General features: G+C 62.0%; 53 protein-coding genes and 1 pseudogene (2 of these 54 cut by a window edge). 36 read left to right on the top strand and 18 right to left on the bottom strand.

Annotated elements, in window-relative coordinates; all coding sequences use genetic code 11:
• Window positions 1-573: the 5' portion of an efflux RND transporter periplasmic adaptor subunit gene (locus AC3WTO_RS28065; protein WP_492464203.1), read on the bottom strand. It extends 441 nt beyond the left edge of the window; 573 of the gene's 1,014 nt are visible here — the first part of the coding sequence; it begins with the start codon at window positions 571-573; its stop codon lies beyond the left edge, outside the window.
• Window positions 574-900: 327 nt separating this feature from the next.
• Between AC3WTO_RS28065 and AC3WTO_RS28060 the strand changes: the two genes are divergently transcribed.
• Entirely contained in the window at window positions 901-1,584 is a 684-nt protein-coding gene (locus tag AC3WTO_RS28060) for a response regulator (RefSeq protein WP_492464204.1), read from the top strand.
• A 4-nt stretch (window positions 1,585-1,588) separates the two neighbouring features.
• Window positions 1,589-2,674, top strand: coding sequence for an ATP-binding protein (locus AC3WTO_RS28055; RefSeq protein ID WP_492464205.1), 1,086 nt, complete (start codon window positions 1,589-1,591; stop codon window positions 2,672-2,674).
• 31 nt (window positions 2,675-2,705) lie between these two features.
• On the opposite strand, the gene AC3WTO_RS28050 is transcribed toward AC3WTO_RS28055, so the two are convergent.
• Window positions 2,706-3,233 carry a cytochrome b gene (locus tag AC3WTO_RS28050; RefSeq protein ID WP_492464206.1) on the bottom strand — a complete coding sequence of 176 codons (528 nt, stop codon included), beginning with the start codon at window positions 3,231-3,233 and terminating at the stop codon, window positions 2,706-2,708.
• A 705-nt stretch (window positions 3,234-3,938) separates the two neighbouring features.
• Window positions 3,939-5,948 carry a DEAD/DEAH box helicase gene (locus AC3WTO_RS28045; protein ID WP_492464207.1) on the bottom strand — a complete coding sequence of 670 codons (2,010 nt, stop codon included), beginning with the start codon at window positions 5,946-5,948 and terminating at the stop codon, window positions 3,939-3,941.
• A 304-nt stretch (window positions 5,949-6,252) separates the two neighbouring features.
• Here AC3WTO_RS28045 and AC3WTO_RS28040 point away from each other — a divergent pair, with 304 nt between their 5' ends.
• The 6 genes from AC3WTO_RS28040 (at window position 6,253) to AC3WTO_RS28015 (ending at window position 23,951) form a co-directional block, all read left to right on the top strand.
• The gene (locus tag AC3WTO_RS28040; protein ID WP_492464208.1) at window positions 6,253-7,455 is read left to right on the top strand and encodes an ABC-three component system protein; all 1,203 of its coding nucleotides are present in this window, start codon (window positions 6,253-6,255) and stop codon (window positions 7,453-7,455) included.
• Complete coding sequence (locus AC3WTO_RS28035; protein ID WP_492464209.1) at window positions 7,436-7,936, top strand: three component ABC system middle component; 501 nt, start codon at window positions 7,436-7,438, stop codon at window positions 7,934-7,936. Before AC3WTO_RS28040 ends, AC3WTO_RS28035 begins: the two co-directional genes overlap by 20 nt.
• Complete coding sequence (locus AC3WTO_RS28030; protein WP_492464210.1) at window positions 7,933-9,861, top strand: DUF3732 domain-containing protein; 1,929 nt, start codon at window positions 7,933-7,935, stop codon at window positions 9,859-9,861. Before AC3WTO_RS28035 ends, AC3WTO_RS28030 begins: the two co-directional genes overlap by 4 nt.
• An 842-nt stretch (window positions 9,862-10,703) precedes the next feature.
• Window positions 10,704-22,343 carry an autotransporter-associated beta strand repeat-containing protein gene (locus AC3WTO_RS28025; protein WP_492464211.1) on the top strand — a complete coding sequence of 3,880 codons (11,640 nt, stop codon included), beginning with the start codon at window positions 10,704-10,706 and terminating at the stop codon, window positions 22,341-22,343.
• A 43-nt stretch (window positions 22,344-22,386) separates the two neighbouring features.
• Window positions 22,387-22,938 (top strand): invasion associated locus B family protein, encoded by a 552-nt coding sequence (locus AC3WTO_RS28020; protein WP_492464212.1) that lies wholly within the window; start codon window positions 22,387-22,389, stop codon window positions 22,936-22,938.
• Window positions 22,939-23,090: 152 nt separating this feature from the next.
• The gene (locus AC3WTO_RS28015; protein WP_492464213.1) at window positions 23,091-23,951 is read left to right on the top strand and encodes a helix-turn-helix transcriptional regulator; all 861 of its coding nucleotides are present in this window, start codon (window positions 23,091-23,093) and stop codon (window positions 23,949-23,951) included.
• A gap of 255 nt (window positions 23,952-24,206) precedes the next feature.
• Here the strand turns inward: AC3WTO_RS28015 and AC3WTO_RS28010 are convergent, their stop codons facing one another.
• A complete protein-coding gene (locus tag AC3WTO_RS28010) occupies window positions 24,207-24,449 on the bottom strand; it encodes a helix-turn-helix domain-containing protein (protein WP_492558457.1) in 243 nt (80 codons plus the stop codon).
• 118 nt (window positions 24,450-24,567) lie between these two features.
• Here AC3WTO_RS28010 and AC3WTO_RS28005 point away from each other — a divergent pair, with 118 nt between their 5' ends.
• Window positions 24,568-25,068, top strand: a complete 501-nt coding sequence (locus AC3WTO_RS28005; protein ID WP_492464215.1) for a hypothetical protein — start codon at window positions 24,568-24,570, stop codon at window positions 25,066-25,068.
• 25 nt (window positions 25,069-25,093) lie between these two features.
• On the opposite strand, the gene AC3WTO_RS28000 is transcribed toward AC3WTO_RS28005, so the two are convergent.
• Window positions 25,094-25,471: a helix-turn-helix domain-containing protein gene (locus tag AC3WTO_RS28000; RefSeq protein WP_492464216.1), complete on the bottom strand. Its 378-nt coding sequence runs from the start codon at window positions 25,469-25,471 to the stop codon at window positions 25,094-25,096.
• Between the two features lie 23 nt (window positions 25,472-25,494).
• Here AC3WTO_RS28000 and AC3WTO_RS27995 point away from each other — a divergent pair, with 23 nt between their 5' ends.
• Window positions 25,495-25,971, top strand: coding sequence for a helix-turn-helix domain-containing protein (locus tag AC3WTO_RS27995; protein ID WP_492464217.1), 477 nt, complete (start codon window positions 25,495-25,497; stop codon window positions 25,969-25,971).
• Window positions 25,972-26,080: 109 nt separating this feature from the next.
• Here AC3WTO_RS27995 and AC3WTO_RS27990 read toward each other — a convergent pair whose 3' ends face one another.
• Window positions 26,081-26,455 (bottom strand): winged helix-turn-helix transcriptional regulator, encoded by a 375-nt coding sequence (locus AC3WTO_RS27990; protein ID WP_492464218.1) that lies wholly within the window; start codon window positions 26,453-26,455, stop codon window positions 26,081-26,083.
• Between the two features lie 89 nt (window positions 26,456-26,544).
• Here AC3WTO_RS27990 and AC3WTO_RS27985 point away from each other — a divergent pair, with 89 nt between their 5' ends.
• On the top strand, window positions 26,545-27,135 hold the full coding sequence (locus AC3WTO_RS27985) for an FMN-dependent NADH-azoreductase (RefSeq protein WP_492464219.1): 591 nt from the start codon (window positions 26,545-26,547) through the stop codon (window positions 27,133-27,135).
• A 169-nt stretch (window positions 27,136-27,304) separates the two neighbouring features.
• Here AC3WTO_RS27985 and AC3WTO_RS27980 read toward each other — a convergent pair whose 3' ends face one another.
• The 6 genes and pseudogenes from AC3WTO_RS27980 to AC3WTO_RS27955 all read right to left on the bottom strand — a co-directional run.
• Complete coding sequence (locus tag AC3WTO_RS27980; RefSeq protein ID WP_492464220.1) at window positions 27,305-27,523, bottom strand: hypothetical protein; 219 nt, start codon at window positions 27,521-27,523, stop codon at window positions 27,305-27,307.
• Window positions 27,524-27,661: 138 nt separating this feature from the next.
• On the bottom strand, window positions 27,662-28,129 hold the full coding sequence (locus AC3WTO_RS27975; protein ID WP_492464306.1) for an Hsp20 family protein: 468 nt from the start codon (window positions 28,127-28,129) through the stop codon (window positions 27,662-27,664).
• A 318-nt stretch (window positions 28,130-28,447) separates the two neighbouring features.
• Complete coding sequence (locus AC3WTO_RS27970) at window positions 28,448-28,819, bottom strand: DUF982 domain-containing protein (protein ID WP_492464221.1); 372 nt, start codon at window positions 28,817-28,819, stop codon at window positions 28,448-28,450.
• A complete protein-coding gene (locus AC3WTO_RS27965) occupies window positions 28,819-29,094 on the bottom strand; it encodes a hypothetical protein (protein ID WP_492464222.1) in 276 nt (91 codons plus the stop codon). The genes AC3WTO_RS27970 and AC3WTO_RS27965 overlap by 1 nt, the downstream gene beginning before the upstream one ends.
• A 247-nt stretch (window positions 29,095-29,341) precedes the next feature.
• On the bottom strand, window positions 29,342-29,662 hold the full coding sequence (locus tag AC3WTO_RS27960) for a hypothetical protein (protein WP_492464314.1): 321 nt from the start codon (window positions 29,660-29,662) through the stop codon (window positions 29,342-29,344).
• Between the two features lie 64 nt (window positions 29,663-29,726).
• Window positions 29,727-29,978 (bottom strand): annotated as a pseudogene (locus tag AC3WTO_RS27955) (DUF2934 domain-containing protein); the annotation flags it as partial.
• 312 nt (window positions 29,979-30,290) lie between these two features.
• Between AC3WTO_RS27955 and AC3WTO_RS27950 the strand changes: the two are divergent.
• From AC3WTO_RS27950 to AC3WTO_RS27940, 3 genes are all read left to right on the top strand, one after another.
• Window positions 30,291-30,821: a DUF6894 family protein gene (locus AC3WTO_RS27950; protein WP_492464223.1), complete on the top strand. Its 531-nt coding sequence runs from the start codon at window positions 30,291-30,293 to the stop codon at window positions 30,819-30,821.
• A gap of 100 nt (window positions 30,822-30,921) precedes the next feature.
• A complete protein-coding gene (locus tag AC3WTO_RS27945; RefSeq protein WP_492464307.1) occupies window positions 30,922-33,222 on the top strand; it encodes a cation:proton antiporter domain-containing protein in 2,301 nt (766 codons plus the stop codon).
• A complete protein-coding gene (locus tag AC3WTO_RS27940) occupies window positions 33,219-33,782 on the top strand; it encodes a low affinity iron permease family protein (RefSeq protein WP_492558456.1) in 564 nt (187 codons plus the stop codon). The genes AC3WTO_RS27945 and AC3WTO_RS27940 overlap by 4 nt, the downstream gene beginning before the upstream one ends.
• Here the strand turns inward: AC3WTO_RS27940 and AC3WTO_RS27935 are convergent.
• Window positions 33,754-34,323 carry an alpha-ketoglutarate-dependent dioxygenase AlkB gene (locus AC3WTO_RS27935; RefSeq protein ID WP_492464225.1) on the bottom strand — a complete coding sequence of 190 codons (570 nt, stop codon included), beginning with the start codon at window positions 34,321-34,323 and terminating at the stop codon, window positions 33,754-33,756. The two genes, AC3WTO_RS27940 and AC3WTO_RS27935, sit on opposite strands and share 29 nt — an antisense overlap.
• A 168-nt stretch (window positions 34,324-34,491) precedes the next feature.
• Here AC3WTO_RS27935 and AC3WTO_RS27930 point away from each other — a divergent pair, with 168 nt between their 5' ends.
• From AC3WTO_RS27930 to AC3WTO_RS27905, 6 genes are all read left to right on the top strand, one after another.
• Window positions 34,492-35,787, top strand: coding sequence for a glucoamylase family protein (locus AC3WTO_RS27930; protein WP_492464226.1), 1,296 nt, complete (start codon window positions 34,492-34,494; stop codon window positions 35,785-35,787).
• Between the two features lie 113 nt (window positions 35,788-35,900).
• The gene (locus tag AC3WTO_RS27925) at window positions 35,901-36,251 is read left to right on the top strand and encodes an antitoxin Xre/MbcA/ParS toxin-binding domain-containing protein (RefSeq protein WP_492464227.1); all 351 of its coding nucleotides are present in this window, start codon (window positions 35,901-35,903) and stop codon (window positions 36,249-36,251) included.
• Window positions 36,252-36,260: 9 nt separating this feature from the next.
• On the top strand, window positions 36,261-36,758 hold the full coding sequence (locus AC3WTO_RS27920) for an RES family NAD+ phosphorylase (protein ID WP_492464228.1): 498 nt from the start codon (window positions 36,261-36,263) through the stop codon (window positions 36,756-36,758).
• Window positions 36,759-36,964: 206 nt separating this feature from the next.
• Complete coding sequence (locus tag AC3WTO_RS27915; RefSeq protein WP_492464229.1) at window positions 36,965-37,702, top strand: Crp/Fnr family transcriptional regulator; 738 nt, start codon at window positions 36,965-36,967, stop codon at window positions 37,700-37,702.
• Between the two features lie 103 nt (window positions 37,703-37,805).
• On the top strand, window positions 37,806-37,949 hold the full coding sequence (locus AC3WTO_RS27910; protein ID WP_492464230.1) for a hypothetical protein: 144 nt from the start codon (window positions 37,806-37,808) through the stop codon (window positions 37,947-37,949).
• 88 nt (window positions 37,950-38,037) lie between these two features.
• Entirely contained in the window at window positions 38,038-40,104 is a 2,067-nt protein-coding gene (locus tag AC3WTO_RS27905) for an ABC transporter ATP-binding protein/permease (RefSeq protein ID WP_492464231.1), read from the top strand.
• 182 nt (window positions 40,105-40,286) lie between these two features.
• Here AC3WTO_RS27905 and AC3WTO_RS27900 read toward each other — a convergent pair whose 3' ends face one another.
• From AC3WTO_RS27900 to AC3WTO_RS27890, 3 genes are all read right to left on the bottom strand, one after another.
• A complete protein-coding gene (locus AC3WTO_RS27900) occupies window positions 40,287-41,576 on the bottom strand; it encodes a hypothetical protein (RefSeq protein WP_492464232.1) in 1,290 nt (429 codons plus the stop codon).
• Window positions 41,577-41,957: 381 nt separating this feature from the next.
• Entirely contained in the window at window positions 41,958-42,260 is a 303-nt protein-coding gene (locus AC3WTO_RS27895) for a DUF982 domain-containing protein (protein ID WP_335316856.1), read from the bottom strand.
• A 133-nt stretch (window positions 42,261-42,393) separates the two neighbouring features.
• On the bottom strand, window positions 42,394-42,585 hold the full coding sequence (locus AC3WTO_RS27890; protein WP_492464233.1) for a hypothetical protein: 192 nt from the start codon (window positions 42,583-42,585) through the stop codon (window positions 42,394-42,396).
• A gap of 469 nt (window positions 42,586-43,054) precedes the next feature.
• Between AC3WTO_RS27890 and AC3WTO_RS27885 the strand changes: the two genes are divergently transcribed.
• From AC3WTO_RS27885 to ku, 11 genes are all read left to right on the top strand, one after another.
• Window positions 43,055-43,237, top strand: coding sequence for a hypothetical protein (locus tag AC3WTO_RS27885; protein WP_492464234.1), 183 nt, complete (start codon window positions 43,055-43,057; stop codon window positions 43,235-43,237).
• Between the two features lie 60 nt (window positions 43,238-43,297).
• The gene (locus AC3WTO_RS27880; protein ID WP_492464235.1) at window positions 43,298-43,807 is read left to right on the top strand and encodes a YciE/YciF ferroxidase family protein; all 510 of its coding nucleotides are present in this window, start codon (window positions 43,298-43,300) and stop codon (window positions 43,805-43,807) included.
• 48 nt (window positions 43,808-43,855) lie between these two features.
• The gene (locus tag AC3WTO_RS27875; protein WP_492464236.1) at window positions 43,856-44,035 is read left to right on the top strand and encodes a hypothetical protein; all 180 of its coding nucleotides are present in this window, start codon (window positions 43,856-43,858) and stop codon (window positions 44,033-44,035) included.
• Window positions 44,019-44,228, top strand: a complete 210-nt coding sequence (locus AC3WTO_RS27870; RefSeq protein WP_492464237.1) for a hypothetical protein — start codon at window positions 44,019-44,021, stop codon at window positions 44,226-44,228. The genes AC3WTO_RS27875 and AC3WTO_RS27870 overlap by 17 nt, the downstream gene beginning before the upstream one ends.
• A gap of 115 nt (window positions 44,229-44,343) precedes the next feature.
• Window positions 44,344-44,475 carry an isochorismatase family protein gene (locus AC3WTO_RS27865; protein WP_492558459.1) on the top strand — a complete coding sequence of 44 codons (132 nt, stop codon included), beginning with the start codon at window positions 44,344-44,346 and terminating at the stop codon, window positions 44,473-44,475.
• An 83-nt stretch (window positions 44,476-44,558) separates the two neighbouring features.
• Window positions 44,559-45,188, top strand: a complete 630-nt coding sequence (locus AC3WTO_RS27860) for a DUF6766 family protein (RefSeq protein WP_492464238.1) — start codon at window positions 44,559-44,561, stop codon at window positions 45,186-45,188.
• A 266-nt stretch (window positions 45,189-45,454) separates the two neighbouring features.
• The gene (locus AC3WTO_RS27855) at window positions 45,455-45,835 is read left to right on the top strand and encodes a DUF982 domain-containing protein (protein ID WP_492464239.1); all 381 of its coding nucleotides are present in this window, start codon (window positions 45,455-45,457) and stop codon (window positions 45,833-45,835) included.
• A 33-nt stretch (window positions 45,836-45,868) separates the two neighbouring features.
• Window positions 45,869-46,123, top strand: coding sequence for a hypothetical protein (locus tag AC3WTO_RS27850; RefSeq protein WP_492464240.1), 255 nt, complete (start codon window positions 45,869-45,871; stop codon window positions 46,121-46,123).
• Window positions 46,124-46,405: 282 nt separating this feature from the next.
• Window positions 46,406-47,830, top strand: a complete 1,425-nt coding sequence (locus AC3WTO_RS27845; protein ID WP_492464241.1) for a sensor histidine kinase — start codon at window positions 46,406-46,408, stop codon at window positions 47,828-47,830.
• A gap of 176 nt (window positions 47,831-48,006) precedes the next feature.
• Window positions 48,007-48,414, top strand: coding sequence for a hypothetical protein (locus AC3WTO_RS27840; protein WP_492558462.1), 408 nt, complete (start codon window positions 48,007-48,009; stop codon window positions 48,412-48,414).
• 25 nt (window positions 48,415-48,439) lie between these two features.
• Complete coding sequence (ku, locus tag AC3WTO_RS27835) at window positions 48,440-49,261, top strand: non-homologous end joining protein Ku (protein WP_492464243.1); 822 nt, start codon at window positions 48,440-48,442, stop codon at window positions 49,259-49,261.
• Here ku and AC3WTO_RS27830 read toward each other — a convergent pair.
• Complete coding sequence (locus AC3WTO_RS27830; protein ID WP_492464244.1) at window positions 49,258-50,124, bottom strand: hypothetical protein; 867 nt, start codon at window positions 50,122-50,124, stop codon at window positions 49,258-49,260. The genes ku and AC3WTO_RS27830 overlap by 4 nt on opposite strands.
• A 272-nt stretch (window positions 50,125-50,396) precedes the next feature.
• Here AC3WTO_RS27830 and AC3WTO_RS27825 point away from each other — a divergent pair, with 272 nt between their 5' ends.
• The 4 genes from AC3WTO_RS27825 to AC3WTO_RS27810 all read left to right on the top strand — a co-directional run bounded on the left by AC3WTO_RS27825 (window position 50,397) and on the right by AC3WTO_RS27810 (window position 55,458).
• Window positions 50,397-54,527, top strand: coding sequence for an autotransporter outer membrane beta-barrel domain-containing protein (locus tag AC3WTO_RS27825; protein ID WP_492464245.1), 4,131 nt, complete (start codon window positions 50,397-50,399; stop codon window positions 54,525-54,527).
• 99 nt (window positions 54,528-54,626) lie between these two features.
• A complete protein-coding gene (locus tag AC3WTO_RS27820) occupies window positions 54,627-54,791 on the top strand; it encodes a DUF3309 family protein (protein ID WP_129413106.1) in 165 nt (54 codons plus the stop codon).
• Window positions 54,792-54,808: 17 nt separating this feature from the next.
• Complete coding sequence (locus AC3WTO_RS27815) at window positions 54,809-54,994, top strand: hypothetical protein (RefSeq protein WP_129413107.1); 186 nt, start codon at window positions 54,809-54,811, stop codon at window positions 54,992-54,994.
• A gap of 23 nt (window positions 54,995-55,017) precedes the next feature.
• The gene (locus tag AC3WTO_RS27810; protein WP_492464246.1) at window positions 55,018-55,458 is read left to right on the top strand and encodes a hypothetical protein; all 441 of its coding nucleotides are present in this window, start codon (window positions 55,018-55,020) and stop codon (window positions 55,456-55,458) included.
• 59 nt (window positions 55,459-55,517) lie between these two features.
• Here the strand turns inward: AC3WTO_RS27810 and AC3WTO_RS27805 are convergent, their stop codons facing one another.
• The gene (locus AC3WTO_RS27805; RefSeq protein ID WP_492464247.1) at window positions 55,518-56,381 is read right to left on the bottom strand and encodes an SDR family oxidoreductase; all 864 of its coding nucleotides are present in this window, start codon (window positions 56,379-56,381) and stop codon (window positions 55,518-55,520) included.
• Between the two features lie 13 nt (window positions 56,382-56,394).
• Here AC3WTO_RS27805 and AC3WTO_RS27800 point away from each other — a divergent pair, with 13 nt between their 5' ends.
• Window positions 56,395-56,829 carry the 5' end (the start) of a DNA topoisomerase IB gene (locus AC3WTO_RS27800; protein ID WP_492464248.1) on the top strand. 861 nt of this gene lie beyond the right edge of the window, so the window shows 435 of its 1,296 coding nt (coding positions 1-435); it begins with the start codon at window positions 56,395-56,397; its stop codon lies beyond the right edge, outside the window.

Here is a 56,829-nt window from a genome sequence, read left to right as displayed (position 1 = left end):
CACGCCGGCATCCTCACTGCGGCTGCTGTCGGCCGTCTCTTCCAATTGCTCCCGACGCATCGAGGGCTGCCGGACATCGACATAGACGCGGTCGATCTGCTGGACAACGGCGAGCGCCATCGCGGCGCCGACGGAAGCGAGGCTACCTTCGGTGGCGAGCGCTTGCCCGATGCGCCCAGCGATAGGGCTTCGGACAGTCGAATGCGACAGTTCGAGTTCGCGGCGCGTCAGGTTGGCCTTGGCCTCAGCGACGCCCGCGCGTGCCTGCGCCAGCGTCGCTGTCGCGTCGCCGAGTGCGGCGACGCTCGCGGTCCGCGCTTCAGCCAGCGCCTGGACCCGTTCATGCTTGACGGTCGCGTTGAGGAGATCCGCCTCTGCCCGGGCCAGAACCGCGGAAGCAGCTTCGACGTCGGCGGCGAACGGCGCGGGATCGATCTGGAACAGGGGCCGGCCGGACGGCACTTCGGAGCCTTCGGTGAAGAGCACCTTCTGCACGATGCCGTTGACCTGGGGACGTATCTCGGTGGTTCTCAGGGCCGATACGCGGCCGGGCAGTTCGTCGTAGACGACCACCCAGCGCGGCTGTACCGTCAGGACGGCGATGCGGAGGGGGGGGCCACGGCTTTCGCGGTCGTGCTGTCCGCCTGAGGGCTTTCCGTCGCGTCCGTGCAGGCGCAGAGAACCAGCGCCGTGGCCGCGACGAGCGCATATGTCAGGGGTGGGCGAATGCGCATCGGTGGGGTCATCCGTGAAAGCGGCCCCGTCGCTGCGGGCGTCGGCGCGTCTATCGGTCCGCCGGGTTGCCGCTGTGTGGAGGTTATGTTGCGATTTGATGGAGGCGGGCATGGGGCGCTCGACGCAGGCCGCGCCGGATGGCATTCCTTGTTAACGGAGCACGCGATGACAGCCCTCGTTCTGATAGCGGAAGACGATGACGAGATTTCAACGATCCTGGACGCCTACCTCGTGCGGGAGGGATTTCGGACGGTGCAAGCGCGCGAAGGTCGCACGGCTCTCGACCTGCACCTCGCGCTGAAGCCGGACCTCGTCCTTCTCGACGTCACGATGCCCCGGCTCGACGGATGGGAGGTCTTGGCGGAACTGCGGCGCCGGGGAAACACCCCCGTTATCATGATCACTGCGCTCGACAAGGACATCGACCGGCTGCAGGGCCTGCGCATCGGGGCGGACGACTATGTGGTCAAACCGTTCAACCCGATCGAGGTCGTCGCCCGCGCCAAGGCCGTCCTTCGCCGCTCGGGCCTTGCGGTTGCGTCGGGCGTCCTGCGGGTGGGCGATCTCGCGATCGACCTCGACGCCTACCAGGCGAGCTTCGGCGCCGGTGACGAGACGACACGGCTTGCGCTGACGCTGACTGAATTCCGCATCCTCGCCCACATGGCGCGCAGCCCGGCCAGGGTCTTCACAAGAGGCGAACTGATCGACGCGTGCCTGCCTGACTCCGACGCGCTCGACCGCACGGTGGACAGTCACGTCAGCAAGCTGCGCAGGAAGCTCGAACAGGCGGGAGCCACGGACCTGCTGCCCGGGGTGCGCGGCATAGGCTACCGGCTGTCGGCCTGACGCGATGGACCCGCGCACCGGATTGAGCCGGCAGATCCTCATCGCCATGTCGGCCATTACCGTGGCGGCCGGGCTGCTGGTCTTTTTCGGAACCTATTTCCTCTACAGCTTGATCGTTGCCTTCTACCCCGCGCCGGAGTCGGCGGACAGCTGGTTTACGGCGACCGACCTTGGTATCCTGGGTATCGTGATCCTCGTCACGTTACCGATCGCGGCCGTGGTTTCGCTGCGTCTCGCACGCCGGATCCTCCAGCCACTTGAGTCGCTTGCCCTGAGCGCACGGCGGATAACGGCAGGTGACCTGACCGCCCGCGCATCGGCCGGAGACCGGGGGCTTGGCGAGACAGCGGCCCTAATCGACGATTTCAACACGATGGCGCAGCGGCTACAGGACATGGCCGCCGACATGGCCCTTTGGAATGCCACCATCGCGCATGAGTTGCGCACCCCGCTGACCATCCTGAAGGGACGCCTGCAGGGCATCATCGATGGGATGTTCGAGCCGGACGAGCGCTCGCTGCGGGGGCTGATCCTCCAGGTGGACGGATTGGCCCGGCTGGTCGAAGACCTGCGGACGGTGACGCTCGCCGACAGCGGCCATCTGGATCTCCGCATCGAACCGATCCGTCTCGCGCGAGAAATCGACCAGATGGCCGAGCTGATGGCGCATGACCTGCATGCCGGCGGCTTCCGCCTGAAACTCGACTTGGCCGATTTGACCGTGGAGGCGGATCCGACGCGCATTCGCCAGGGCCTGCTGGCGCTCGTCACCAACGCGCGGCGCTATGCGGTTCGGGGCACGATCACGATCCGCCTCGCCGAGACCGACGACGAAATTCTGCTGAGCGTTGCCGACGAGGGCCCGGGGCTCTCGCCGGAGATGGCGACCCGCGTCTTCGATCCGTTCGTCCGCGGCGATCAGCTACGCTCAGGGGAGCCGCGCGGCAACGGGCTCGGCCTGTCGGTCGTTCGCTCCATCGTGGAGGCGCATGGCGGAAGTCTTCGCTACCGCAGCGCGCCCGGCGGCGGCGCGCTGTTCGAGATGGTCTTGGCGAAGACGAGGCGTTCCCCCGCCGCACAAGATATATAGTCGGAGCGCTGCGGGAGCACCGCCGCGCATTTCAGAGCATGCGCGGGAGAACGTCGGTCTCGCCGTCCTTGTCCTGCAGCCGATGCTTCATGGTGCCCGCTATGTGCAGAACGATGCAGGCCAGCAGGAGATAGCCGCAATATTTGTGCAGCGCCTGGAACACCGCGAATGCCGTATCGTTCTTGGGCAAGACTTCAGGCACATGCGAGAGGAAGAAAAAGGGCACGCCGTCGCCCCCGATGATGCTGCTTGACATGGCGTAGCCCAGCAGCGGCGTAAGCAGCGTCAAGGCGATGATCAGCCTGTGGGTTCCGTGAGAGAGCCATTTCTCCCAAGGTTTCAGGGCCTCCGGCGCACGCGGCAGCACGGCATGGTAGCGCCAGCGCAGGGTCAGATGTATCAGCGCCAGCAGCCAGACCAGGATCCCGAATTGCTTGTGGTTGGGATACAAGATGCCGGCGGTTGAATCATCTTCGGCGCGCCCGGTCATGTACCAGCCGCACGCGATCAACCCCAGGATCAGGACCGCACGTAGCCAGTGCAGGATGCGGATCGGCACCGGATATTTGAAGCCGCAGCATCTTCGAAACGTTTCCGTCATGCCGCCGTCCTTGTTGCGGCCGGCTCGCTGCCGACATCGGTTTCTGCGGGATAATACCCTTCAAGCGTCGCGGTTTTGTGCAGCTTGTGCGGAGGTCGTGTGGATTGTGCTTGCTCTCGGCCCTTCACAGCGATCTGTGGCGGCGATGGGGTATAGCCGAGAAGAGGGTATTGCGCATGGATCGTAACATGTTGCGGTACGGTGCCGCTGAATGGCAGCTATGCGCCCTCCTTACGGTCATTCCGGATTCGTCCAGTCAATCCTGAAAGCTGCCGTTTGTTCAGGCCACGGTCTATAGCCGAGTTGGGGCTTTTCCTCCAGTCCGCTTCTGACCGACCGAGCGCCCTATGCGTCACCCAACTTGACCAGCAGAACGAATAGACGATCCGAGGCGGACTTAGGGAAGGCCTTTCGGGGGGGCACTTTTGTGCTTACAACACTTTGAGCTCGCCCAGGTCGGCCTCAGTCTTGGTTAGGATTAACGCGAAGCAGGCGTCGCAACATCGCCTGCTTGTAGAGTAGGCTGTCCCCAGCTTTGGAATTTCGATGCACCGGGTTCCGGCGAGCAGATCATCGCCGCACCGATAGCATTTCGAAAGTCTGGTGACGGGCACCCGCTTAGGGCGTCCGTTCGTTCCGCCGATAAGCGATGGGGTGGGGCCCCTAGGACTGGCTTTTGTCATAGTCCGCCTTCGCCTTTCGGACGCGCCGCACCAACGTTCGAAGCAAATCGTCCAGATCATCAAGGACGGAACGAAATTCTTCAGTCGTCGCTGATTGACGATCTTTACCCAGTCGCTTCTCGATCTCCTTGTTCACCATCATCAAGGCGCAAACGTAGTTGTTCTTACCCGTTAGGCGGAGCGACCTGTACTTGTAGACCATCTCGGTCCCAGCCTGCGTCAGTGCTACATGGTTGAGAAGGATGTTTGCCAGCCGCTTCGCCTGTTCCTGCAGGCGACGGCGCCCTTCCTCCCATTCGCGCTGAGGCTGGACGGCAAAGGGCTCAGCGGCCACGCCCTTGCGGATTGAGGGCTGCTGAGCAATCCGGACCATCTCCTCGGCTTTGCTTGAATCGAGGCCTAGAAGCTTCAGACGCTCACGAATGTCGTCGACGATCTGCGAGTCTTCGACAGAGGTGAAATCCTCCTCCCATAGGCTTTCCACAATCTCGTTGTGGACCACGATCTGGTCACCGGCTCGCAGTCTCGCCGTGCCATCAAGGACAGACTGGGGGACCTCGGGCTCGTCGCCGCCGATGACCTTGTCCCAGAATGCCTGGTCGTCATTCTCGAACTGCTTGAACTCCTTTAGTCGCTGGTCGAGATTCATGCCGAGATGGGTAACGATGTGGCCGACGTTGTCGGGGTGACCAGGATCGTTCTGCACCACGACGCGCATGATGCGGCCGACGAACTGGATGTAAGGCGCAAGCGACCGGAAAGGCCGGAAAATGGCCGCGACGCTCAGCTTTGGATGGTCGAATCCCTCACCTAGCATTTGGACCTGGATAATGCAGTCCAGTGATCCGTTGCGCAGGTTCGCAATGATGGCCCGCTGTTCTTCGTCACTCTGCTTATTGTGGATCACGTCGGCGTTGAAGCCGCGTTCTTGATAGAGCGACCGGATTTCGCGGGCGTGGTTGATCGAACAGGCCACAGCGATGAGCTGATGTTGAGTCCCGCTCTGACGAAGCTCACCTAGCTTCTGAAGGCTGCTGTCGACGATGTGTTGGTTGCACAGTCGCGCCAAAGCGACGCCCCGGCTGAACCACTCTTCTTCCTTGAGTTTAACCACCTCTTCAAGGGTGTAGGTCTTGCCGCGGGCATCCGAAAACCCGAGCTCAATCGTGGATGGCGCCACGTAGCTGGCCTTCAGCCGCTTGATGTATCCTTTGAGCGTTGCGTTCCTGAACGGATAGCGGAACACCAGCTCTCCATCCAACTCCTGGCGGTCGCTGCGAAACGGCGTCGCGGTCAACAGGATGACTTTGGCATTGGGGAACCGGTCGATGACTTTCTGCCAACTCGCGGCGGCGCTGTGGTGTGCCTCATCAACGATAATCATGTCGAAGAAGTCATCGGGGAACTGCGTAAGCCATTTATCGACGTTGGTGGCCAACTGGTGGACGTTGGTAATCACAAGGTGGGATTTTGACGCGACCGAAAGGTTGCCGCTGTCCAGGGTGCAGGCAAGCGGGCCCGCCATCATCTCCTCAGGCGAGAGGACAGCGGCCTTTCGCCAGAAGCACTTCTGTCGGTTTGTGATGTCCATCGCCTCGTAGAGGCCGTCCTTGATGGTCAGGTTCGGGGCGATGACGATTACTCTGCCCTCCGCCAAGCCGAAGGGGAGTAGCGACGCTAAGCCGGTCTTTCCGCAGCCGACCGGGATTTGGAGGATCGCCTTGTTCTTGCCGGCTCGAAAAAAATCGGCTGTGCGTAAGTAACCGTCGCGCTGTGGGTCGCGAAGATTGGGATTGTCCTCGATTTTGAAGTCGAGGTCCAAGAAGAATGTGTCGACCGGCCTGCTAGTGCGGACAAATTTATCCAAGCTGGATTTCTCGAAAATCCACTTCTTGCCGATTTTTTGCGCGGGAATTCGCTGTTCACGGGCCATCGCGTAGAGCGCAGTCTTCCCCATTCCGAGGTACGTGGCCGTCTCTTCCAGTGACATCCAATCGTCCGAAACCATCCAGCAACCTCACGATATGAGATCAAATGATAGCAAACGACAGTTAAAAGTCCATAGTTGGTTTGAGAGGTTGGATAACCGCTCACCACTAGCAACGCTCACGCGTCGTGAGAGATAAGGTGGTCGCAAAAGAGGTTGGGTTCAGTCCAGAATGAGCCAAATAAGCGGTGGAACAGATCGGCGGCTCCGCTAATTTCTGTCGCCCATTCGATGCAATAAGCTAAACTATACCGACGTCTACTTCCTGTGACACATCATTCTTCGTAGCTAGATGCCAAGGGGTCCTGTGGCAGATCATTCAGCAGCCGATCCAGCGAGCGGTTATCTTTTCCAGTGCCGGTACGCACTCCTGGCCGCCTTACAGCGTCAGGACGTAACGCCAGGACTTGAGGTTTCGATCGAATGTTTCGACGACATCGCCTTCTCCAACAACGGCTCGCCTAAGGAGCTTTTGCAGTCGAAACACAGCCTCCAGCCCAAGCCGATGAGCGACCGGGCGGTACAGTTCTGGAACACGATTGGTATCTGGACTAAGCGGCTGAACGATCATCCGGCCGAGCTTGGCAAGATAAAGCTTACCTTTGTGACGACATCGACGCTTGGCGCGGATACCGCAGTCTCGCTGCTCCGGCCGGCCCCCAAGGGCCGAGACGTTTCCAAGGCCGCGGGGAAGCTCGCAATTTCCGCTACCGAGTCGAAAAGCAAAAAGGTTGCTTGGGCGACCAAGCTTTTCCTCGAACAGACGCTCGAGATGCGCGAGCAGATTATTGGGATGGTCGAGATACTCGACGCTTCGCCTACGATCGTTGACGTGAAGGATGAGCTGGCCGCGGCGCTGAAGCGCGCCTGTCGACCCGAACACATCACTGCGTTTCGCGAACGGCTTGAGGGCTGGTGGTTCGCGATCGCGATTGATGCCCTGTCGACCCCAGGCGGAAAGCTGATCCCAGTGTCGCTAATCGATTCCAAGATCGATGATCTGCGCGACGAGTTCGGGCCGGATCAGCTACCAATCGACTATGGCGCGACGGATCCGTCGGGCGAAACGATCGGGTTGCTGGAGCAGCGCCCATTCGTCGAACAGCTTAAGCTCATCGGCCTTGGCCCGACTGGCCAGAAAATCGCCATCGTCGATTATTTTCGGGCGCGTGAGCAGCGTTCCCGCTGGACGCGGGATGGCCTGCTTCGTCAGAACGAGCTCACCGATTATGGGCGCAAGCTAACCGAGCATTGGCAACGACGCAGAGGCGTCGCCGAGGGGCGCCTTCGCAAGGACATGTCGGAGGCCGAGCTGGCTGATATCGGCATGGATGTTTTCTCGACGACTACCGTCAACGCCGTCCCGATCCGCGAAGTGGCCGAAGCGTATGTTTCGCAAGGATCTTATCACATGCTGTCGGACGATCACGTTATCGGGTGGCACCCGCATTATATCGAGCGCTTGAACCCGGCTGCGTCAGGGGATGACGATGAGCCCTGCATGGAATGATCGGTCCGTCGAGGATCAGACTCTCTTCAATCCGGTCTTCTGCGCCTTGCTCCTGCGCGCCGCGAGCCGGGGCTATCAGGAGGGCAACACAGGCCGGGCACTTCCACTCGCCCACGCCTTCCTCGTTCTGCCGATAGTCCTCAATGCGCGCGTTCGCCGCGGACTGCCAACGCTCAAGACCCGCATGACGAGCTGGGTGACCGCGCATCCCGAGTTCAGCGCCGAGTTCGCCGATCGCTGCCGGGAACTGGTCGATACGACCCGCGAGGCAATTCAGCTCGGCTGCGCACAGGACTGGCTGACTATTACCGGAGACGGTCTCCGGCCGGGGACGCGGCGCTTCAAACCCGATCCACCGCGGCTCGATACCGACACTATCGACGTCAAAGATTGCTACCAGGCTGCGCGCTTCGTGGGGCGCTGGATTCCGAAAGATGATCGTCAGTCCACCATCCTATCTATGCTTGGAGTTGCCCCGTGAGCCTTCGGATTCTGGAAATCGGCGTGTACGGGCACAACGGTGAAGTGAACTCGGTCAAGCTTAACGCATCAGGACTGAGCATCATCACCGGGGCCTCCAAGACTGGCAAGTCGTCCCTGATCGACATTATCGAGTATTGCTTTGGCCGGGAACAATGCCACGTCTCGGACGGTGTGATCCGCCAGCATGTCGCGTGGTACGGCATCCTGCTCGACCGGGGCGACAGCCGGATATTCCTCGCACGGCGCAACCCCAAGCCACCGAAGACGCGAGATCCCGACGTCTACTACGCTGTCGGTGCTGATCTGAAAATGCCCCAGCGCGCCGATTGGAACTCCAATATCAGCGTCTCCGACATCGAAGCGATCCTCACATCTTCCGTCGGCATCTCCGAGAATGTAACCACGGTGCCTGAAGGTCAGACGCGCAACCCCATTGCGGCAAATATTCGCCACGCTCTGATGTTCTGCATCCAGGACCAAGACGAAATCGATAGCCGCAAGATCTTGTTCCACCGCCAAAGCGAGCCGTTCCTGCCGCAGACGATCAAAGATGTACTGCCCTATTTTCTCGGGGCGATCGACGAGGATCTATTGCGGCGCAAAGTCCAGCTCGATCTTGAGCGCAAGGAGCTGAAGAAATTGCTCAAGCTGGCTGGCGAGCGCGAGCAGCTTGCCAGCCTTTCGGCGGCACGCACCGAGGACATGTTTCGCGAGGCGCAGTCGGTCGGTTTGTTCCCTCCTGGCAAGCCGCCCGCGCAGGCCGTCGCGCTGGGCGGCCTACGCGCTATTAACCCCGTTGTTCGAGAGGTGCCGGTGCCGCCGGATTCAACGGAACCGATTGCTGTTCTTCGCCGCGAGCGCATCAGGTTGCGGCGCGAACTCGCCGCGCTGAAGGAGCGACTGCGCCAGATCCGACAGGTTGAGGATGTTGCCGATGGCTTTGCTCAGGAAGCCGGTGAGCAAAGAGCAAGACTGGCAAGCCTTGGCCTCGTCACGAAGGGCGACGTTGCCGCCTGTGCACTGTGCGGGTCACCCGACGTCCATGTCCCGTCGGCGGCGGAGATGCACAGGACCCTGAGCGGGATCGAAGAGCAGCTGAACCAAGTCCGTCGCGAAGTTCCGCGCCTGCAGGAAGCGCAAGGGGATCTGGTCGAGCAGCAGAATGGGATCGAGGATGCACTCAAGCGTAACCAGGAGCAGATCGATACACTCGCTAAGCAAGACGACGCCTTCAGATCCGAGCGCGACAGCCAGCTACGACTTGCCCGGACGATGGGGCGTATTGCCTATTTCCTCGAGACGCTACCACCACCGCCTGCGGCGGCCGCATCGACCGAAGAGCTCGATGCCGCGCGCAAGCGTGTCGATGCATTGGAGAAGCTAGTCGATCCCGAAAGCACCGAACAGAGACTGACCTCGATCCTCAATCTGATCGGGGACTACATGACGCGAGATTCAGAGAAACTGGACCTCGAGCATAGCGGCAGTCGCCTAAGGCTCGACATCAAGCAGCTCGCAGTCGTCGCCGACACGCTCGATGGACCGGTTCCATTGTTTCGTATGGGAAGCGGCGAGAACTGGGTGGGCTATCATGTCCTTGCCCATCTCGCGCTTCATCGCTGGTTTCGGCGAAAGCATCGCCCGGTTCCCGGATTCATTTTCTTTGACCAGCCTTCGCAGGCTCATTATCCCCCTGAACAAGATCGCGATGGCGACGTTTCCGGGTTGCCAGACGCCGACCGCGAGGCGGTGTTCAAGCTTTTCAAGCTGATGTTTGACGTGGCGGTCGAACTGGCGCCGAACTTCCAGGTAATCGTGACCGATCACGCGGATCTCCGAGACGGCTGGTTCGCTGATGCCGTCGTCGCGCGATGGCGAGGCCAAGGACTCGTCCCTCAGCACTGGATCGGTGCTCGCGACTGAGATCAGGCGGAGAGCCGCTCGTGGTCGTCTCGCGCACAATGCCTCACGGCTGATGACCTAGGCTCAGCCGTTCGAAGTGCCAACGCGTCCGCGGCCGATTCGGCGGATGTCTGACCGAAAGCCGACAGTCCGCTGTCGGCCCCCTTTGAGACATCCATTTCTTGGCAGCAGAAACCGAGTTGAAGCCAACTACTCTGTAGAGGGTTGCGCCTGTTCGACGAGCAGCCGGAGATGGAGGAATATGCGCAGCCACCAGCGGACGAAGAGCGCGTCCTTCAGACATTCTGCGGTGCGTAAACGCGACGACGGTACAGGGGCCGAATGAGGTGGGTGGCTATCTCACCTTTGACCAGCATGGTTCGGCGAGAATGGGGTCGAGAGGGGAACGGCAGCTGTTGCTGTCGGCGGGGTGGACGCGGTCTCTGGAATAGACGAGTTTTCGGCCGGCTGCTGGCTCGAGACCGGGCTGTCTGTTGCCGCCCAAAAAGACCTTCGAATTGATCCGAGGGCCATGCATTCCAAATCGTGTGGCCCAGTCCTGTCATTCGAGTGGCCGGTTGCGAAAGTCCCCGCAACACAGAGGCGCTCATCGCTAACCTGGTGCTAAGCATAAGGGCGCTCATACCGGCATAAAGTCGGCTTGGCCGGAGTTTTCTGATATTCGCCGGACTATCCTGAAAGACGCACGTCCCAAAAGCATGCACACATTCTAAAATACGAATCGACTGCGGCTGGGTGCGGTGAGGTGTCGATGCGCTGCAGGAGCAAAATTGCTCCGGCAGGACACCTCAGGATGAAATGGCATCTCCTCCTCGGGCGATTGCGCTTTGCGAGGGGGCGTCATGCTCGGCTTAGTCGGATCGCGGCGTTCAGCGCCGGTCGATGCCAGTTCTGCTGCGATACGTGCGCGCATCCTGCGCGGCGGGCGCATGACCAAATGGAAGGGCGAGGTCGCCAGCTACGCCCCGAGCTTCTCGGCCTGTGTTCTGTCCCTGTCGTTCGCCGCTGGGCTGGCGGTCGGTTCCGCCGCTGCCGCGGATCGTTATTGGGACGCCAATGGAACGGCGGTGAACCGGGGTGGTACCGGTGCGTGGAACCTGACCTCTCCGTTCTGGAGCCCAAGCGGCGACGGTGTCAGCGGCCCCTATTCGGCCTGGAACAATGCGGGATTGGACAATGCTTTCTTCGGCGGAACGGCCGGAACGGTCACGCTGGGTGTTCCGATTGCGGTCCACAATCTCACCTTCGAGACCACCGGCTATGTGCTCAGTGGCAACACGCTGACGCTTGGTGGCGTGACGCCGACGATCACGACCAATACAGGCGTCGCGGCCACCATCAATTCCGTCCTGGCAGGCAGCAACGGCTTGACCAAGGCTGGGGCAGGGACGGTTCTACTGAACGGCATCAACAGCTTCGGCGGCACCATCAACGTCCTCGGCGGCACCCTTGCCGTCAATGGCGACGCCGCACTGGGCGCGGCAGGCAACGGTGTGATGCTTGCCGGTGGCGCGGGGCTGAACAGCTCCGCAGCGCTGGGCAGCAATCGCGTGGTGACGCTGCTTGGCAGCGGGCAAAGCACGATCAGCGGTGCCGGCGTCGGCTCAGCGCGGTTCACCGGAGCCGGCGGCATCGCAGCCGGCGGCAGCGTTTCGCTGACCAACAACGCCAACGATTACCAGGGCCCCACCTCATTGTCCGGTGGCGGCACCCTTGTCTTCACCTCCATTGCCAGTCTCAACACGGCAAGCGCGCTCGGTGCGCCGACCGACGCCGCCAGCGGCCTGATTTCCCTCGGCGTGGGGAGTTCCGCGTCGGCGCGTGCCACCTATACCGGCGGCGCCGCTGCTTCGAACCGCAACTGGCGCCTGGGATCCTGGTTCTACGAGACCTCCACCATCGCCAACCAGGGCACCGGCACCCTGACGCTCACCGGCGACATCTACAACAACCACACCAATTCCAGCATCGGGCCCCGCAGCATCGTCTTCAGCGCCGTGTCGGCTGATCTGGAACTGCTCGGCACCATCGCCAGCAGCAATGCCGGCGTCGGTGCCATCTTCAACGGTGGCGGTACGAACCGCAGCATCACCGTCACCGGAACCAACACCTTTGGCGGAACCGCAACGGTGCAGGGCGTGACGGTGAAAGCCAATTCGCTGAAGAACACCGGCACCGCCAGTGCGCTTGGAACGGGCACGAACGGCGGCGTCAGCATCGGCAGTGGAACACTGGCCTACACGGGTGCAGGCGACAGCAGCAATCGCAATTTTGCGCTGGACGGCAATGCCGTCCTTGCCAATGACGGCACCGGGGCGCTGACGTTGAGCGGGAGCTTCGGCTTCGTCTCCGGCGGCGCTGCCGATATGCTGACACTGAGCGGCAATTTTGCCGGCACCAACATCCTGTCCGGCGTCCTGTCCGGAAATGGCAATCTGGTTTCCGCAGGTGCAGGCACCTGGCGGCTGAATGGCGCCAATGCCTATGCGGGCACCGTGACCGTCGAGAGCGGCACGCTTGTCGCCGGCAGCGCGCAAGCCTTCGGCACGACCCCGAACGCCGCGACGGTCAATGGCGGCACGCTCGACCTCAACGGTTTCGACACGAGCTTCACATCGCTTGCCGGCAGCGGCGGCAGCGTTGCCCTGGGCACAGCGCAACTGACCGTGAAGGGGACCGCCAGCACGATTTATGGCGGCAGCATCGCCGGTACCGGCGGGCTTCTCAAGCAAGGCACCAGCACGCTGACGCTTTCCGGCGCGAGCACCTACAGCGGTGCAACCACGGTCAATGGCGGCGGGCTGGTGCTCGACTTCACCGGTCCCGGTGCTCCGCTCGCCGGCATCATCTCAAGCGCGTCGACGCTGAACCTGGCCGGCGGCACGCTGACGCTGTTCGGCGATGCGGGCCGGGCGAATATCCAGACGTTCAACGGCCTCAACGTCACCGCCGGCAACAACAGGATAGGCGCGCAGGCCAGTGGGGCAGGCAGCGTCACCGTCAATCTCGGCGCAATCAACCGCACCGGCGGTCTGATCGATTTCGCACTACCCACCAGCGGCAACTTCACCACGTCCAATACGGTGCTCGGCGGCTGGGCCACGGTCAACGGCTCCGACTACGCCAAGGTCGTCGGCGGCAACATTATGGCCTTCACCGCCGCCGACTATACCGGGCAGGACGACGCCAGCCTGTGGGCTGCGGGACAATATGTGACCGATGACGACGGTCATGCCGGTAGCTTCTACAACACCGTGAGCGGCAGCGTTCAACTCGGCGGCCTGCGCTACACGCAGGTTGGGGCGTCGACGGTCACGATCGCTGCGGGCCAGACGCTCGGCATCGATGGCGCCATCATTGTCGCTGCGACAGCGGGCGCGTTCGACCGGACGCTGACCGGCGGCGCCATCACCGGCAGCGCCGGTGGCGGTGTCCTTGGCCTGCTGCACAATGCCGGCGGCACATTCGCCATCGACGCCACGATCGTCGACAATGGTGGCGCAACCGGTTTCACCAAGGCCGGCGCCGGCACGGCGAGGCTGGGCGGCGCCAACACCTATACTGGCGTCACCACGCTGAGCGGCGGCACACTGCAAATCACCAGCCTGGCCAGTGCGGGCAACGCTTCGAGCATCGGCAGCGCCCCGGCGGATCCTGGCAATCTTGTCCTCGAAAGCGGCACGCTGGCCTATGTCGGCGGCACGGATACGGCTACCGATCGCGGCTTCACCCTGGTCAATGGCGGCGCCGGTGCGCCGGTCATTGATGTCAATGCGGGCCGGGTCATCGGCTTTTCCGGCAAAGTGACGAGCCCGGACGATGCCGGCCTGACCAAGACCGGCCTCGGCACGCTGGTCCTCGCCAATGCGGCGAACGACTATGTCGGCGTCACCACCATCACCGGCAGCAGCGGCAGCCAGGCCAGCACCATCTCGGTGAACACGCTGGCCAATGGTGGGATTGCCAGCGGCATCGGCGCGGCATCCAGCGATTCCGCCAGCCTTGTGCTCAGCCAGGGCGGTCGGCTGCAATATACCGGCGGCACCGTCGCCATCGACCGCGGCTTCACGCTCGGCGCCGGCGGCGGCCGCATGGATGTCGCCCTGGCCAGCACCACGCTGACCGTCAGCGGCGCCGCCGTCGGTGCGGGCTCCCTGACCAAGGAGGGCGACGGCACGCTCCTGCTCTCCGGTCCCAACACCTATTCCGGCGACACCATCGTCAATGGCGGGACGTTGCGCGCGGGCTCGGCGCAGGCCTTTGGCACCACGGCCTTCATGACCGTCAACAGTGGTGCCAGGCTCGAGCTCGGCGGCTACGATACCACCGTGTCCGGGCTGCTCGGCGCCGGCACGGTCGACCTTGGCGGCAACACGCTGATATCGAGTGCCGGTTCCGCCAACGGTTTCTCGGGCCGGATAACCGGCACCGGCGGCTTCACCCGCACCGGTAGCTGGACCCAGACCCTCAGCGGATGCGCCAACGACTATACCGGCAAGACCACCATTGGCGGCGGCGGCGCGCTCTCCGTCGATTGCCTTGCCAATGGCGGCATCGCCAGCGGCATCGGCGCCTCCAGCGCTGCATCGGCCAACCTGATCTTCGCCGACGGCACGCTCGCCTACGGCGGCGGCAGTGTCACCACCGATCGGGGTTTCACGCTGCAGTCCAGCAGCGGCACCCTCAATGTCGCGAATGCCGCGACGACACTCACATTCACCGGCCAGGTCGTCGGTGGCGGCGGCCTGATAAAGACCGGTGCCGGCACATTGGTGCTGTCCGGCGTTAACACCTATACCGGCGCTACCTATGTGCGCACCGGCACCTTGCGCGCCAATTCGAGCCGCGCCTTCGGCGGCACCGGGCCTATGATTTTGGACAATACCGCCGGCGCGACGCTCGATCTCGCCGGCTACGACACCAGCGTGGGCTATCTGGAACTCGGCGGTGTGCTCGGCGGCAACGTCCTCCTCGGCGGCGCCACGCTGACGATCGCGGCCGGCAACAATTCGGCCACCTCCTATTTCGCCGGCGCCATCAACGGCGCCGGCCGCCTGGTCAAGAACGGCACCGGAACCCAGAAGCTGCGCAGCTGCACCAGCAGCTACACCGGCAGCACCACCATCAATGGCGGCGTGCTGATGGTGGATTGTCTCGGCAATGGTGGCGTCACCAGCTCGATCGGGCTTTCCAGCGCCGATGCCAGCAATCTGGTAATCAATGGCGGCACGCTGCGTTATGCCGGCACAGGCGGCAGCACCGATCGCCGCTTCACGCTTGGCGCCAGTGCCGGCAACACGCTCGATGCCTCGGGCACCGGCGCGATCAATTTCACCAGCACCGCGCCAGTGACCTTCGCCGCCGCCAACACCGCGCAGACCCTGACGCTGACCGGCACCAGCACGGCCGACAACAGGCTCGGCGCGCAGCTGACCAACAACGGCACCGGCGCAACCGCGCTGACCAAGACGGGAACCGGTACCTGGATCCTGACCAATCCGGCCAGTACCTATACCGGCGTCACCACCATCAGCGGCGGCGTGCTCGGCGTGGACAAGCTGGCCGATGGCGGGCTGGCGAGCAGCCTCGGTGCATCCTCGGCGGCAGCATCCAACCTGATCATCGGCAATGGCTCGACGCTGCGCTACACCGGCGCCGGCGACAGCACCAATCGCCTGTTCACGCTTTCGTCCGGCGTGACCTTCATCGAGTCTTCCGGCACCGGTGCGGTGGTCTTCACCGATACCGGCCCGGTCACCCTGGCCGACGCCAACCAGGCCCGCACGATCGCGCTCGGCGGCAGCAATACCGGCAACAACACGCTTGCCGGCTCGATCGGCGATGCTGGCACCGGCAAGACCATCCTGGCCAAGAATGACGCCGGCACCTGGGTTTTGACCGGCAACAACACATTCACCGGTAACACGGTCGTCAATGCCGGCCGGCTGGTACTCGGCAATGGCGGCACTACCGGCTCGGTCGCCAGCGACATCATTGTTGCCGGCGGCTCCTTCGCTTTCAACCGCTCCGACAGCTACAGCTATGCCGGCATGATCTCGGGCGCCGGCGGCATCGACCAGATCGGGTCGGGCACCACCATCCTGACCGGAGCCAACAGCTACAAGGGCGCGACCACCATCAATGCCGGCACGCTGATCGTCAACGGCAACCAGACCGCCGCGACAGGAGCGACCAACGTCAATTCCGCGGCCGTTCTGGGCGGCACCGGCATCGTCGGCGGCGATGTCTTCGTTGCCGGCGGCACACTGGCCCCAGGCAGCAACGGCGCTGGCACACTCACGATCAACGGCAACCTCGCGCTCGACGCGACGTCGAAGCTCTCCATGCAGTTCGGCCAGGCGGGGACTGCCGGAGGCGCTTTCAACGACCTCATCGACGTCAAGGGCAACCTGATTCTCGACGGCACGCTCAACGTGGCGGAGACGCCCGGCGGCGCCTTCGGCCCCGGCGTCTATCGCATCATCTCCTATAGCGGCGGCCTGACGGACAATGGGCTGAATGTCGGCACCCTGCCGTCGGGCACCGGGGTCATCCAGACATCGGTCGCCGGGCAGATCAATCTGCTCGCCGGCGGCAACAATTTCAGCTTCTGGGACGGCGATCTCGGGCCGAAATTCAACGGCGTCGTCAATGGCGGCTCCGGTACCTGGCAAAGCAATGCCGGTAACGACAACTGGACGGAGACGACCGGCAATGTGAATGCTGCCTATGCTGACGGCACCTTCGCGATCTTTGCTGGTACAGCGGGTACAGTGACGGTCGACAACAGCCTGGGCGCGGTCACCGCTTCGGGCATGCAGTTCGCGGCCAATGGTTATCTGGTCAACGGCGGCGCGCTGGCGCTGGTCGGTCCGCAATCGACGATCCGTGTCGGTGAAGGCACTGTCGCAGGCGTCGGGATGACCGCGACCGTCGCGACGACCTTGTCGGGGAACACGCAACTGGTGAAGACGGATGCAGGCACGCTCGTGCTCACCGGCGCCAACACCTATACCGGCGGCACCTCGGTCGATGGTGGTACGTTGCGCGTTGCTGCCGACAACAATCTCGGCGCGGCGGCCGGTGGACTCGGCTTCAACGGTGGCGCGCTGAACACCACCGCCACCTTCGCCACCAGCAGGGCCGTGACGCTGTCCGGCGCCGGAACGCTGCTCACCGACACCGGTACGACCCTGACGCTGTCCGGTCCGATCACCGGCGGTGGCGCGCTGACCAAGAGCGGTGCCGGCACGTTTGTCTTGACCGGCGCCGCCTCGCATGGCGGCGGCACCACCATCGCGGCAGGCATGCTGCAGGTCGGCGGCGGCGGCACCAGCGGTAGCATCTCGGGCAACATCGTCAACAACGGCGTGCTGGTGTTCGACCGTTCGGACGCCCTGCTTTATGCCGGTTCCATCTCGGGCAACGGCACGCTCACCAAGAATGGTGCCGGCACGCTGACGATGACGGGTGTCAGCAGCTATGCTGGCGCGACAGCGGTCAATGCGGGCACGCTGGAGCTGCGTTCCGGCGGCCAGATCAACGCGACGGCAAGTCTTAACATCGGTGGCGGCGGTCAGGTGGTCGTCGATGGCACGGGCTCGCGCCTCTTCGCGGGTTCCGCCGCGTCCGTTGTCGGCGGTGCCGGCTCGGGCACCTTGACGGTGCGCGATGGTGGCTTCGCCTCATTCGCCAACCTGAACGTGGGCAACGGTACCGCTAGCACCGGCGTGCTGAGCGTCATCGGTACGGGCTCCCAAGTGGCGCAGACCGGAATTGCCACTTTCGGACTGGGTGGCAGGGCGACAGTCACGATCCTCGACGGCGGCCGCATGACTTCATCTGGCGCCAGCGCGCTTGTCGGTGGTCAGCTCCCAACCGCTGCCACAGGCACGGTGACGGTCTCGGGAACCGGCTCGCGATGGGATGTCGCGAATGCCCTCAACGCGCGCAGGGGCAGCATCACCGTTGCCGATGGTGGTCTTGTTACCGCAGGGTCGTCGGTGATCGGCTTCACGGGCGCGGGCATCAACAATCCGACTGCCGACCTGATCGTTACCGGCGCGGGTTCGCGCTTCGAGACGAGTGGCGCCCTCGGGATCACCAACTCCGCCGCCAACAGCGCCAGGGGTGCCATCACCATCGCGGATGGCGGCACGGTCAAGGTCGGCGGCGGTACGCTGGCGATGGGGCCTGGCGATGCCGTTCTCAACATCGGTGGTGTCGCCGGTGGCGCGGCAGCTCATGCCGGTTTCCTGGAGGCGGCGGCGGTCACTTTCGGCGCGGTCGGCAACCGCATCAACTTCAATCATGACGACAGCGGCTATATGTTCGGCGCCGCGGTCTCCGGTGCAGGCGCGCTCGAACACAACGGTGCCGGTGCGACCGTGCTGATCGGGGCCAACAGCTATACAGGCGCCACCACCGTCAATGCCGGCAGCCTCTACGTCAACGGCATCCAGGCGGCGGCGACCGGTCTTGTCACGGTCAAGTCCGGCGCCACGCTCGGCGGCAAGGGTAGCATCGGCGGCGATGTCGTCATCGCCAATGGTGGCACGATCAATCCGGGCGATCTCGGCATCGCGCCGGGGACGCTGGGCATCGCCGGCAACCTGACGCTGAATGGCGGCGCGACGCTCAACTTCAGCCTCGGCCAGGCCAATGTCCCGGGCGGTCCACTCAACGACCTCATCGATGTCGGCGGCGACCTCGTGCTGGCCGGTACGCTCAACGTCACCACCTCCGGCGGCGGCAGCTTCGATCCGGGCATCTACCGCGTCATCAACTATGCCGGTTCGCTGACCAACAACGGGCTGACCACCGGTGCGATGCCTTCGCCCGATTTCTATGTGCAGACCTCGATCAACCACCAGGTCAATCTGGTCAACACCGCCGGCATGGCGCTGCGCTATTGGGACGGCGATGCCGGGCCGAAGAACAACGGAGCGGTCGAGGGCGGCAACGGCAGCTGGCAGGCCTTCGGAACCGCGCCGGGCATCGGCAACGACAACTGGACGGAAGACGGTGCGGCCAACGCGCCATTCGAGGACGCGGCTTTCGCGGTGTTCATGGGCGCGGCTGGCAACGTCACGGTCGATATCAGCAAGGGCGCGGTCAATGCGTCCGGCATGCAATTCATGACGGATGGTTATGTCGTCGACGGCGACGCCATCAATCTTGTCGGCGCACCGGCTTCGGTGATCCGCGTCGGCGATGGCACCACGGCAGGAGCGGGGACGACGGCAACGATCCGCTCCGCCCTCAACGGCGCGTCCCAACTGGTCAAGTCCGACATGGGCACGCTGATCCTGACTGGCAGCAACGGCTATGCCGGCGGCACCGCGATCAATGGCGGCGTGCTGCAGGTGGCTGCCGACACCAATCTCGGCGCGGCGTCGGGCAGCCTCACCTTCAATGGCGGCGCGCTGCAGACCACGACCAGCTTCACCACCAGCCGCGATCTGACTTTCACCGGCGCGGGCACACTGCGCACCGACGCCGGTACCACGCTGACACTGGGTGGAGCGGTTGTCGGCGCGGGCATGCTTAGCAAGGACGGCGCGGGCTCGCTGGTATTGTTGCGCGATGCGGCGCATGCCGGCGGCACGACCATTGCGCAAGGCACGCTGCAGCTCGGCAATGGTGGCACCACCGGCGCTCTCGCCGGCGACGTCGTCAACAACGGGCAGCTCGTCGCCGACCGTTCGAACGCGCTCACCCTCGGCGGCCGGATCACCGGCAGCGGCGGGTTTATCCAGGCGGGCAGCGGTACCACGGTGCTTACCGGCAACAATGGCTATCTCGGCTCGACCGTCGTCGGCGCCGGCAGGCTGTTCGTCAATGGTGACCAGTCTGCGGCGACAGGCGCCACCACGGTTGCCGGCGGCGCCACGCTGGGCGGTGCGGGCATCATCGGTGGCGACGTGTCACTCGCCGACGGTGCGGTCCTGGAACCCGGCAGCATGGCCGGAGCGGCGAGCACGCTCACCATCAAGGGCCATCTGTCGCTCGCCGGCGGGTCGAAACTGAACATGCAGTTCGGTGAGGCCAATATCGCCGGAGGCGCATTCAACGATCTCATCGAGGTCGGCGGCAACCTGACGCTGGCCGGCACGCTCGACGTGTCGGTCTCGCCGGGCGGTGTGTTCGGCGCGGGCATCTACCGCGTCATCAACTATGCCGGCGCGCTCACCAACAACGGGCTGGCGCTCGGCGTGATGCCGGCCGACAGCAAGCTGTTCCTGCAGACCTCGGTCGCCGGGCAGGTCAACCTCGTCAACCATGCCGGGCTGACGCTCAACTATTGGGACGGCGAAGCCGGGCCGAAATTCGATCACAGCATCACCGGTGGCAATGGCAAGTGGCAGAACAGCCTCGGCAACGACAACTGGACCGATGCCGGCGGTGACATCAACGCGCCTTACACCAACGGCTCCTATGCGATCTTTACCGGTGCGGCGGGAATAGTCTCGGTCGACAACAGCCTCGGCCAGGTGGCGGCGACGGGTATGCAATTCGCGGTCGACGGCTATCGCATCGAGGGGGGCGACCTTGCCCTGACCGGTGCGCAGGCGGTGATCCGCGTCGGCGACGGCACCGCCGCCGGGACAGGCATGACGGCCACCATCGCGTCAGCGCTGACCGGTTCATCGCAACTGGTGAAAAGCGATGCCGGCACGCTCGTGCTCGCCGGCGCCAACAGCTATGGCGGCGGCACTTCGCTGCTGGGCGGTACGGTGCAAGTGGCGGCAGACAGCGCATTGGGCGACAGCAGCGGGCGCGTCTCGTTCAGCGGCGGCACCCTGCGCACGACCAGCAACATAACCAGCAATCGCGCCGTCGACTTCGCCGGGGCCGGCACAGTCTCCACCGATGCCGGCACCAGTCTCACGCTCAACGGCGTGCTGTCCGGCAGTGGCGCCTTCACCAAGGCCGGCGCGGGCGTGCTGACGCTCACCGCCGACAACGCCGGCTATAGCGGTATCGGCACGGTGGGCGCCGGGACGCTTGTCGTCACCGGCACGGCTGGCGGCAACTGGATCGTCGACAAGAACGCGCGGGTCGAAGGCACCGGCCGGGTTGGTCCGGTGAACAATGCCGGCACGATCGCGCCAGGTGATCTCGGCACGCTGACGATCCAGGGCGACTATACCGGAAATTCCGGCCGCCTCGAAATCGCGACGGTGCTGGGCGGCGACGGCGCGCAAACCAGCCGTCTGGCGATTACGGGGGCCACGGCGGGCGACACGCGCATCACCGTGACCAATCGCGGCGGCCTCGGTGCGCAAACGGTCGAAGGCATCAAGATCGTCGATGTCGGCGGTGCTTCGACTGGCACCTTCGCGCTCGACGGCGACTACGCCTTCGATGGCCAGCAGGTCGTGGTCGGCGGCGCCTATGGCTATCGGCTCTACAAAGGCGGCGTTGCCATGCCGAACGACGGCGACTGGTATCTGCGCTCGGCCCTGCTCGATCCGCAGAAGCCGGAAGAGCCGCGGCAACCGCTCTATCAACCCGGCGTGCCGGTCTATGAAAGCTATGCCGGTGCGCTGCAGCAGTTCAACAAGGCAGCTACCTTGCAACAGCGCGTCGGCAGCCGGGTCTGGAGCCCGCGCGCAGGCGCGGAACGTCAGGCGAAGCCCGACGACGGTGTCTGGGCGCGCATCGAGGCCGCGCACAGCAAGATCGACTCCGGCGCCTCGACCAGCCAGTCTACCTATGATGCCGATGTGTGGAAGTTCCAGACCGGGGTCGAAGGCGTCCTCCGCGAAACCGCGGCGGGACGTTTCGTCGGCGGTGTCTTTGCTTCTTATGGCACATTGTCGTCCGGTGTCCGCTCGCCCTATGGCTATGGCGGCATCAAGGCCGAAGGTTATGGCCTCGGCGCAACGCTGACATGGTACGGCGATAACGGCTTCTACGCCGACGCCCTGGCGCAGGTGACCTGGTACGACAGCGACCTGAGTTCGGTCACGGCAAGACGCGAACTGGCCAATGGCAACAATGCGACCGGATACAATCTGAGCATCGAGGCCGGCCAGCGTTTCGATCTCGGTGCCGGCTGGTCGCTGACGCCGCAGGCGCAACTGGCCTATTCCTCGGTGCATTTCAGCGATTTCACCGATGTGTTCGGAGCTCATGTTTCGCTGGACGGCAGCCGTAGCCTGATGGGCCGTGTCGGTGTGGCCACCAACTATGATTTCGAGTGGCATCAATCGAGCGGGGATGTCGGTCAGGCCCGTCTCTACGGCATCGCGAACCTCTACCACGAGTTTTCCGGTGCATCGAAGGTCGACGTTTCCGGCGTGTCGTTCACGGCGCGCGGTGACCGCATCTTCGGCAGCATCGGCGTCGGCGGTTCGCTCGGCTGGGACGGCGACAAATATTCGCTCTACGGCGAAGCGCGGCTGGGCTCGAGCCTGAAATCCCTGGGCGACAGCAGGACAGTCGGCGGCACCGTCGGCTTCCGGATGAACTGGTGATCCCATTGAACGCCGCCCTTCTCCAGACAGGACACGTACCATCATGATGCAGAACCTTGGGCCAGCGGGGCTTTTGTTCCTCGCGCTCGTTGGGCTGGCGACCGCGCCGGCGCTGGCCGCGGGCGAGGTCAAGGCCGAGGGGCCGACGACCTTGTCCGAAACCTATGACGCCTGGACCGTGCAATGCGTGAGGACGCAGGCCGGCGAAGTGTCGCAGCGCCTTTGCCAGGCGAGCCAGGACCTGCTGCAGCAGGAAACCCGCCAGCGTGTGCTGACCTTTGCGTTCGGCGTCACCGGCGCCGGCACCAGGGCGACGCTGGTGCTGCCGTTCGGCCTGCTGTTGTCCGACGGTTTTCGCGTGCAGGTCGGCGACGAGCAGATCCTGCAGGGCGCCTACCGCACCTGCCTGCCGGCCGGCTGCGTGGCCGAGATCGACGTTTCGGAAGCTGTGATCAAGAAGCTGGAGACCGTGGAAGCGGCAAGCGTGCTGATGACCGCGAATTCGGGACAGCAGGTCAAGACGGATGTTTCATTCAAAGGGTTCCCGCTGGCCTATCGACGCCTCGTCGAACTGACGCTAGATGCCGAGAAGTAACGCAGAACCGACATTGCACCCAAAATGCGGATGGAGTTGGTCTTGATCGCTCCCCGACAATGCTTCCCTGGCCTGGAACAGTTTGCTCCGGCCCACGAGATATTGGCTCGAACGCCTGGGCTTTCGGCCACCGCGGACGTGTCGTCACGGCCATGACCGATGGCAGCCGCCCGGGCGAAATCCTCGATTTCATCCCCGACAAGGATCGCAGCCGCGTTGCCACGACGAGCGGCGGTGCCACCTATGCGGTGCGGCCGGGATCGTCGCTGTCGTTCCTCGCCGAAAGCCACTACGCCACGGTCTTCTTCACCCCGGCGAGGAAGGTCCAGGCCTCCGTCAGCAGCGACGTCCTGCAGGAATTCGACGTGCCGGCCGGAGCGCTGGGCATCGTTCCGGCGGGAGCCGAGCCGACGACGATCTGGCCGTCGCGCAAGGAGAGCGTCGCCGTCATCGTCACACCGGCCACCATGACCGATCTGGCGGCGCGCGAATATGACGGCAAGGCGTTCGAGCTGCGCCCGACGATGGCCACGGCGGCAGACCCCTGGGCGCTCAGGCTTGCCAAGCTGCTGCGTGCGGAACTGCTGCTGCCGGCGGCGAACGAACTCTATGTCGATTCCATCATCACGCTCTTCGGCATCCACCTGCTGCGCAATTACTCAGGCGCCGCGCCGCTGCGGTCGCCTCGCGGCACGCTGTCGCCGCAGAACACCAGGCGCATCCAGGAATTCCTGGCCGAGAACTTCACCTGCAAGCTGGCGGTGAAGGAGCTTGCCGCGGTTTGCGGCCTGTCGCCGCGCTATTTCATCCAGACCTTTACCAAGACATTCGGTGTGCAGCCGCATCAGTATGTGCTGCGGATGCGGCTCGACTTTGCCGAGCGCCTGCTGCTCGAAGGTCAACTGACGATCGGTGAGGTGGCCCTTCTCAGCGGCTTCTCCAGCCAGAGCCACCTGACCCATACCCTCAAGAGCAAATATGGCATGACGCCGACTCAGATCCTTGGGGGATAGCCAAGTCACTGCCCTTCAAGTGAGCCGACGAAATCTCCTGTTTGAAAGCGAGATTGGCCGCTCGTCGGAGGCGGACAGTCCCGCGTCCCGGCTTCGCCGTCGCATACTGACGCTCCTTAGACCGCCTTGTTGAACCGATCTCGCGGACGCGAATTTGCTTCGAAGCCCCGCCAACTGAATTGTGGCTAGTGATGTCGGGGCTTCTACGCTTTATGCGCTGCTTTTTTGATTGTCGCTGTAGTTGTGGTAACGACGTTACTTTCTACGAGATAACCTAACGCCCGGCCCGCTGCCATTCGCAGGTATGAACTCAACGCCAGCGCGCTCCAGCGCCTGCGCCAACGCTTCAAGCGTAGAGTCTCGCGGAACGGTCTGAGCGCTTTCTATTCTGGCGAGCGTACGAACAGTGACGCCGGAAGCGTTCGCTAGGTTCTCGCGAGACCAGTCAAGCAACGCTCTTGCTGCGCGTATCTGCTCTGGGGTTATGTCCTTTTTCATGACATTTCTTCTTGATAAAGTCACAAAAAGTGACATACTGATCCATGATGCGGTCGCGCTGAGTGCTCGTAACACCCGGCGCGACCTAACCACGTCTAAGCTGTCTGGAGCTCGGATCATGGCTGATTCCGACCATACCACGACTTTGTCTACCGTCACCCGCAGCAAGGCAATCGCTGGAGGGGCGGCCAAAGCGTTTTCGCCCGGCAATTCTGAGATTGCGCTAGATCCCACAGTCGTCGTGTGGGGCAAATGGCGGGCGGCCCAGGATGAGGTTGACCGGCTCTGTCGCCGTCAGCAATGCCTTGAGGCGGATCATAGGGCCGGGGCAGGGGGCGTAGGTGACTACGCGGCAGCGCTGATCGCTGAGAAAACGGCCGGTGAACAGGCGACGGAACTGTTAAAGCGGTTGTCCCAAACGCCGGCCGCATCGCTCGCTGGTGTCGCGGCCAAGCTGGACGCGGTGCTGGGCGAGGGGCAACCCAGCGAGGATGACGAAGAATTTCCGTGGCCGCAGATCCGTTCTGCCTTGGCGGATATCATCCGGATTGGCCGGTTGAATGAGCCGCTGCATGGGAGCGTGGCGGCGCTTCGGACGGGAGGGGGCAATTCAGCGTGATAAGAGGCGACAGGCCGATGGCGGATCACGCCTTCGGGTCCAGCAGCCGGACACCTTCGCCCTTCTTGTCCACGGACAGGAATTCTATGCCCGCTTTTTTCAGGGCTTTTTCGATGGACTGGAGCGTGCTGACCCGTGAATCGACCTTGCCCTTCTCCAGCCGCGCCAACGCGTTCACGGAAACGATTGCGGCGTCCGCAAGGTCCTGCTGCGACCAACCAAGCAAAGCCCGTGCGGCTCGAATCTGTCGTGGACTGACCATGCCGCCACAATCGGCAGGCATGTCGGCTCCGCCACAGATAGGGTGAATTTCAACCTCATAAGGTGTATTTACCGCCGTCTGGAATTTGAACCGGCTGACTGACGTTTCGGATGGAGTGACGTGTGGAGCAGCGACGCTCATTGTCGAAAGCGGGAAACCCAGGCTTGACCGCCGGCGCGCAGGGCAGGGGTCGGCCCCATTTGGCCGATGAGCATGTCGGCGCGCAGATCGCGCTGGTGCGCATCCACTCCGACGTCTCGCAGGCCCAACTCGCCCGCTCCATCGGCATCAGTTTCCAGCAGTTGCAGAAATACGAAAGCGGGCGCAACCGCGTCAGCGCCTCCATGCTCTACGAGATCGGCAGAGCGCTCAACATGCCTGTCAGCCGTTTCTTTGCCGGACTGCCGGGCAACGACGAAGCCGGCGACAAAACCTTGTCGCTTCCAGTCGATGAGCGCGTCCATTTCATCGCCAGTGCCGAGGGCCGGCGTATGGTCGAGGCGCTGATGCAGCTTCCGCCCCGTGTGCGCGGCCGCATATCGTCGCTGATCGCTGCGCTTGGCGAAGAGATCGACCCGGGAAGGGCTCTCGGAGCTAGGCCAGATCATGAGGGCCATGCTGGCGAGGGGCGAGACAGGTGACGCCGCCACACGACCCCGCTGCGGCCAGGAACGCTGCTTCGGTCGCGCGGCGTTCCCTCGCGACGGAGCTTGCCTGGATATTGACCAGCTCGTCAGTGCTTACGCGCGCCTATTCCGTCGGATTTCGCTCGTCATAGCTCAGGCGACTGTGCTCTATGCGGTCGAAGTGATCGTTGGCCCAGTCGCCCAATGCGCGCACCGGAACCGCCAGCGAGCGACCGAGCTCGGTCAGAGCATATTCGACTTGCGGCGGAACCGTTGCGAAGACAGTCCGGGTCACCATTCCATCGCGTTCGAGCGCCTTGAGGGTCCGTGTCAGCATTTGCTGGCTGATGCCGTCAGTCGTTCGCTTGATTTCATTAAATCGCCTGGGGTGTTCAAGTAATAATGCAATGATCATGACGGTCCACTTCTCGCCGATAAGACCAAGAAAGGTACTCAGCCGTCTGCAATCGGATACTGAAGTGTTTGCAGTCACATTCATATGACCTGGTCCCAAAAATAGGCGTCCTTGGCGGCGCAATAGTATTCATATAGCTGGTTCAGGGCATTTTTCCAAACCGGAGATATCCCGTGAAACTTCTACACCTCGATTCCAGTATCCAGGGCGAGAACTCTGCCAGTCGCCTGATCTCGGCCGCCGTGGTCGGACAATTGCGGCAGGTCCATCCTTTGATTGCAGTCACATATCGCGACCTCGTCGCCGAACCAGTCGCCCATCTCGACACTGCCGGCTTCAACACCCTTGATACCGCCCCCGAGGTGCAGCAGTTCCTTGACTCCGACATCGTTGTGATCGGCGCTGCTTTCTACAATTTCACTGTCGCCAGTCAGCTGAAGGCCTGGATAGACCATATCGTCGTGGCGGGCCGCACTTTCAAATATACCGAGAACGGACCGGTCGGGCTCGTCGACGGCAAACGCATCATCATCGCGCTTGCGCGGGGTGGTATCTACAGCGAAGGCTCACCCATCGCTTTCCTCGAACATGGCGAATCCCTGCTTCGCGGCGTCTTCATGGGCCTGTGCGGAAGAGAGCCGGAATTCATCATCGCCGAGGGCCTCAAGCTTGGTGAAGAGTCTCGCCGGTCCGCGCTGGACGGTGCGCTGCAACGGGTCGGGCACCTGACGGCGCAGCCCGCGCTGCTGGCAGCAAGCGCCTGAGCGCGAGGAGCAGGGGCGGCGCAGGCCGCCTGCTGCTGCACGGGTGTGAGATCCTTGGCGGCACCTGAGCGCCAGCTCCCTCGAAAATCGACGGTCGGCGAACCGCCAGTTTGCCGACCATAGCTTTGCCTGCGGTGGATGGAACGCTCGTCAGACTCTGCCACCAGGCCTATCGTCGGTCGAGATGGTTCCTGAGTTCCTCGATCAGCTCTTCCTCATCGACAACGCCCTGTGTGAAGAGCTCCATAGCCGTCTTGGCTAACTCCTCGGCTGCCGGACTGCCCTGGCCAAGGCGACGCTCGCGGCAGAGCTCGTCGAAAATGCGTTTGAGCAGATCCATATCGCTCGGATCGGCGACCCCGGCACTGGAAGTACGTAGAACGGCCATACTTACCTCCTTAGGTACGTTCGAACGTCCAACACGTCTTGGGAGGCGCCCCGGCATTGATGCTTCAGGTTCATACCACTGCCCAGCTGCTGTCGGCAGAAGAGCAGTGGTCGCCAGGGTCCAGAGCAGACCCGTCGGTCAGGCCGCAGCCTCGCCTTCGATGCGTATTGCCGGCTTCTTTGTGGGCCCGCTATCGATCGCGATCCGGCGCCGCTTCATGGCCTCGGGGATTTCCTTTCTGAGATCGATCTCCAACAGACCGTTTTCGAGCCTCGCTCCGATGACGCTGACATGATCGGCGAGCTCAAAGCGACGCGCGAAAGGCCTCAGCGCCAGACCGTGATGGAGGTAGTTCACATCACCGTTTTCAGGCTTGGCGCCATTGACCACCAGCATGTTCGGCTCGTGCGTGATCGTCAGTTCGTCCTCTCTGAAGCCTGCCACGGCGATGACGATCCGATAGGTGTCATCGCCGATCTTGGCTATATCGTAGGGCGGCCAGTTATCAGTGTTTTGCGGGGAGCTGGCCTTTTCGAGGAGATCGAATATCCGGTCGAAGCCGATGCTTGACCTGTAGTAGGGGGAAAAGTCCATGCTTGCTCTCATAGCTACATCCTCCTTGAAGCAACATAGATACGAAGGCGTCAGAAGCCTTGCTGCTGACATCGTCGGTCCTGAATGGCACCGACGAAAATGAGGTGGTGATCCTGATTTCGGACGTCAAGTGGCGTGGCGTTTTGGCGGAGGCCGTGCGTCGTAGGGCATGGCTGCGACCCCGATAGCCGCAATCGGCGCCGGGAGCTAGCGAGCGAGCCGACGAGCCCTGCAACTTCTGGCGCGATGTCGTCCGCCACAGCTAGACGCCAAAGGCCCATATCTGCCGGGACAGCTGGGTACGGCTGGACAGAGGTCCTTGGCATCCATCTAGAAGCGCGACTTGTCGGACCGTGGCATTCGAACTGTCGCAGCGCGAAATTTCGCTGGATGCCGGACTGGCAGGCAGTGGAAATTTTCCGGCTCGATGGCGGCGAGTTCCCTGGCCACTCGGTCACACAGCTTTCGATGCCTGACGATGCGCCCCTGCTCAGTGGCTGCGAGGAGGAAGGCGTCATAGGCGGTCTTGTGCGTACACCAGCCTTGCGCGGCCTGTTCAACGAGCACAACCGCACGGCAATAGCTGGCGCGGTTTTTGTCCGGCCAGGCCATCGCCAGCGCCCTGGTGACATCGTGCAGGCACAACACTGGGAATTCGTAGTCGCGCGCCGTACGAAACGTCACCGATATGAACGGGCTCATCAGTCTTGCGCCGGCTGACGCAGCAAGTCGCCGGTTGCGAATTTTCGGCGAAAGTAGGTGTCCAGGTTTTCGCGGATCTCAGCCTCGTCGAGCGCACCTTGCCCGAACAGTTCCATCGTTTTTTTTGCGAGGTCCTCGGCAGCACCGCTGCCGCAGTGGAAACCATGCTGAAGACAGTAGTCGTCGTAGATTTCCCTGAGGAGTTTCAGGGCATCCAGATCGGCAACGCCACTCATGGGATAAAGGTAGAAGCGGTCACTGGCTGGCTGCTGCATGAAATGGCGCCTTTTCCGTTTGCCACCGACCCACTGGAGGATGCGCTCATTCCTTGCCGCCGTCCGTCTTCTAGTGGACAGAAGCGATCACTTATGAAGACGCCTGGATTCCAGCTTTCGCAACGGCTTAGGAGCGGAGCGCCGTGGCGCCCGCCAGCGCAAAGGGCCGCCATGGACCATTTTCCGACATTGCCAGCCGGGACGCTCACGGTTGCTGCGATCGGCCTGATCATGGCACGTGAGGTTGCTAGGCAGGAACCGCCTTGACCGGCAGGTCAGCCATGCCGGCACTCTTCGGTTCCAGCACCTGGTCGCTATTCTGGCGTTCCGGCTTTGGACGCTGCGCCTTCTTCGAGCGCCCGGGACGCGGTCTCTCGCTGACGTGCGGGCGCTCGAATTGCGTGTTGGGTGAATTCGGGGTGAGACGGGTACGGCTGAATTTCGGCTTCGTCAGGCGCAGCTCCGGCGAGCCCGACAGGCGGTTGCGCAGGCTCCGGGGAAAATGCCGGATCGTCGAAAGGCGGAAATTCTTCCAACGGTCTGCGCCGCTCCGCTTCCGCAATGTCATCGGCATACTCGTCGCGTGCTGCATTCGATCTGTCCGCGGCCAGACGATCTTCCGCGTCGACATCCTTCTCGGCCTGCAGCCAATGGTCTTCAGGGTTGGCATCGAGTTGCCCGCCTTGGCGCCACAATTGATCGGCGCGCGCGCGAATGCGGTCACTTCTGGTATCGTCATCAGAACTTGTCGCTCCTGGTCGCAGGAGATCGACGGTATCCGGTGTTTCCTTGTGCTCCCCGACATTGGACCGCGACGTCAGGGGGGCCTCGTCGGCGAGGGAAGGTTTTGGGCCGGAAATGGTCGGGGTGGTTCTATCGGACATGGTTTGTCTCCTCTCTGGATTGACAAACCAACCGGAACGATCACCCGTTCCCAAAATCTGCTGCCGGTTGGGACGTCGGTTCTGCGGCGCAGTTGTGTCCTTGAGGCAGCCCCGGCCAGCCAAATCTTCCGGAACGATTGATCTGCGGCGGCATTGTGACCCAGCCGGTTGTGGGCGGAGACGTCCTGAACACGCCTTCACAAGATGGAGGCATCACGCCCCCGATCGGGAAACGACCGGCCACCACCAGCAACAGCTGGTTGTGCTGGATGCGTAGAGGGCACCCTTGCCCAGGGGCGGCGGAGAACCAGAATGCAGATCGTTCGAACCGAAGTGTTTCGCCCGGAGGGTGCCAACATCGTCCGCGTCCGCTTTTGCGGAGACGGTGACGAATGCATCAGCGTCGAGATGCCAGGCGATCGGCAGGAGGCCGGCGAGGCCGTTCTCGCAAGGGCCAGGTCGCTGTTGCTGGAAACCGCCAGCGTCGGTGTTGCTGAAAATCGCTACGACGCCGAAAGCAACGGCAATTTCGATGAGGTGGCGGTCACCACGGCGCGAACGGAACACGACACCGTCTTCATTTTCGAATGCCGCGATGGCGAGGGCAGCCGTCAGTTTCCCGGCGTCAGGCTGCCGAGCCTCGACGCGGCGCGCGACGAAGCGCTGCGCCGCGCGGTCGCGCTCCTGGTCGACCTTGAGTTAAGCGAGCGTGCCCAGTCCGGATGGCTCGTGCGGGTGCGCGGCGAAAGTGGTGAATTGCACTGGGTGATAGACGTCGAGGAAGCGGATGCTGCCCGAAGCACGGCGGACCGCTCCTTGGCCAGCAACCATTCCCGGCTTTGAGCCTTCGGGTTTGTGGAGTGTCGGCAGAAACCTCAGCAGTGCATTGGCAATGATCCACCGACGCCAATTGCGCCAACGCACGGGGGGCGCTGTGTCGCTGATGCTGGCCGTGCTGTTGTGGAGCGGGTTCTGTGTCTTTGGCGGAACCGCTGCCGAGGCCGCAGCCAGGTCCACGGGACCAGGCGCCGTCTCGGAAAGCGCCTTCATTGCAGAGATCGTGCTGCTGCTCGTCGTCGGCAGAGGCCTGGGTGAAGTTCTCCAGCGCCTCGGACAGCCGGCCGTCATGGGGCAATTGATCGGCGGCATTCTTCTTGGCCCCTCCCTGCTCGGGTGGGCATGGCCATCAGCTCATCACGCCGTTTTCGCTTCAGGTCCCGAACAGAAAGTCATGATCGAAGCGATCTCGCAGGTCGGCATCCTCTTGTTGCTGTTGCTGACCGGAATGGAAACCGATCTCAAGCTGGTGCGGCGTGTCGGCGCCGCGTGTTTTTCGATCTCTGCGACAGGTGTACTCGTCCCCTTTGCCTGTGGCTTTGCGCTGGCCCAGTTCCTGCCGCAGACGCTGATTCCCAATCCGGATCAGCGTATTGTCGCCGGCCTGTTTCTAGGCACGTCACTCGCCATTTCCTCGGTCAAGATCGTGGCAATGGTGGTGCGGGAAATGAACTTCATGCGCCGCAATCTCGGTCAAATCATCGTCGCCTCTGCGATCATCGAAGACACGATCGGGTGGATCATCATCGCCATCACTTTCGGCATCGCCACTCAGGGCCATGTCGCCCTGGTCCCCCTGGCGACGACCATCGTCGCGGTTGGGCTGTTCATGGCGTTTTCGCTCACCATCGGCCGGCGCATCGTGTTCTTCCTGATCCGCTGGGCCAACGACGTTGTCCGCAGCGGATATGCGGTCGTCACGGTGATCTTCGTCATTACCGGTGTGATGGCAATCATCACCGACATGATCGGTGTCCACACTGTCCTTGGCGCGTTCATGGCCGGGATTCTGGTCGGCGAGTCGCCGATCCTCTCCAGCCATATCGAAGGCCAGCTGCGCGGCATCATCACGGCGTTTTTCATGCCGGTCTTTTTTGGCGTCGCGGGGCTTTCCGCGGATCTGACGGTCTTGCTCGATCCGACATTGGCGCTGCTCACGATCGGCCTCGTGGTTGTCGCCAGTCTCGGCAAGTTCAGCGGCGCTTTCATCGGCAGCAAGGCCGCCAATCTGTCCTGGCGTGAGGCCGTCGCCATCGGCTGCGGCATGAATGCCCGCGGCTCCACGGAAGTGATCGTCGCAAAAATCGGCCTGTCGATGAGCATCCTGTCGCAGAACCTGTTCACCATGATCGTGACGATGGCGGTAGTCACCACCCTTGCCATGCCACCCATGCTGCGGTGGGCGCTCGGCCGCATACCGCTTGGCGCGGAAGAAAAGCAGCGGCTCGAGCGTGAGGACATCGACGCACGGGGAGCGCTCTCAAGGCTGGAAAGGTTGCTGGTGGTTGCCGACAATGGCGCGCTCGGCAGGTTCGCGTCGTATCTCGCCGGCCTGGTCGGGGGCGGTAGCGGCATGCCCACGACCGTGCTGCGCGCAGGGCTGTCCGGACAGGCCTCCAGTCGAAGTAAACGACAGGGCGTCCAGACGCTCAAGGAAGGCGCAAAAGCCAGCGCGCGGGCGGTGAACGAGCAAGAAGCGCGTGCGGTCGAAAAAGTCGCTCTGACGGTCCGCGAAGAGGAGCTGGTGTCTCCTGATCGTGTCGCCGAAGAGGCACGCAAGGGTTACAGCATGCTGTTCGTTGGCTTGGCGCGCGGCTTGACGGGCAAGGGGATGTTCACGCGCAAATTCAGCGACCTCGTAAACGCATTTGACGGCCCGCTCTGTCTCGTCCTCAAGCATCCCGGTCAAAGCAAGTCGGCGCCGCTGCTGGACCGTGACAAAACCATCCTGGTGGCCGTCAACGGTACCGAGATGTCACGCAGCGCCGCTGAACTCGCGCTGGTCATTGCCAGGCCACACGGTGCGAAGGTGAAAGCGCTTTATGTTGCGCGCAATGCCACGCCAGCCGCCGCCTCCCTGTCGCATCGACGCGAAGAGGCCATTCTGAAAGACGTCGCGGAGCTGGCTGATCGTTACGGTGTGCCTGTCCAGACTGTCATGCAGCCGCGCGGCAGCGCAGGCAACGCCGTCGTCAGGGAGGCGACAAAGGGTGCGGCGCTGGTGGTCTTGGGGGTGGCGCGCCGGCCGGGTCGGGAATTGTTCTTTGGCGACACCGCGGCGGCAGTGCTGGCCGCCTGCCCCGGCCCAATCGTGCTGCTCGCCGGAGAGCGCCTGGCGCGCGATGCTGCCGCGCAAGAGGAACATCGAACGGGAGCCGGGGGCGACAACGACCAGGCGCCGGATTGATCTGTTTGTCGGGTTTGGCGGCTGGCGGGGCGGGCTGGTCTGAATTTTGGAACGCCGCCCGTCGTTGTTCGTTGAGAAGACGAGATTTCATCAGCCGGCGGCGTTTCATGGAAAAAGTCTTTTCTCACTTCGCCGACACCATTTCGCGGTGGACCGGCAAGCCTGCCACCTTTGCGCTTTGCGCCTTGTCTGTCGTTGCCTGGGCGGTGAGCGGGCCGTTTTTCGGGTTCTCCGAAACCTGGCAACTTGTCATCAACACAGGCACGACCATCGTAACCTTCCTCATGGTGTTCCTGATTCAAAGCACGCAGAACCGCGACGGCGTCGCCATCCAGGCGAAACTGGATGAACTCATTCGGGCTGGCGCGGCCAAGAACGACTTCATCGGTATCGAGCGATTGACGGAAACCGAGGTCGCAGAGTTCCGGGCGTGGTGCGAGAAGGCCAAGAAAGACGCGCCCGCCGAATCCACAATGCCAACTTCAGCAAAGAGAGCAGACCCTGACCGCAGGAAGCAGCGAAAGGCCCCTGTCAGGCGGAAACCATTGTCCGGAACGTGATCGAATAGCGCCGGGCTGGAACAGGCGGGATGCTGTGCTCCCAGATATGGCGAGAGTCACCGGACATCCTGTAGAGCGAGCGCGGTTGTGTGTCGACGTTCAGGCGCTGCCATGTTGTCTTGGCCTTGCGGCGAAAGCGAAACGTACAGGCCGAGGCGAGTGACAGTCCGAAGATTTCATCGAAATGGGGCTTGTCGCGATGCCAGCCAATGCCGGTGCCTTCGTCGTATTCGGTGCACAGGAACTGCCGAATGGCGCCGTTCGGAAGTTGGAAATGCGCTTCGATGCGGCGGGAGAAAGGCGACAGCCAATCCGGCGCCCCAGTCACGGTCTCGAGCTTGTGCAGCGCGTAATTGTAGCGCCATCCAAACGATGCCACACGTCGCTTTCCCTCGAAAGCCCCGAATTGAAAGGGCACCAGCGGCAGCGCGCGGATGCGCTCGATGAGAGCCCGTTCCTCCTCGAGGCTGACGAAGTCCGCGAGCAGACGAAACCCGTGCGGCTCGCTTTCTTCGGCAAACAGCTGGAGTTGGTCCGGCATCGCGGGTGCTCTCCTTCAGACGTCAGCAACGCCGGCCCGGGCGCCAGGTTCCACGGCACGCGCAAGCCTGCATCAAGGCTCCACCGACAGTGATTTTACCGGGTACCAAAAACAAGATTTTACCTGCCGGCCGTTGTGGTGCCCAAAAACCCTGCCTCACTGACGGCCATGGATACAGGATCAGCCGTGCTTTCCGATGAAGACATGCTGGATGTGGTCCAGCGGCGCGCGCTTGATTATTTCCTCCACCAGGCCGATCCGGTGACGGGGTTGGTGGCGGACAGGGATCGGCCCGATTCACCGGCAAGCATCGCTGCAACGGGGATGGGACTGACAGCCTATGTGGTGGCTGCGGAGCGGGCGTGGCTCAGCCGAAAAGAGGCGCGCAGGCTCACACTCAGAACGCTGCGCTTTCTGTGCAGCGCGCACCAGGGGACTGCGCCCGACGCCAGCGGCTACAAAGGGTTCTTCTATCATTTCCTCGATATGAAGACGGGCAGGCGGGCGTGGAAGTGCGAGCTTTCGACCATCGATACGGCGCTGTTGCTGGCAGGCGTGCTCGTTGCCAGACGTTACTTCGATCAGGATGACGAAGACGAGGCAGAGCTGCGCACGCTGGCCGATGCGCTCTACCTCAGGGTCGACTGGCGGTGGGCGTGCAACGGCGATGCCTTGATCTGCCATGGCTGGAAACCGGGCAGGGGTTTCCTGCCATACCATTGGCTTGGCTACGACGAGGCCTTGATCCTGTACGTGCTGGCGCTCGGCTCCCCCACGCATCGCATCGGCGCGGAGAGCTACGAAAAATGGCTGTCAGGCTATCGCTGGAAGACCATCTATGGCCAGGCGTTCGTCTATGCCGGGCCGTTGTTCATCCATCAGTTCTCGCATCTGTGGATCGACTTCCGCGGGATTCGCGATTCCTATATGCGCCAAAAAGGGCTGGACTATTTCGAAAACAGCCGCAGGGCGACTTTTGTTCAGCGCGAATACGCAATTCGCAATCCGCGTGGTTTCGACGGCTACAGTCACAACTGCTGGGGCCTGACCGCCAGTGACGGTCCGGGAAAGCATCACCGGGCTGGAAACGGCACCAGCCGGAACGTCTTTGCCTACCGGGCCCGCGGCGTGCCTTTCGGTCCCGACGATGGCACCGTCTCACCCTGGGCAGCGTTTGCCTCACTCCCTTTTGCGCCCGAAATCGTTCTGCCGGCGGTGCGGCATTTTCACGAGATCGAACCCGCGGATTCACCGGCATGCGGCGTGGGCGCCAGCTTTAACCCAACGGTCCGCACCATCGATGGCCATCCCTGGGTTTCAAGGGAGCATCTCGGCATCAACCAGGGTCCCATTGCGATTATGTTCGAGAACCATCGTTCGGCGCTCATCTGGCGCCTCCTGCGACAATGTCCATACGTAGGCAAGGGTCTGCGCCTGGCTGGTTTCACCGGCGGCTGGCTTTGAAGGTGCTTTGTGCGGAACGCCGAATTATGTTGGCGTCCAACGATGCGTTATCTCTTGAAAGTCGGTGATTATGACGCTAAATAGCGTCATAATCTACGGCAAATGGATGAATCATGGCGATCGCTCAATATTCGGAGAAGGGGCTCTTTGCCCCGCGCAAGATTGCGGACGTCCTTTGGACCACCAGCGAGGATGTAGCCCGGTCAGCCGGTCTCGGCAAGGACGCGGTTCAACGTCAGGAGCGGGTGCGTTCCCACAAGACCCAACGCCGGTTGCGCGAGATGGTCGAGGTCATCAACAAGGTTGAACCGCGCTTCGGCTCGGCGCTCATCGCCTATGCCTGGTATCGCTCGGAACCGTTGTCGGGATTTTCGGGCCAGACAGCCATGCAGCTTGTCGGAAGCGGGCGGGTTGACGAGGTTCTTGAATATATCGACGCCGTCGACGCTGGCATTTACGCCTGATCCGACGCGATGCGCTATCAGGGCAAGCTCTACCGGGCACTCAACCCGGTCTATGCGAAAGAACCGCTGTCTGGCCGCGGGGCGGAACTCTACGGCGGCCGTTTCAACCCCAAAGGAACGTCCGCACTCTACCCTTCGCTTTCCATTCTGACCGCGATCAGGGAGGCAAGCCAGATCGGCAATCTTCAGCCGACAACGCTTGTCGCCTATGAGGCTGACATAGACCGCGTCTTCGACAGCCGGGATATCGGTGCGCTGGCGACCTTCGACATGGACGACGAAGGCCTCGCTGACGCGACGTGGCGAGACCAGATGAAGACCCGCGGCCGATCGACGACGCAGGCATTTGCCTGCAGGCTTTTGCAGGCCGGCTACAATGGCCTGCTGGTCCGTTCTTTTGCTCCCGGCTCGACGGCTGCGGATCTCAATCTCGTGCTCTGGGCGTGGGCCGATGAAGACAGCGCTCGCCTGAGCCTCATAGACGATGAAGGTCGCTTGTCGCGGTGAACAAGGCGCATTCGTCTTGTCATCAGCCTCCGGCCTTGGTCCCATAGCGCGCAAACAATTTGGCGCTCCCGCCGCCGAACGAGGTCTGGACAAATTGCCAGGGGACCATTCAACGCGTTCCGAAATGTGATCCGCACATCATTGAACGTTTTCCTTCGACCTGCGTTGGCCCAAGGGGGCAGCAGCAGCCGAAAGGATGTCTTGCCATGCACACCCGGCACGAAACATTGGAAAACAGCCTTCTGCGTTCCTTGGATACAAAGGACCTCAGCAAACTCAAGCCATATCTTGAGGACTGGGAGGCAGACACCGGCACCGTCATTCACCGGCCCGGGGAGCCGCTTCGCCATGCCTATTTTCCGCGCGGTGCGAGCTTGATCTCCTATTGCGTTGTGTTCGGCGGCAAGCGCAGCGTCGACACGATGTTTGTTGGCCGCGAAGGCGCTGCCGGTTGCCTTGTCACGCAAGGTCAGCTGTCTGCATACACCCAGGCTGAAGTGCGCATGAGCGGACCATTCTGGAGGATCGGCCTGCCGAAGCTGGATGAGGCAAGGCGTCGGTCAGCGAAGCTGGAGACCATTTTTGCACGCTATTCGGAGTGCGTGTTGGCCCAGGTTTTTCAGTCAGTCGCCTGTGACGCGAACCATTCGATCGAACAAAGGACCGCCAAGTGGCTGTTGACAGCCATCGATCGGACCGGAGGAACCGACCTGAAGCTGACGCAGGAACAGCTTGCCTCGATGCTGGGCGTCGGCCGCAGCTATCTGAGCCCCGTGCTTCAGGATTTGCGTAGGCTCGGTGTTTTGGAGACGAGACGCACGCGCATCATAGTTCACAAGGCCGATGAGCTGCGCGCGATGACGTGCGATTGCGACAGCGCGGTTTCGAGGCATTTCGCGACGCTGCTGAAAGGCGACTATGCGGACAACAAATCCAGGCACTGATCCGGCTGAAGCCTCTGCGTAGCAGATTGCCCCGTGGCCACGGCGCTGATTTCAGGAACCTTCTTGTCGCTTCACGGTTGAATAGAGCCCCAAGGAGGCTCCGATGGCTGTCGAAGCGAAGCTGGACCAGGTCAAGAAGGATGCCTTGCCCAAGCCGCCGGGTGCCGAACCGAACGACAAGCCGGTTAGGGCTGTACGCAATCCAAACTCGACGACCGAAAAGAAGTGGCCTGAGAGGCGCTCCTGAATGGCGCGATGGCCGTGCCGGTCGTTGGCTCGCCACAAGCGCGCTCGCGATTTCCTGAAGTTGTGTCAATCCTGGACCGTGGTTTGAGATGCCGAAAGCCGTAGTTCCTTCAGACAAGGCGAATTCGACTGGCGCTGGCGCCAATCGAAAGCGCAATACCGCGGCTGAACAGGTATCCCGGCCGCGGCAAAAAAAGACGGGCACTCCCGCTAAGAAGCGCACGAAAGCGGTACCGGACGAAGACCTCATCGTCGAAGGTGAGCCCGAGGCTGTAGGCGAAGATGTTCCACCGCCGCCTGCTGCCGCAGAGCCAGACCCGAAGCTGACACCCGAAGAAGCAGAACAGGCACGCAAGAAGTATCTTTTCACCCGTTTCTGGATCAGTGCGCGTGGCTACTGGAGCCGGCGTGGCGACAAGCTCGCATGGCCGCTCACGCTCGGGCTGCTGACGCTGATCTGCATCAATGTCGGCTTCCAATATGGCATCAATGTCTGGAACCGATTGATGTTTGACGCCATCGAGCAGCGGAATGCCGGCACCGTCTATTTCCTGAGTGCGGTCTTCCTGCCATTGGTCGCGGTCAGCGGCAGCATCGTGGTGACGCAGGTCTATCTGCGCATGACGATCCAGCGGCGTTGGCGCTCCTGGCTCACGACGGCCGTGATCGCCCGTTGGCTGACCAATGGTCGCTATTACCAGCTGAACCTTGTGAGCGGCGATCACCAGAACCCGGAAGCGCGGTTGACAGAGGATCTGCGCATCGCCACGGAGGCGCCGGTGGATTTTCTCTCCGGCGTGCTCAACGCATTTCTGTCTGCCTCCACCTTTATCGTGGTGTTGTGGACGATCGGCGGCGCGCTGACGGTGCCGATCGGGGGATCAATGGTCACCATCCCCGGCTTCCTCGTCATCACGGCCATGATCTATGCCGCGATCACCTCGACCTCGATGTTCGTCATCGGTCGCAACTTCGTGCAGCTTTCCGAACAGAAGAACCAGGCCGAAGCCGAGTTCCGCTATGTGCTGACACGCGTGCGCGAGAACGGCGAGAGCATCGCCCTGCTTGGCGGCGAGGAAGAAGAGCGCAGCGGCATCGACAGGACCTTTGCCGGCGTGCTGGCCCGCTGGGCAAGGCTGACGGGTCAGCACATGCGCACGACAATGGTGTCGCAGGGGTCAAGTCTGCTGGCGCCGGTGGTACCGATCCTGTTGTGCGCACCGAAGTTTCTTGACGGGTCGATGACGCTCGGACAGGTGATGCAGGCAGCCTCGGCCTTCGCCATCGTGCAGGGCGCGTTCGGCTGGCTGGTCGACAATTACCCGCGCCTCGCAGATTGGAATGCCTCGGCCCGGCGTGTCGCCTCGCTGATGATGTCGCTGGACGGACTGGAGCGTGCCGAAGAGAACGATACGCTCGGGCGTATCGAACATGGTGACGCCGCAGGCGATGTCATGGTCAGCCTGAACCGGCTTTCCGTGTCGCTCGACGACGGCACTGCCGTCGTGAAGGAAACCAAGGTGGCGATCGAAGCCGGCGAGCGGGTTCTTGTCTCCGGCGATTCCGGTTCCGGAAAATCCACGCTGGTGCGCGCCATCGCCGGGCTGTGGCCATGGGGCAAAGGCAGCGTGAATTTCCATCCCGACAAGCAATTGTTCATGCTGCCGCAGCGCCCCTATGTGCCGACAGGAACGCTGCGCCGTGCCGTCGCCTATCCGGGCGCTGCGGATGACTTTTCGACCGAGGACATCGAGAGCGCGCTCGACAAGGTGGAACTCGGGCACCTCAAAGACAGGATCGAGGAAGAGGCGCCTTGGGACCAGACGCTCTCGGGTGGTGAGAGGCAGCGCCTGGCCTTCGCGCGCTTGTTCCTGCACCGGCCGGACATCGTCGTGCTGGACGAGGCGACGGCGGCGCTGGACGAGAAGAGCCAGGACCGCATGATGGCGATAATGATTGACGAATTGCCCAGGGTGACCGTCATCAGCGTCGCACACCGTGCCGAGCTCGAAACCTATCACAGCCGCAAGATCACCCTGGAGCGGCGCAAGGGTGGCGCCAAGCTGGTCAGTGACATCGACCTCATACCGCGCAAACGCAAGCGCAATCTGATCCAGCGCGCCTTGTGGGGAAGTGGCAAAAGAGCGCAAAAATAGACACGCATTCCAGCAGCATGTCGCGAAAGGGTCGCGGCGGGCGGCAAAAACGAGAAGACCCGCTCGTCACCGAACGGGTCTTGTTGCCTGGGCGGAACTCGATACGCATCCGCGGTGCCAATCTGAGTGCTCTTGGTAAATAATGGGTTAGCCGCAACTGGCTTTTGGACGACTGGCATCGCTTATCGCGGGGCGCTCATGGCGGTGATCGTATAGGGCGTGCCGGTCCGGGTGCCACCGAGTTCTTTCAGCACGAGATGGTAGCGTCCCCGTGGCAGTCGCACGGTGAGATGCTGGTTGGGCAGGAAGCCGTTGACCAGGCTCGTCCCGTTGGAACTTGCGACGGCCAGAAGGGTGCCTGTTGCGTCGACGATACTGGCGCGCACGAGCGCATTGGTGCGCAGGACGGTCAGCTCCAGTTCGCTCTGTGCGCTCGGCAGGTCAAACATCAGCCAATGGCTTTGCTGCGGCTTCAGCCACTCGGTAACGACATAGATATGTGATGGCGTCAGGGTCGGGTCGGGCGCGTTGTTGTCCTGGCTGCGGTCGATGTAACGGGATTTGCCGTATTGCCCATTCCTCGTGAGCGGTCCCTTGTTGAAATTCCTGATGCTCGACTGGGGATCGCCCCGAACGTCACGGGGGCCGAGCGGATCGATCTGCGGGTTGAGCGTCGCTGAATAGTTCGCCGGACCCGAGACGGACGAGTTATCGACGTACAGACAGTAGTAGCCGGGGTCATAGGCGCGCGTTTCGAGGTTGTCGTGCGCTCCTTCCTGCAGCGTGATGCGCGTGTTGTCGTAAGGGTCGACCATCCACATCCTGTAGTGCCGGCCGACGCGAACGCTGAAGGGATGGCTGTCGCCCGGCAGGAAGAGCACATAGGCATCCCTGTCATTCGGGTTCTCCAGCGACCCCTGCAGATTGACCGTGTGTTGATAGCCGTCCAGAACGGGTGCATTGCCGCAGCTCGCGCCAGCATTGTCAGCCTGGGGCACGAGCCGCGCTTGGATCGAAAGCTCGTATTTGAGCATGCGCCCGTTGGCGACGCCCGGGTCGGTCCATACCGACGCGAAATAGTCGCCGGCGCTCAGCCCGAGGATGAAGTCCTCCTCATCGCCGCCGCGCGAGCGCCAGATGATCTCGCCTCGTGCGTTGTGGACGAACAGCCACATGGTTCGCGCTGGCGTCTCCTCCAAGCGGAAATGCACCAGCCACTGGTTCGCAGGAATGTTGAAGCGATAAATGTCGAGGGTGTCGAACCTATCCTTGGCCACCACCCCCAGCGCGCCGGGCTCCGCCTTGTCGGACGGCGTGTTGAAATCAGGCTGGGTCAGACTGCCCAGATCGCCAGCACGGTCGAAGCCGTTGTTGTTGACGGCGCCTCCATCGTAATCCGAGGGCGGCGTCCAGGATTCGGCAACAGCCGCAGACGTTGCCAAAATCAGCAAGACAGTCAGCAGGATGCGCATCCAATTTCCCCCCTCGGTGCCCAGCGGGAGAATTTCGCGCAAGGCTTGGTCGCCGACAAGGAGGGATCGGCAGGCAGCGAGCCAGGATCGCAGCCTTATGCGCAGCATTCTTTATGTGTGGCCGCTCCGGCCAGATTTGCGGGCATTCAAGCCCGGTCGCTGCCAGCAGTATTGGTCACCGACGCTGGAACTCATATGGCAACTTCAATTGTCAGTGACCGTCGTCGGGGACTAGACCACCCTCCAACATCCCGCCAAGCGGCGGACAGGCGCAAGGGACTGGGCTTGCGAAATTTCCCGTGCACGACCGGCAGCGCGAAGGCTCTTGAAAGTACCCTGCGCCGCCAACGCCCCCGGTCTCGCCGGCTTTTTCGAGAACGATCAGGCGACCCTGCCGCCATGTCCGGAATTGCGCGGCGTCATCCAGGGCGGTGGAGCGGCGAGCTCTTCCAGCACCTTGGCCGAACGCGCAAAGCCTTCAAACGCAGACTTGGCAAACGCCAGCGGATAGTCGCCCTGGAAAGCGTGCTGACAGGCGCGCACCGCGGTCTGATAGATGGGTGTGCGGCGCGGCTTTGGCCATTCGTAGAGAAACTCCAGGGCGTCCTCGAGGCAGGCAATTTCCTGGATGAGGCTGTTTCCGTTTTTTACGAAAACGGGGCTGTCGAACATCCGATCGTTCATCAGATCCTCCAAATCGAACGACAATGCGGTTCAAGGGTGCCGCCGCCGACAGCGGCAGCGGATCAAAACGATATGTGATCGGAAGTTCGGGGCTTCAAGGGCGGAAAACACTGTTGCTGCAGCGTTCGGGCGACTAGGCCGGCTTGAGACGTTTGGCGCTCAAATACATCAGCGCGGATGCTGCCTTGACCCGGTTCCAGCCCGCGGCTTCGGCCTCGTCGAGGATTTTGTCGATAGGCCCGGCCAGCGCATCCTGGCAATCGCTATCGTATGCGATTTCATTCGGCCCGTAGGCAGGTTTGCGGATTGAAGGTTCCTTTGCCATTGGTCGTCGTCCATGCGGTTCGTTGCAGAGGCGTTTTTATCGCTATCGCCAATGGTGTCAACGGGTTAGCTGCTCTCGATGACAATGGGCAGGGGCACGCTTTCACCGTCGCTTTTCGATCGGGTGGTCGGGCAACCCGACGCCAGGGTAACCCCAGGAAGCCGAAGGTCGGCACCATGGTGTAAGCAAGGCGAAGCGCGCGTTCGGGTCATCGAATGTGCCGACATGCAGGCCAATCCTCGCCGAGCCGCCACAATCCGGTGAAAGCAGAGTGCCACACCGGGACCTGTGGTGAAAATCCTGGGTTGGCTGGCAACACCTGTGATGGCTGCAGCGATGCTGGGCATGGCCGCAACGAGCTTTCCCCAATCGCGTTGGTAGGGCTGCAATCTTTTGGAACGCACGTCTGGCAGCCTCGTTAGCTGATTGAGGTCGATGAACCTCACCACCCCCATCACGGGAGACGACGATGCCGAACCAGCATCCCGCGAAGCGCAGCTTCGTGGACAGTGAGGACTATGCGCGGCGCTCCGTCGGGCGCGATCGCGTTCAAGACGAGAGCGACGAACAAGACGAAGTGGAGCCGGCGGATGAAGACGACGAACTCCCCGGTGAGTTGAAGTTCCCCGACGACGAAGACGACGACCAGTAAGGCACCCACCGAGCCCTGTTCAGAAAATGAACGGGGCCTTGTTTCATGGAGAAAATTGAAATGGCTAAGACCTCATCCCAAGGCCTGCAGGACCTTTTCCTGGATGGATTGAAGGACATTTTCTACGCCGAGAAGAAAATCCTGAAGACGCTGCCGAAGATGGCAAAGAGCGCATCCGACACGGCTGTCTCCCAGGCCTTCGAAAAACACCGCGACCAGACCGAGGGCCATGTCGAAAGGCTTGAGGAGGTGTTTGCGATGCTCGAGAAGGCGCCGCGCGGCAAGACCTGTCCGGCCATCGATGGCATCATCGAGGAAGGCTCGGAGATCATGGAGGAGTATAAGGGCACGCCAGCCATCGACGCGGGGCTTGTAGCAGCGGCCCAGGCGGTGGAGCACTATGAGATGGCGCGTTACCGCACGCTTTGTGCCTGGGCCGAAGAGCTCGGCATGCCGGAAGCGGCGAAGCTCTTGAAGGCCACGCTGGATGAGGAAAGCGAAACCGACGCCGCCCTTACCCAACTGGCCGAAAGCGACGCCAACCAGCGCGCGTTGCAAAAAGCTGCCTGATCCCATGAAAGAGAAACAAGCCCCAGCACTGGGGCTTGTTTTGAAATCATGACCAAATTCAAGAAATACGGAATGCAGTGGCATGCGAAGGCACGCCGGATCGAAACGGCGATCGAGGCATCCTATTTCGCGCGACGCTGCGGACTCACCAAGGAAGAGGCGGTGGTCATCCTCAGGAAGGCGACCGCACTGACCCGAAAGGAGCCAAACCATGCCCCGTCCCAATAGCTTCGAAACCGGAGCGCGTACGCCGAAACCTAGTAAGTCGCTTCGGCCGGATCCTATCCATACCGGCGATCGCGCCGATGAACCGAAAAAACCATATGGTCTGGTCGAGGACCTCAACGACGTCAACGACAAGACGCGGCATTCCGAAGGGCGAAGCCACAGCCATCCGCGCCTGCGTGGGCATCCCGGCTGATACGAGGCACGGTGGCAGCATGGCAGAGTTTACGGCGGAACGCGCCGGCTACGCGCCTCGGGCCGTGGCTGCAGGGAAAGCATGACGTTCTGCTTCGCCTGCTGCGACCACCACCCTGATCATTTCAGGGGAGGCGGATATTTGTGTGCTGGCCACGGTTCTTAGTGCTGTTGACCGTGGTGTTCGCACCATCATCGCAGCCGACGCTGCCCGCAGACGGTGGATGAGAGGCACGACGCTCTGCTGAGATTTTATGCGACCCGCTTCAGCGATCAGATCGAGCGTGAACCGCCGAGATCCTTGAGAGCCGGGCCGTGAAGGAATGATGCCTTGAAAAAGCTTTTGCGCGACAACGGGCTGACACTAGTCCTGATGATGTGTTTCCTGATCAGCCTGCTCGGAATGATAGGGACGGGACTCGCAAGCTACAACAACGAGCTCGTCGATCACTCGAAGAATGCGCTCGACTTGGCCGCCTACCTTCGCAGCGGGCAATTCCTGTCCGCCCTGTTCGAAAACTGGGAGAGCGAGTTCCTGCAGATGGCGGCCTATGTGGTCTTCACTGCCATGCTGTTCCAGCGCGGTTCGGCGGAATCGCGCGATCCGGATGATCCGGATCGGCCGAAGGACAGCGCTCCGGCATGGCCGAACCAAATCGGCCGATGGCTCTACGGTCGTTCGCTGGGGCTGTCACTGGCTGGTCTTTTCATTCTCTCATTCGTTGCACACTGGCGCTCGAGCCTTGCGGCAGCCAATGAAGATGCCAGACTGCACGGGGCCGAGCTGCATTCTGCTTTGTCCTATCTGGCCGATGCGGGGTTCTGGTTCGAATCGTTCCAGAACTGGCAGTCGGAATTCCTGTCGACAGCGGTTCTGGTCGTGCTCTCGATATGGTTGCGGCAGCGCGGTTCGCCGGAGTCGAAACCGGTCGCTGTATCGAACACGGAAACCGGTGCGTAAAGCCTTCTCTGGTTAGGCCGAATTGGCTTACGCCAAAAAGCGGATTTGATTTGACAGGGTTCTCTTGTGCCTCGCTTTCCCTAATAATTAGGCCATTCTAATAAAACCATCCGCCAGGCATTTGGGTTTTGTAACAATCTGTAACTCTTCGTGATAGGGGCCGGTTACTTTTCGGGAACCGAGAGCGAACACGGGAATTTCTGAGCCTGGATCGCCTGAGGAAAGGCGATCGGAGGTGATGTTCACTGCATCTAGGGAGGGCCTCAATGCCGACTTTCAAGCCGGTCATTTTTGAAACCACGAGCGGATACAAATTCACGGTTACGTGCCTTCATGATGTGTTCAAGGTCATGGCCATGGGATGGCCGAACAAGTGTTGCGAAAAATACGTCGAGGCGTTGAACCTGACCAACAAAGCCAAGGAAGGCTGGTGTACCCCGAGGGCGGCCTATGAGGCCTTCGTCCAGGCAGCTCAAGCACAGGGCTGCATTGTCGAGCCCAGAAAACTTCTCGAGCGGGTCGCCGAAGAGCTTTCGGCCATCGAGCCGGAGAATTTCAATCCGCTTCCAGCCGCAGGCCAGATGCGCTTGCGCATTCGGCGCTCGGTGCCGGCGGGGTCATCCGCCAAACGGAACATCCACGCGTAGGAACAGCTTGTTCGTATCTTTCAGGAGGTAAGGATGGCCATTCTTCACTCTTCCATCAGCGGCATCGCCTATCCCGGCGATATGGAAACCCTCAAGCGCATCTACGATATGCTGTGTGAGGAGCGCGGCTTCGGCCACGGCAGTCCGGCAGCGGAAGACCTGGCGAAGGCAGCGATGAACCTTTTCGCCCAGGGTGTCTTCGACGGCCAGGAGATTGCCGAAACGCTGAACCTCTATCTTGATCGCAAAGCGTCCGGGCCAAATTTTAGCCCGGCGCTCGCGGCATAGGCCTCTTTGGGCGGCTGCCGTCGCCGCGAGCGGGCCGAACAGGACGGTTGCCGCAGGTCTCTAAGGAGGTTTGCGGCTTCATATAGGATAAGCCCGTTACCGGCTTGAACGTTTCCCTGGACGTTCGCCCCTCATGCTACTGAATTTCAGGAGCCGTGAGTTCCTCGAGGCCAAGCCCGTTCTCAGTGAGCTTGGCCTGCCGTTCTGCACGGCAAGATGGTGCTTACGGTTGTTTGCAGATGTGCTAATTCAAGTCGCCATTGACATGTAACGGCGTTATCCATGAGTGCCGAAATTACAAGCGACCTGGCAGAACTCATCCGCAAACACGACTGGGAAAACACCAGCCTCGGTCCCAGGCAGCAATGGCCAGCATGCCTGCGCATTGCAGTCGACCTCATGTTGCCTTCCACGGCACAGATCGTGATGTTCTGGGGCGAGGATTACGTAGCCCTCTACAACGATGCCTACGCGCCGACGATTGGCGACAAACATCCGCGGGCTCTTGGAAGGCCGGCGCGCGAAAACTGGTCGGAACTGTGGGACGATCTGGAGCCGCTTCTGCAGCGGGTGCTTCGCGACGGCGAAACCGTTTCGGCCAAGGACCGGCCCTTCTACATCGAACGGCATGGTCATCCGGAGAACGTATTTTTTGATATTTCCTACTCCCCGGTCCGCGACGAAACCGGATCGGTGCGAGGTGTTTTCTGTATCGTCAGCGAAACGACCGAACGCGTTCTCGCACAGGAAACCCGGCAAAGATTGGCGGCCATCATCGAGTCGTCGGATGACGCCATCATGAGCATTGATCTCGATGCAAGGATAACGAGCTGGAATGCAGGCGCCGAGCGACTTTACGGCTTTTCGCCGGAGGAAGTTGTTGGCCGGTCCGTCACCATTCTCCTGCCGGAGGATCGATCGGAAGAGGAGCATGCCATTCTGTCGCGCATCCGCTGCGGGGAACGCGTCGAGCCCTATGAAACGGTGCGCGTTCACAAGAGCGGTGCAAAGATCGACGTATCGCTTACCGTTTCGCCCGTGCGCGATGCGACAGGACGCATTGTCGGAGCATCGAAAATCGCCAGGGACATCAGAGCCAGGAAGGAGGCCGAGACCCTGCAGCGGCTGCTGATGAATGAATTGAACCATCGTGTAAAGAACGTTCTGGCGACGGTGCGCGCGATTGCCACGAAGACGTTTCGCGGAGAAGAACACACATTGGCGCGAACGGCGTTCGACGCGCGCCTTCTTGCCTTGTCCAAGGCCCACGACCTGTTGACGGCGGAAAGCTGGAGCGGGGCAGAGCTGACCACGCTCGTTGAAGAGGTTCTATCGCCTTACGGTACGGCGAATATCGCGGTTACAGGCCCACGCCTGCGACTGCCATCCGAGGTGGTGTTGTCTTTTTCTCTGGCCTTGCATGAACTTGCCACCAACGCCGCGAAATATGGCGCCTTGTCCGTGCCAACGGGCCGCGTTGAGGTCCAGTGGTCCCTGGTTCGTGGTGAAAGCCCTCGTCTGACCATGTCGTGGACAGAACGTGGCGGTCCGCCCGTCGCAACGCCCCGTCATAAAGGGTTCGGCTCGCGCTTGATCGAGCTGTTGTCGACGCAGATGAATGGTGAAGTCCGGATCGAGTACGCGCCGTCGGGTGTTGTTTGCGAGATCGAAGCACCGTTTCAACGAGAATGGGTCATCGCAACGTAGGCTGTTGCCTCAGGCAAACGCACTGATCCTCACCGTGCTAGGGCCGCGCTTGATCCGCTTGGTCTGACAACCCGTTATGCTTGTCGACAGCGCGGGCCGCCGCGCGGATGAAAAAACAGGAACGTCGGCACCAGAGCGGCGTTGACCTTGCATAACTCCAGTCAAAGGAGGTTCGAATGCTTGTTCGACGCACGGAAGTTTCCACCCAGATGGAAGGTGGTGACGCCTACGGCTACCGTGTTCGGTTTCAGGGAGCCGATGGGCAGTTCATCACGGTCGGTTTCCGCTCCGATCACTGGCTGGATGATGATGATATGGTGAAGAGACAGGCGATCGCGATGATGGCCGACACTGCATCTGCGCTCGGTCCGCTGATCGCCTCCGATGCTTCGAGCAACCGCAATATTCCATCCGACACCGAAATGGTGGAGCCGCGCGGCAGTGGCGAAATCAGCGGCGATGTCGAGGAGGAAGATGACGACAATGCTTACCAGGAAAGTGATGAGGCCTTGCCCGATGACGCCGAGGAAGCCGCGATCAGCCGAAATCCCTCCCGTGAAGGCGGGCGTTTCGATGAAACCTGATCCGTCAGACCGCAGGAGATAGAACATGGCTCCTCGCGCTCTGTGGAAAGGCGATTTGAAACTCGGCGATCTCGAATGCCCCGTGGCGCTCTATGCCGCTGCATCCAGCGCGGAACGCGTCTCCTTCCACATCGTCAACCGCAAGACGGGAAACCGCGTTCGGCGTGAATATGTCGATGAGGAAAGCGGTAAGCCGGTGGCTGACGACAACCAGGTAAAAGGGTTCGATCTCGGCAACGACACCTTTGTCACGATGGAAGCCGAGGAAATCGCCGAGCTTGTACCGGATAGCGACAAGACGCTTTCGGTGAGGCGCTACGTCAAATCAGACGATATCGATCTGGTCTTCTTCGATCGCCCTTATTATCTCGGCCCTGATCATGGCGCGGCTGATGCGTTCGCCGCCATCCGAGACAGTCTGGCGGCGGAAAAAGCGGTAGCGCTGGCCGAGACGGTGCTGTTTCGGCGGTTGCGCACAGTGGCGATACGCGCCGATGGAAAGGGCCTGTCGGCCAATACCCTGCATTTCGACTACGAAATCCGGTCGCCCGAAAAGGCATTCGCGAAGGTTCCTGATCGTAAGATCGACAAGGAGATGCTGGATCTCGCCAAGCACATCATGAAATCCAAAGCTGGCGCGTTTGATCCGGCGCGGTTTGACGATCGTTATGACGCGGCTCTTGCCGAATTGGTCAAAGCAAAGATCGCCGGTCGGGAGATCAAGCCACCGAAGCGCCGGCGCGAAGGCAAGGTCATCGACCTGATGGAGGCGTTCCGTCGCAGCGCCAAAGGCGAAGATGCGGCAAAAAATGGCGATGCCAAATCGCCCCGGCGCAAGGCAGGCTAGTCACTGTCACGGCCATCAGGGCTCCGATCCGGACCCGGCCGGCCTTGCCGCGGAAGCGAACTGACCAAACGAGCGTAGTGATCCATCTCGGAAATGCTCCACTGTTCGAATTCGTCGACAAGGGCGCCGCTTGCTGCGCGATCAGGCCCGATTGCTCCAGTCTGGTGCAGCCAGGCAAGGACATTTCCGACATGTGAGCGCGACACCTGGAATCGTTCGGCCAACGCGGCGTAGCCAAGCGCAATCCGCGGCTTACCGCTGCTGCGCCGATAATGATCGGCCATGATCGCGGTCAGTACGGGATAGCCGCCATCGTAGCCCGCCATGGCAAGGACAGTTGGAAACGGCGCGATAACGGTGCCGGAAGACAGGATCTGGCGCGCGGAAGCCCAGATCATTCGGCCAAGGCCATCAGGGGAAGCTGCGGCAATCCGTGCCAGATCTCCGTCGTGAATGTGATCATGTGCTGCGAGGAAAGCGACACAGGAGCGGCTGATCTCCTCTATCAGTAGCGATTGAGGGCGCAGGATCGAGCGACGGCGATTTGCGACCTCCGGTTCGGCGGATACCAGCCCGGCCTGTTTGAGGACCGTAACGAAGCTCGTCAATTGGCGAGGGCTGAGTCCCGAAACGGCTTTGAGACGGGCGAGGGTCGGGGACGGGGTGCCTTCCTCTGTCCACCCGTAATAATTCCAGATGAGCATATAGGCAGCGTAATAGCGGTCGAACTGATTGAGAAGTTTTCTCAGTGGCCAACTGGATGACGAAGGCTCGATCATCGTTTCGCAATAGTGCGCGACGGCCGCTGTGAACTTTGCGTGGCTTCTCATCATGCGTTTCGCTGCCAGCGATGCCTTTGCCATGCAACCCAAAAATCCGGAATGGTGCAAAGTTTGGATTGGTGAACGCGCCTGTCAGTGCGCAATAACCATCACCCATTGAAACACTTTGGGTGACATTCGGCGTGGCGGCACCGGCAGGTTCAGGTTTTCAGATCCTCCCCTTTCGATGCCGGAAAGCGTCGGCGGTGCTTCTGGCCGGCGCGTCGGCCCTTGCGCTGACACCTGGTACTCTGCCCGCATCAGCTCAGTCTGTGTTCTGGGATGGCGGCAATTCAGCCTTGCACGGAAACGGGATGGTGGACGGCGGCTCCGGAACGTGGACGGCTGGACAGGGTCCGCTCGACAGACATTGGACCGACCAGGCCGGCTCTTCCAGCACCGGTTTTGCTCCAAATCCGGCCTTTGCGGTGTTCCAGGGCTCCGCCGGAACGGTGACGGTGGACAATGGCCAGGGAGCGGTTGGCGTCACCGGCATGCAATTTGCCGTCGATGGGTATCGTATCGTCGGCGATGCGCTCCTGCTCCGGGGAGCGAATGGCGCAACCATCGTCAGCGTGGGGGATGCTGCGGCTGCATCCCAATCGATGACGGCAAATATCGCGGCTGTCATCTCCGGTAACAGCCGGCTCATCAAGGATGGCCAGGGCCGGCTTGAACTGGCTGGGACAAACACGTTCACCGGGGGAACGACCATCCGGTCCGGAACCCTGAGGGTTCTCAATGATCGTGCCCTGGGCAGCGGCCAAGTCATGATGGCAGCCGGAACCACCCTCAGCTTCGCCACATCGCCCTGGCAATCGATCGGGGCGGTGCACATCACAGGCGATGTCACCTTCGATGTTGACCGTTATCAGAACGCCTCGCTGAACCGGGCAGTCAGTGGTCCGGGCGGGTTCACCAAGGCGGGGCTCGGTACCCTCAGCCTCTATGGCGACAACAGTTTTGCTGGCGACGTCCACGTCAGGGAAGGCAGATTGTGGGTGGACAACTGGGCTGGGCAATCCAACAGGGCAATCCCTGACTCCGCGCGCATCACCGTCGACGCAGGTGCCGTTGTTGCGTTCCAGAAGGGCGAGACCATCGGCGAGCTGACCGGCGCCGGGCTGGTGGACATCACCTATGCTGGAGACCTGGGACTCACAGTCGCAAGCAACAACGATTTCACCTTCGACGGCAACATCTCGGGCGGAGACCCCGCAAGACCAGGGTTCCCGGCTTCCTATCGATTCACCAAAGCGGGGACCGGAAAGCTCGTCCTGACCGGGATCAGCGATTCTCAATCGGCGTTCCTGGTGAACGCCGGTGCGCTCGTCGTTGACGGATCCATCGCCAGTGGCCTCGTCGATGTCGGAAGCGGCAGCCTGTCTGGGCGTGGAACCATTGCCGGGGCGGTCCAGGTCTATGGTGGCACATTGAAGGGACAAGCCGGAGCGACGCTTGCAATCGGCGGCAGCCTGTCTCTGATCTCGGGATCGGTCGTCGATATCAGTCTTGGGTCAACCAGTGCGGCGCCCTTGTTCAGCATCGGCGGCAATCTCACTCTCGATGGAACGCTCAATATTTCGGATGCTGGCGGCTTTGGCGCAGGGGTCTATCAGTTGATGACCTATCGCGGAACGCTCACGGATCGGGGGTTGGAAATTGGCGCCAAGCCCGTCGGCGTGGCATCTGGGGACTTGACGGTGCAAACGGCCGTCGCCGGGCAGATCAACCTTGTTTCTTCTGCCGGGGCGACGCTGGGGTTCTGGGATGGTGGAAATCCATCCCTTCACGGCAACGGCCAGATCGACGGAGGCTCTGGCGACTGGCAGGCTCTGGGCAACAACTGGACTGACCAGACCGGCGTCATCAACGGTCGTTTCAAGCCTATGCCCGCTTTTGCGATATTCCAGGGCGCCGCAGGTGTCGTTACGGTCGATGACAGAGCCGGTGCGGTCAGTGTCACCGGCTTGCAGATCTCGACCGACGGTTACCGCATAGAGGGTGACGGGATCGAACTCCGAGGCGGTGGCGGAGAAAGCATCGTCCGTGTCGGCAATGGCGCCATATCGGGAGCCGGAACAACGGCCACGATTGCGTCCGAACTGTCAGGGGCCACCAAACTCATCAAGAACGATTACGGGACACTGGTTCTGGAGGGGATCAACAGCTATTCAGGCGGTACCGAACTGCGCGCTGGAACACTGCAGGTGTCGCGAGACGAAAATCTGGGGGCGGGCGCAAGCGCGTTGCTCTTCAGCGGGGGGACGCTGAAGACCACATCTGGCTTCGATACGACACGATCGATCACGCTCGCCCAGAGTGGCGTGTTTGATGTTGCCAGCGGCGTCACGCTGGGCTTGCAGGGGGCGATCGCGGGTGCTGGCGACCTGATCAAGCAAGGATCAGGCTCGCTCGTACTCGGCGGCCCGGCAGGTTATCGCAACACACAGGTCCAGGCAGGCACGCTGATCGCCAATTCCAGCTCGATCTCGGGCAATATCGGCAACGCCGGGACCATTGTGCTCGATCAATCCTGGGATGCCAGTTTTGCTGGCAATGTCGTTGGTCTCGACGGCCTGAAGGGCACCATGGTCAAGCGCGGTCCCGGCGACCTCACACTGACGGGGGCGTCGCTGCTCGACTGGGCGGTGGAAGCGGGAAGTCTCACGTCCTCCGCAGACAGGTTTGCAGGCGACGTTTCGATCAGTCCCGGCGCTACCGTCCGTTTCAAACAGGTGTCCAGCAGCACCTTTGCCGGCGCGATGTCCGGCGCGGGCAGGTTCGCCAAGGAAGGGGATGGCTTTCTTCGGCTCACCGGCGACAGCTCTGCCTTCGGAGGAGCCACATCCGTCGACGACGGCGTCCTGGCGGTGGACGGCAAGCTTGGCGGGACAGTACAGGTCCAGGCAGGTGGTCGCCTGCAGGGAACTGGCACGATCGGAGTGGTCACCGTCGCGGGTACGATCGCGCCCGGAAACTCGGTCGGCACGCTGGATATCGCCGGCACAGTTGCCCTGGCCGCAGGCTCGACTTACGAGGTCGAGATCGCAGGCAATGGCACCAGCGACCGCATCGCCGCCACCGGTAAGGCAACGCTCGGCGGCGGCACGGTCGCGGTTACGGCGCTCGACGCGAAGACCAGCTACCAGGATGGCCAGAGCTACACGATCCTCACCGCAGCGGGTGGCATTACCGGCAGCTTCGATCCGGCCGTACTGGCCCGCTCGGCCTTCCTCGATGCGACTCTTTTGCAAAGCGCGAATGCGGTCGACCTGAAGATTGCCTTGAAGGAAACAGGGCCGGTTTTCAGCAAAGCCGCTAACACCGACAACCAGAAGCAGACGGCTGGTGCGCTTGACACGCTGCAGCAAAGCGGTGCGCCGCTGGCGCTCTACAACACGCTGCTGGTGCTGTCGGCCGATGAAGCCCGTTCGGCTTTCGACAGCCTTTCGGGTGAGGTCCATGCCTCGACGGTGACCGGTTTGCTCGAAGACAGCCGCTTCGTGCGCGACGCCATCAACGACCGCCTGCGCTCGGCCTTTGAAACCGTCGGCGGCGAGCCGCTGATGGGCTATGGCGACGACGCGAAAGAGATGACGACGGCTTCGGCCGCTTCCGAGCGCTACGGCGCCTGGGGCTCGGTGTTCGGCTCGTGGGGCCATTTCGGTGGCGACGGCAACGCCACGAAGCTGTCGCGTTCGATCGGTGGTTTCGTCACTGGCGTTGATGGCCTTGTCACCGACAACGTTCGTCTCGGCTTCCTTGCCGGCTACAGCCAGTCGTCCTTCAAGGTCGATGATCGCAGGTCATCGGCTTCGAGCGACAACTACCATCTCGGCGTCTATGGCGGTGCTGAGTGGGGGCCGCTCGCGTTGCGCTCCGGTCTTGCCTACACATGGAGCGAGATCGATACGAGCCGGCAGGTTACCTTCCCCGGTTTCAGCGACAGCCTGACCGGCTCCCACCGCGCCGGCACCACGCAGGTCTTCGGTGAACTCGGCTACAGCCGAAAGGCAGGCGCTGTCGCCTTCGAGCCCTTCGCCAACCTCGCCTATGTCAACGTCCACGCCAATGGCTTTGCCGAGCAAGGCGGCGCATCGGCGCTCAGCGTCCACGGCGGTTCCAACGACAACACCTTCACGACGCTCGGCATCCGTGCTTCGACCGGTTTCGAGATCGGTTCAGCAAAGGCGACCGCGCGCGGCATGATCGGCTGGCGCCATGCCTATGGTGGTCTCACGCCTGCCATCAGCCAGGCTTTCACCGGCTCGAGCGCCTTCACCATCGCCGGTGCGCCGATCGCCAGGGATGCCGCCGTCATCGAAGCCGGGCTCGACTTCGCCATCACGCCGCAGGCGACGCTCGGGCTGTCCTATCGCGGCCAGGCCGGTTCCAAGACCGGGGATCATGGCGTGCGGGCGGATCTCAGCATGAAGTTTTGATACCCAGTCCGCCGCCGGCAAGTTCCGTTCAACTGAAATAATTGGAACGGCAGTGGCGTCGGCACGTTCGTTCTCCTGAGTTTTCACAAGGAGGGAACAATGCCACTGGGTACAATTCTTGTTATCATTTTGATCCTGATTTTGCTTGGCGGGTTCAGCGGTCTGGGTGGCGGTCCATTTTATGGAACCGGCTACTACGGCGGCGGAGGGATTTCGCTGCTGCTTGTCATTGTCGTCGTCCTGATGGTGCTGGGACGCATCTGACGCAAAGGAGCATCACGATGCTCAAGAAGATTCCTGAAGAAAAAGCCAAGCAGGGGCGCCGAGGCACCCACGTGCTGTGGATCCTGATCGTCAGTCTGCTGCTGGCAGTGATCGCCTGGGGCGCCGTCGAGATCTACGGGCGTAAAAGTGCGGATGGTGAGGTGACACCGCCAATTACGCAGGGCGAGCCCAGCAGCAACTAGAAACTCCTCTGAGGTGCAGTCACATGACCAATCTGGCGACCAAGACCCCTGAACAGATCGAGCATTTGCGAATGCTTGCGACCCTTCAGTTCACCCCCGAATTGTTGCGGGCCGCCCTTCAGCAGCTTTCCAAACTTCAAGGTGGAAAGGGCCTGGATGCGTTCGAACGTTCGATGGTTGAAGTGATCGAAGCACATGACGGCCAGGATCAGGCGGATTTTGCCTCGATCAAGGAGTTCGCGATCGAACAGCTCTACCAGCTCGTTCGAGAAGCCAAGGAGGCGCCCGATATCAAACACCTGCTTGAGGATATTGCCTCACGCCGGACGCCCGGTCGCTCTGAAAATCCCGAAACGCTGGAGGAACAGTTGCAGTCGGGGCTTGAGGACAGCTTCCCGGCCAGCGATCCGCCAGCGGTCGTGTCGTCGACCATTTCGGGCGGCAAGGAAAAACACAAGGAATAGGCATGGCTGTGGCCTGCCGACAAGGGTCTGCGCCGAGGAGGCGCAGACCCTTTTCTTTTTCAGTAACCGCCAACGATGGGGAGGATTTCGCCGGTGATGTAGCTGGAGCAATGCGGCGACGACAGAAAGACATAGGCCGGAGCAATCTCTTCCGGCTGTGCCGGGCGCTTCATCGGTGTGTTCGCTCCAAACGTCGCGACCTTGTCCGCTGGTTTGTCGGCGGGGTTGAGCGGAGTCCAGACCGGCCCTGGTGCCACGGCGTTGACCCTAATGCCGCGCGGTATCAGGTGGGCTGCCAACGCTTTGGTGAAGGCGTGTATGCCCCCTTTCGTCATGGAATAATCGAGAAGGCCTGCGCTGCCTTCGATCCCGGTCACAGAACCCGTGTTGACGATTGCCGAACCCGGAGCCATCTGGGCCACTGCCGCCTGCGCCATGAAGAAGTAACCGTGCAGATTGGTCTGCAGCGTCATCGCAAACTGCTCTTCCGAGATGTCGGCGATATCGGCTGCATGGATCTGGAAAGCGGCGTTGTTGATCAGGACATCGAGACGTCCGAGCTGCTCGACTGTTTCACGCACGATTTCCTGGCATTTCTCGCGGTTGCGCACGTCGCCGGGAAAAAGGATGCAGCGTCTGCCTTCGGCCTCAACGGCTGCCTTCGTCGCGGCGGCGTCGCTGTGTTCGGCAAGATAGCTGATTGCCACGTCAGCGCCTTCGCGGGCGAACAGGACCGCAACGGACCGACCAATGCCGGAATCGCCACCGGTGATGAGCGCAACCTTGCCCGCCAGTTTCTGCGAGCCGACGTAAAAGGGCGCATCATAGAGCGGAGCGGGATCGACGTCCGTTTCTTTGCCTGGTTTGGCCAGATGCTGTTCGGGGAAGGGCGGTTCTGGATAGATGCGCCCACCCGCCTGCATCGCTCCATGAGGTTTGGCCGCCGAGCGCTCCTGCTCCTCCTTGCTGTCGACTTGGCTCTGGATGCCGCGCTGCTTTTGGGCGGTTTGTATGCCGGTGTTGTCCTGTTTCTCAGCCGTCACGGAAGCCTCCTTGGCTTTGTCGATGTGTGTGCGGCCAACGGCACCGCGAGGTGCCGGTTCCGAAAAACTGAAAACGGGAACCCACGGCGATCAGGAAAGTTGCTGCGCGAGGGAGGACCAGTCCTTGAATGATCAGGTGATGACAAAGGAAGCGTTGCGCGATGGTGCGCAAGCGGCACGCGCGATTGCGCTGCGCTATGTTGCCGAGGGCGAAGCAGGGATCCGCCGGCGCAGGGCCGGACGCGGATTTCGCTATGAGGACGCCCAGGGCCGTAAGGTCACCAGTCCGTCGGACCATGACCGCATTCGCTCGCTGGCGATACCCCCG

This window comes from Mesorhizobium sp. EU05-FHT14A09 (assembly GCF_058790995.1).
This window is presented reverse-complemented; position numbering and strand designations above follow the sequence as displayed.

Bases quoted from the DNA above. Each gene is read 5' to 3' on its own strand.
- AC3WTO_RS27910 (WP_492464230.1), top strand. From the start codon at position 37,806: ATGGCTGTCGAAGCGAAGCTGGACCAGGTCAAGAAGGATGCCTTGCCC.
- AC3WTO_RS27870 (WP_492464237.1), top strand. From the start codon at position 44,019: ATGCCCCGTCCCAATAGCTTCGAAACCGGAGCGCGTACGCCGAAACCT.
- AC3WTO_RS27840 (WP_492558462.1), top strand. From the start codon at position 48,007: ATGCTTGTTCGACGCACGGAAGTTTCCACCCAGATGGAAGGTGGTGAC.
- AC3WTO_RS27945 (WP_492464307.1), top strand. From the start codon at position 30,922: ATGCTGGCCGTGCTGTTGTGGAGCGGGTTCTGTGTCTTTGGCGGAACC.
- AC3WTO_RS27975 (WP_492464306.1), bottom strand. From the start codon at position 28,129: ATGAGAGCAAGCATGGACTTTTCCCCCTACTACAGGTCAAGCATCGGC.
- AC3WTO_RS27980 (WP_492464220.1), bottom strand. From the start codon at position 27,523: ATGGCCGTTCTACGTACTTCCAGTGCCGGGGTCGCCGATCCGAGCGAT.
- AC3WTO_RS27830 (WP_492464244.1), bottom strand. From the start codon at position 50,124: ATGGCAAAGGCATCGCTGGCAGCGAAACGCATGATGAGAAGCCACGCA.
- AC3WTO_RS28010 (WP_492558457.1), bottom strand. From the start codon at position 24,449: ATGAAAAAGGACATAACCCCAGAGCAGATACGCGCAGCAAGAGCGTTG.
- AC3WTO_RS27815 (WP_129413107.1), top strand. From the start codon at position 54,809: ATGCTCAAGAAGATTCCTGAAGAAAAAGCCAAGCAGGGGCGCCGAGGC.
- AC3WTO_RS27925 (WP_492464227.1), top strand. From the start codon at position 35,901: ATGGCGATCGCTCAATATTCGGAGAAGGGGCTCTTTGCCCCGCGCAAG.
- AC3WTO_RS28005 (WP_492464215.1), top strand. From the start codon at position 24,568: ATGGCTGATTCCGACCATACCACGACTTTGTCTACCGTCACCCGCAGC.
- AC3WTO_RS28015 (WP_492464213.1), top strand. From the start codon at position 23,091: ATGACCGATGGCAGCCGCCCGGGCGAAATCCTCGATTTCATCCCCGAC.
- AC3WTO_RS28020 (WP_492464212.1), top strand. From the start codon at position 22,387: ATGATGCAGAACCTTGGGCCAGCGGGGCTTTTGTTCCTCGCGCTCGTT.
- AC3WTO_RS27875 (WP_492464236.1), top strand. From the start codon at position 43,856: ATGACCAAATTCAAGAAATACGGAATGCAGTGGCATGCGAAGGCACGC.
- AC3WTO_RS27855 (WP_492464239.1), top strand. From the start codon at position 45,455: ATGCCGACTTTCAAGCCGGTCATTTTTGAAACCACGAGCGGATACAAA.
- AC3WTO_RS27885 (WP_492464234.1), top strand. From the start codon at position 43,055: ATGCCGAACCAGCATCCCGCGAAGCGCAGCTTCGTGGACAGTGAGGAC.
- AC3WTO_RS27950 (WP_492464223.1), top strand. From the start codon at position 30,291: ATGCAGATCGTTCGAACCGAAGTGTTTCGCCCGGAGGGTGCCAACATC.
- AC3WTO_RS27935 (WP_492464225.1), bottom strand. From the start codon at position 34,323: ATGCCGGACCAACTCCAGCTGTTTGCCGAAGAAAGCGAGCCGCACGGG.
- AC3WTO_RS28035 (WP_492464209.1), top strand. From the start codon at position 7,436: ATGAGCCCTGCATGGAATGATCGGTCCGTCGAGGATCAGACTCTCTTC.
- AC3WTO_RS27850 (WP_492464240.1), top strand. From the start codon at position 45,869: ATGGCCATTCTTCACTCTTCCATCAGCGGCATCGCCTATCCCGGCGAT.
- AC3WTO_RS27825 (WP_492464245.1), top strand. From the start codon at position 50,397: ATGGTGGACGGCGGCTCCGGAACGTGGACGGCTGGACAGGGTCCGCTC.
- AC3WTO_RS27970 (WP_492464221.1), bottom strand. From the start codon at position 28,819: ATGAGCCCGTTCATATCGGTGACGTTTCGTACGGCGCGCGACTACGAA.
- AC3WTO_RS27890 (WP_492464233.1), bottom strand. From the start codon at position 42,585: ATGGCAAAGGAACCTTCAATCCGCAAACCTGCCTACGGGCCGAATGAA.
- AC3WTO_RS28000 (WP_492464216.1), bottom strand. From the start codon at position 25,471: ATGAGCGTCGCTGCTCCACACGTCACTCCATCCGAAACGTCAGTCAGC.
- AC3WTO_RS27880 (WP_492464235.1), top strand. From the start codon at position 43,298: ATGGCTAAGACCTCATCCCAAGGCCTGCAGGACCTTTTCCTGGATGGA.
- AC3WTO_RS27900 (WP_492464232.1), bottom strand. From the start codon at position 41,576: ATGCGCATCCTGCTGACTGTCTTGCTGATTTTGGCAACGTCTGCGGCT.
- AC3WTO_RS27895 (WP_335316856.1), bottom strand. From the start codon at position 42,260: ATGAACGATCGGATGTTCGACAGCCCCGTTTTCGTAAAAAACGGAAAC.
- AC3WTO_RS27920 (WP_492464228.1), top strand. From the start codon at position 36,261: ATGCGCTATCAGGGCAAGCTCTACCGGGCACTCAACCCGGTCTATGCG.
- AC3WTO_RS28055 (WP_492464205.1), top strand. From the start codon at position 1,589: ATGGACCCGCGCACCGGATTGAGCCGGCAGATCCTCATCGCCATGTCG.
- AC3WTO_RS27820 (WP_129413106.1), top strand. From the start codon at position 54,627: ATGCCACTGGGTACAATTCTTGTTATCATTTTGATCCTGATTTTGCTT.
- AC3WTO_RS27810 (WP_492464246.1), top strand. From the start codon at position 55,018: ATGACCAATCTGGCGACCAAGACCCCTGAACAGATCGAGCATTTGCGA.
- AC3WTO_RS27915 (WP_492464229.1), top strand. From the start codon at position 36,965: ATGCACACCCGGCACGAAACATTGGAAAACAGCCTTCTGCGTTCCTTG.
- AC3WTO_RS27930 (WP_492464226.1), top strand. From the start codon at position 34,492: ATGGATACAGGATCAGCCGTGCTTTCCGATGAAGACATGCTGGATGTG.
- AC3WTO_RS27905 (WP_492464231.1), top strand. From the start codon at position 38,038: ATGCCGAAAGCCGTAGTTCCTTCAGACAAGGCGAATTCGACTGGCGCT.
- AC3WTO_RS27965 (WP_492464222.1), bottom strand. From the start codon at position 29,094: ATGCAGCAGCCAGCCAGTGACCGCTTCTACCTTTATCCCATGAGTGGC.
- ku (WP_492464243.1), top strand. From the start codon at position 48,440: ATGGCTCCTCGCGCTCTGTGGAAAGGCGATTTGAAACTCGGCGATCTC.
- AC3WTO_RS27960 (WP_492464314.1), bottom strand. From the start codon at position 29,662: ATGACATTGCGGAAGCGGAGCGGCGCAGACCGTTGGAAGAATTTCCGC.
- AC3WTO_RS28025 (WP_492464211.1), top strand. From the start codon at position 10,704: ATGCTCGGCTTAGTCGGATCGCGGCGTTCAGCGCCGGTCGATGCCAGT.
- AC3WTO_RS28045 (WP_492464207.1), bottom strand. From the start codon at position 5,948: ATGTCACTGGAAGAGACGGCCACGTACCTCGGAATGGGGAAGACTGCG.
- AC3WTO_RS27845 (WP_492464241.1), top strand. From the start codon at position 46,406: ATGAGTGCCGAAATTACAAGCGACCTGGCAGAACTCATCCGCAAACAC.
- AC3WTO_RS27805 (WP_492464247.1), bottom strand. From the start codon at position 56,381: ATGCAGGCGGGTGGGCGCATCTATCCAGAACCGCCCTTCCCCGAACAG.
- AC3WTO_RS28060 (WP_492464204.1), top strand. From the start codon at position 901: ATGACAGCCCTCGTTCTGATAGCGGAAGACGATGACGAGATTTCAACG.
- AC3WTO_RS27990 (WP_492464218.1), bottom strand. From the start codon at position 26,455: ATGAATGTGACTGCAAACACTTCAGTATCCGATTGCAGACGGCTGAGT.